The sequence below is a fragment of the Chryseobacterium sp. BIGb0232 genome, from assembly GCF_024810195.1.
Classification (GTDB): domain Bacteria; phylum Bacteroidota; class Bacteroidia; order Flavobacteriales; family Weeksellaceae; genus Chryseobacterium; species Chryseobacterium pennae.
In genome coordinates this window covers 1-57,671 of sequence record NZ_JANUEH010000017.1, presented here as the reverse complement: position 1 = coordinate 57,671, position 57,671 = coordinate 1, and the positions used below count along the sequence as shown (strand labels likewise).

General features: G+C 36.1%; 55 protein-coding genes (1 of these 55 running past the window's edge). 13 read left to right on the top strand and 42 right to left on the bottom strand.

Going from position 1 to position 57,671, the window contains the following annotated elements; translation table 11 throughout:
• A protein-coding gene (gene recG / locus M2372_RS24790; RefSeq protein WP_115971916.1) for an ATP-dependent DNA helicase RecG crosses the window boundary here: on the top strand, nt 1-785 show its 3' portion. 1,303 nt of this gene lie to the left of the window's left edge; the window shows 785 of its 2,088 coding nt (coding positions 1,304-2,088); its start codon lies beyond the left edge, outside the window; it ends in the stop codon at nt 783-785.
• Nucleotides 786-1,377: 592 nt separating this feature from the next.
• On the opposite strand, the gene M2372_RS24785 is transcribed toward recG, so the two are convergent.
• The 4 genes from M2372_RS24785 to dapA form a co-directional block, all read right to left on the bottom strand.
• On the bottom strand, nt 1,378-1,824 hold the full coding sequence (locus M2372_RS24785; RefSeq protein ID WP_123321733.1) for a response regulator: 447 nt from the start codon (nt 1,822-1,824) through the stop codon (nt 1,378-1,380).
• Complete coding sequence (locus tag M2372_RS24780) at nt 1,817-2,398, bottom strand: AraC family transcriptional regulator (RefSeq protein WP_123321734.1); 582 nt, start codon at nt 2,396-2,398, stop codon at nt 1,817-1,819. The genes M2372_RS24785 and M2372_RS24780 overlap by 8 nt, the downstream gene beginning before the upstream one ends.
• A gap of 293 nt (nt 2,399-2,691) precedes the next feature.
• A complete protein-coding gene (locus tag M2372_RS24775; RefSeq protein WP_115971919.1) occupies nt 2,692-3,195 on the bottom strand; it encodes a GNAT family N-acetyltransferase in 504 nt (167 codons plus the stop codon).
• Nucleotides 3,196-3,332: 137 nt separating this feature from the next.
• Nucleotides 3,333-4,205 carry a 4-hydroxy-tetrahydrodipicolinate synthase gene (gene dapA / locus M2372_RS24770; RefSeq protein WP_115971920.1) on the bottom strand — a complete coding sequence of 291 codons (873 nt, stop codon included), beginning with the start codon at nt 4,203-4,205 and terminating at the stop codon, nt 3,333-3,335.
• Nucleotides 4,206-4,399: 194 nt separating this feature from the next.
• Between dapA and M2372_RS24765 the strand changes: the two genes are divergently transcribed.
• The 4 genes from M2372_RS24765 to recO are packed head-to-tail and all read left to right on the top strand — an operon-like array spanning nt 4,400 to nt 9,051.
• Nucleotides 4,400-5,158: a 5'-nucleotidase C-terminal domain-containing protein gene (locus M2372_RS24765; RefSeq protein WP_115971921.1), complete on the top strand. Its 759-nt coding sequence runs from the start codon at nt 4,400-4,402 to the stop codon at nt 5,156-5,158.
• Nucleotides 5,158-6,108: a bifunctional UDP-sugar hydrolase/5'-nucleotidase gene (locus M2372_RS24760; protein WP_123321735.1), complete on the top strand. Its 951-nt coding sequence runs from the start codon at nt 5,158-5,160 to the stop codon at nt 6,106-6,108. The genes M2372_RS24765 and M2372_RS24760 overlap by 1 nt, the downstream gene beginning before the upstream one ends.
• Nucleotide 6,109: 1 nt before the next feature.
• The gene (locus tag M2372_RS24755) at nt 6,110-8,365 is read left to right on the top strand and encodes a T9SS type A sorting domain-containing protein (protein ID WP_185018998.1); all 2,256 of its coding nucleotides are present in this window, start codon (nt 6,110-6,112) and stop codon (nt 8,363-8,365) included.
• Entirely contained in the window at nt 8,365-9,051 is a 687-nt protein-coding gene (gene recO / locus M2372_RS24750; RefSeq protein ID WP_123321736.1) for a DNA repair protein RecO, read from the top strand. The genes M2372_RS24755 and recO overlap by 1 nt, the downstream gene beginning before the upstream one ends.
• A 63-nt stretch (nt 9,052-9,114) precedes the next feature.
• Here the strand turns inward: recO and M2372_RS24745 are convergent, their stop codons facing one another.
• The 4 genes from M2372_RS24745 to M2372_RS24730 form a co-directional block, all read right to left on the bottom strand.
• Nucleotides 9,115-11,790 carry an MGH1-like glycoside hydrolase domain-containing protein gene (locus tag M2372_RS24745; RefSeq protein ID WP_123321737.1) on the bottom strand — a complete coding sequence of 892 codons (2,676 nt, stop codon included), beginning with the start codon at nt 11,788-11,790 and terminating at the stop codon, nt 9,115-9,117.
• A gap of 95 nt (nt 11,791-11,885) precedes the next feature.
• Complete coding sequence (locus M2372_RS24740; protein WP_123321738.1) at nt 11,886-12,695, bottom strand: glucose 1-dehydrogenase; 810 nt, start codon at nt 12,693-12,695, stop codon at nt 11,886-11,888.
• Between the two features lie 72 nt (nt 12,696-12,767).
• On the bottom strand, nt 12,768-13,244 hold the full coding sequence (locus M2372_RS24735) for an N-acetyltransferase (protein ID WP_123321739.1): 477 nt from the start codon (nt 13,242-13,244) through the stop codon (nt 12,768-12,770).
• Nucleotides 13,245-13,256: 12 nt separating this feature from the next.
• Complete coding sequence (locus M2372_RS24730) at nt 13,257-13,874, bottom strand: DUF1684 domain-containing protein (protein ID WP_123321740.1); 618 nt, start codon at nt 13,872-13,874, stop codon at nt 13,257-13,259.
• A 133-nt stretch (nt 13,875-14,007) separates the two neighbouring features.
• On the opposite strand from M2372_RS24730, the gene M2372_RS24725 reads away from it, so the two are divergent.
• Nucleotides 14,008-15,588, top strand: a complete 1,581-nt coding sequence (locus M2372_RS24725; RefSeq protein ID WP_123321741.1) for a GMC family oxidoreductase N-terminal domain-containing protein — start codon at nt 14,008-14,010, stop codon at nt 15,586-15,588.
• Here the strand turns inward: M2372_RS24725 and M2372_RS24720 are convergent.
• The 4 genes from M2372_RS24720 to M2372_RS24705 form a co-directional block, all read right to left on the bottom strand.
• Nucleotides 15,585-16,454, bottom strand: coding sequence for an AadS family aminoglycoside 6-adenylyltransferase (locus tag M2372_RS24720; protein ID WP_123321742.1), 870 nt, complete (start codon nt 16,452-16,454; stop codon nt 15,585-15,587). The genes M2372_RS24725 and M2372_RS24720 overlap by 4 nt on opposite strands.
• Nucleotide 16,455: 1 nt before the next feature.
• On the bottom strand, nt 16,456-16,857 hold the full coding sequence (locus M2372_RS24715; protein ID WP_123321743.1) for a hypothetical protein: 402 nt from the start codon (nt 16,855-16,857) through the stop codon (nt 16,456-16,458).
• 77 nt (nt 16,858-16,934) lie between these two features.
• Nucleotides 16,935-18,440: a malate dehydrogenase (quinone) gene (mqo, locus tag M2372_RS24710; RefSeq protein ID WP_123321744.1), complete on the bottom strand. Its 1,506-nt coding sequence runs from the start codon at nt 18,438-18,440 to the stop codon at nt 16,935-16,937.
• Nucleotides 18,441-18,822: 382 nt separating this feature from the next.
• The gene (locus M2372_RS24705) at nt 18,823-19,863 is read right to left on the bottom strand and encodes an NAD(P)H-dependent glycerol-3-phosphate dehydrogenase (protein WP_123321745.1); all 1,041 of its coding nucleotides are present in this window, start codon (nt 19,861-19,863) and stop codon (nt 18,823-18,825) included.
• A gap of 225 nt (nt 19,864-20,088) precedes the next feature.
• On the opposite strand from M2372_RS24705, the gene M2372_RS24700 reads away from it, so the two are divergent.
• Nucleotides 20,089-21,120: a M23 family metallopeptidase gene (locus M2372_RS24700; RefSeq protein ID WP_123321746.1), complete on the top strand. Its 1,032-nt coding sequence runs from the start codon at nt 20,089-20,091 to the stop codon at nt 21,118-21,120.
• Nucleotides 21,121-21,299: 179 nt separating this feature from the next.
• On the opposite strand, the gene M2372_RS24695 is transcribed toward M2372_RS24700, so the two are convergent.
• From M2372_RS24695 to M2372_RS24675, 5 genes are all read right to left on the bottom strand, one after another.
• On the bottom strand, nt 21,300-22,472 hold the full coding sequence (locus M2372_RS24695) for an MBL fold metallo-hydrolase (protein WP_123321747.1): 1,173 nt from the start codon (nt 22,470-22,472) through the stop codon (nt 21,300-21,302).
• Nucleotides 22,473-22,488: 16 nt separating this feature from the next.
• On the bottom strand, nt 22,489-23,142 hold the full coding sequence (locus M2372_RS24690) for an NAD(P)-dependent oxidoreductase (RefSeq protein ID WP_123321748.1): 654 nt from the start codon (nt 23,140-23,142) through the stop codon (nt 22,489-22,491).
• A 61-nt stretch (nt 23,143-23,203) separates the two neighbouring features.
• Complete coding sequence (locus M2372_RS24685) at nt 23,204-23,614, bottom strand: Rrf2 family transcriptional regulator (protein ID WP_115971935.1); 411 nt, start codon at nt 23,612-23,614, stop codon at nt 23,204-23,206.
• A gap of 65 nt (nt 23,615-23,679) precedes the next feature.
• The gene (locus M2372_RS24680) at nt 23,680-24,630 is read right to left on the bottom strand and encodes a hypothetical protein (protein ID WP_123321749.1); all 951 of its coding nucleotides are present in this window, start codon (nt 24,628-24,630) and stop codon (nt 23,680-23,682) included.
• Nucleotides 24,631-24,776: 146 nt separating this feature from the next.
• A complete protein-coding gene (locus M2372_RS24675; RefSeq protein WP_052480489.1) occupies nt 24,777-25,211 on the bottom strand; it encodes an FKBP-type peptidyl-prolyl cis-trans isomerase in 435 nt (144 codons plus the stop codon).
• A 293-nt stretch (nt 25,212-25,504) separates the two neighbouring features.
• Between M2372_RS24675 and M2372_RS24670 the strand changes: the two genes are divergently transcribed.
• Nucleotides 25,505-26,515, top strand: a complete 1,011-nt coding sequence (locus M2372_RS24670; RefSeq protein WP_123321750.1) for a catalase — start codon at nt 25,505-25,507, stop codon at nt 26,513-26,515.
• 82 nt (nt 26,516-26,597) lie between these two features.
• Here the strand turns inward: M2372_RS24670 and M2372_RS24665 are convergent, their stop codons facing one another.
• From M2372_RS24665 to M2372_RS24615, 11 genes are all read right to left on the bottom strand, one after another.
• A complete protein-coding gene (locus M2372_RS24665; RefSeq protein ID WP_123321751.1) occupies nt 26,598-27,011 on the bottom strand; it encodes a nuclear transport factor 2 family protein in 414 nt (137 codons plus the stop codon).
• Nucleotides 27,012-27,014: 3 nt separating this feature from the next.
• On the bottom strand, nt 27,015-27,542 hold the full coding sequence (locus M2372_RS24660) for a TetR/AcrR family transcriptional regulator (protein ID WP_123321752.1): 528 nt from the start codon (nt 27,540-27,542) through the stop codon (nt 27,015-27,017).
• Nucleotides 27,543-27,760: 218 nt separating this feature from the next.
• Nucleotides 27,761-27,931 (bottom strand): hypothetical protein, encoded by a 171-nt coding sequence (locus M2372_RS24655; RefSeq protein WP_185019000.1) that lies wholly within the window; start codon nt 27,929-27,931, stop codon nt 27,761-27,763.
• Between the two features lie 93 nt (nt 27,932-28,024).
• On the bottom strand, nt 28,025-29,065 hold the full coding sequence (locus tag M2372_RS24650) for a TerC/Alx family metal homeostasis membrane protein (RefSeq protein WP_115971941.1): 1,041 nt from the start codon (nt 29,063-29,065) through the stop codon (nt 28,025-28,027).
• An 87-nt stretch (nt 29,066-29,152) separates the two neighbouring features.
• Complete coding sequence (locus M2372_RS24645) at nt 29,153-29,761, bottom strand: TerD family protein (protein ID WP_115971942.1); 609 nt, start codon at nt 29,759-29,761, stop codon at nt 29,153-29,155.
• A 66-nt stretch (nt 29,762-29,827) separates the two neighbouring features.
• Entirely contained in the window at nt 29,828-30,775 is a 948-nt protein-coding gene (locus M2372_RS24640; RefSeq protein ID WP_123321753.1) for a hypothetical protein, read from the bottom strand.
• 15 nt (nt 30,776-30,790) lie between these two features.
• The gene (locus tag M2372_RS24635; protein ID WP_185019002.1) at nt 30,791-31,966 is read right to left on the bottom strand and encodes a toxic anion resistance protein; all 1,176 of its coding nucleotides are present in this window, start codon (nt 31,964-31,966) and stop codon (nt 30,791-30,793) included.
• Between the two features lie 5 nt (nt 31,967-31,971).
• Nucleotides 31,972-32,529: a TerD family protein gene (locus M2372_RS24630; RefSeq protein WP_068939844.1), complete on the bottom strand. Its 558-nt coding sequence runs from the start codon at nt 32,527-32,529 to the stop codon at nt 31,972-31,974.
• Entirely contained in the window at nt 32,519-33,343 is an 825-nt protein-coding gene (locus M2372_RS24625) for a phosphoribosyltransferase family protein (RefSeq protein ID WP_123321754.1), read from the bottom strand. Before M2372_RS24625 ends, M2372_RS24630 begins: the two co-directional genes overlap by 11 nt.
• A gap of 7 nt (nt 33,344-33,350) precedes the next feature.
• The gene (locus M2372_RS24620) at nt 33,351-34,019 is read right to left on the bottom strand and encodes an HAD family hydrolase (protein WP_123321755.1); all 669 of its coding nucleotides are present in this window, start codon (nt 34,017-34,019) and stop codon (nt 33,351-33,353) included.
• 296 nt (nt 34,020-34,315) lie between these two features.
• Nucleotides 34,316-35,854: a SulP family inorganic anion transporter gene (locus M2372_RS24615; protein WP_123321777.1), complete on the bottom strand. Its 1,539-nt coding sequence runs from the start codon at nt 35,852-35,854 to the stop codon at nt 34,316-34,318.
• Nucleotides 35,855-36,475: 621 nt separating this feature from the next.
• Here M2372_RS24615 and M2372_RS24610 point away from each other — a divergent pair.
• Together M2372_RS24610 and M2372_RS24605 are read left to right on the top strand one after the other, a co-directional pair.
• Nucleotides 36,476-36,904 (top strand): transposase, encoded by a 429-nt coding sequence (locus M2372_RS24610; RefSeq protein ID WP_123321756.1) that lies wholly within the window; start codon nt 36,476-36,478, stop codon nt 36,902-36,904.
• A gap of 45 nt (nt 36,905-36,949) precedes the next feature.
• A complete protein-coding gene (locus tag M2372_RS24605) occupies nt 36,950-37,267 on the top strand; it encodes a helix-turn-helix domain-containing protein (RefSeq protein ID WP_228455814.1) in 318 nt (105 codons plus the stop codon).
• Nucleotides 37,268-37,730: 463 nt separating this feature from the next.
• Here the strand turns inward: M2372_RS24605 and M2372_RS24600 are convergent, their stop codons facing one another.
• From M2372_RS24600 to M2372_RS24570, 7 genes are all read right to left on the bottom strand, one after another.
• Nucleotides 37,731-38,570: an SMI1/KNR4 family protein gene (locus M2372_RS24600; RefSeq protein ID WP_123321758.1), complete on the bottom strand. Its 840-nt coding sequence runs from the start codon at nt 38,568-38,570 to the stop codon at nt 37,731-37,733.
• A 451-nt stretch (nt 38,571-39,021) separates the two neighbouring features.
• Entirely contained in the window at nt 39,022-39,243 is a 222-nt protein-coding gene (locus M2372_RS24595; protein ID WP_123321759.1) for a phosphate ABC transporter substrate-binding protein, read from the bottom strand.
• Nucleotides 39,244-39,581: 338 nt separating this feature from the next.
• Complete coding sequence (locus M2372_RS24590) at nt 39,582-40,115, bottom strand: DUF6584 family protein (protein WP_123321761.1); 534 nt, start codon at nt 40,113-40,115, stop codon at nt 39,582-39,584.
• 11 nt (nt 40,116-40,126) lie between these two features.
• Nucleotides 40,127-40,789, bottom strand: a complete 663-nt coding sequence (locus tag M2372_RS24585; RefSeq protein ID WP_123321762.1) for a hypothetical protein — start codon at nt 40,787-40,789, stop codon at nt 40,127-40,129.
• Between the two features lie 139 nt (nt 40,790-40,928).
• Nucleotides 40,929-41,327 carry a hypothetical protein gene (locus M2372_RS24580; RefSeq protein WP_123321763.1) on the bottom strand — a complete coding sequence of 133 codons (399 nt, stop codon included), beginning with the start codon at nt 41,325-41,327 and terminating at the stop codon, nt 40,929-40,931.
• Between the two features lie 36 nt (nt 41,328-41,363).
• Entirely contained in the window at nt 41,364-41,945 is a 582-nt protein-coding gene (locus M2372_RS24575) for a hypothetical protein (RefSeq protein ID WP_123321764.1), read from the bottom strand.
• Nucleotides 41,946-41,991: 46 nt separating this feature from the next.
• On the bottom strand, nt 41,992-43,509 hold the full coding sequence (locus tag M2372_RS24570) for a TROVE domain-containing protein (protein ID WP_123321765.1): 1,518 nt from the start codon (nt 43,507-43,509) through the stop codon (nt 41,992-41,994).
• A gap of 468 nt (nt 43,510-43,977) precedes the next feature.
• On the opposite strand from M2372_RS24570, the gene M2372_RS24565 reads away from it, so the two are divergent.
• The 3 genes from M2372_RS24565 (at nt 43,978) to M2372_RS24555 (ending at nt 46,759) form a co-directional block, all read left to right on the top strand.
• Nucleotides 43,978-44,424, top strand: a complete 447-nt coding sequence (locus tag M2372_RS24565) for a VOC family protein (protein WP_115971956.1) — start codon at nt 43,978-43,980, stop codon at nt 44,422-44,424.
• 9 nt (nt 44,425-44,433) lie between these two features.
• Entirely contained in the window at nt 44,434-45,243 is an 810-nt protein-coding gene (locus M2372_RS24560; protein WP_123321766.1) for an AraC family transcriptional regulator, read from the top strand.
• 82 nt (nt 45,244-45,325) lie between these two features.
• The gene (locus tag M2372_RS24555; RefSeq protein WP_123321767.1) at nt 45,326-46,759 is read left to right on the top strand and encodes an MFS transporter; all 1,434 of its coding nucleotides are present in this window, start codon (nt 45,326-45,328) and stop codon (nt 46,757-46,759) included.
• A 58-nt stretch (nt 46,760-46,817) separates the two neighbouring features.
• Here M2372_RS24555 and M2372_RS24550 read toward each other — a convergent pair whose 3' ends face one another.
• The 7 genes from M2372_RS24550 to M2372_RS24520 all read right to left on the bottom strand — a co-directional run bounded on the left by M2372_RS24550 (nt 46,818) and on the right by M2372_RS24520 (nt 57,501).
• Entirely contained in the window at nt 46,818-48,167 is a 1,350-nt protein-coding gene (locus M2372_RS24550; RefSeq protein ID WP_123321768.1) for an SWIM zinc finger family protein, read from the bottom strand.
• 4 nt (nt 48,168-48,171) lie between these two features.
• A complete protein-coding gene (locus M2372_RS24545; RefSeq protein WP_123321769.1) occupies nt 48,172-50,868 on the bottom strand; it encodes a DUF6493 family protein in 2,697 nt (898 codons plus the stop codon).
• Complete coding sequence (locus M2372_RS24540) at nt 50,849-53,383, bottom strand: DUF6493 family protein (RefSeq protein ID WP_123321770.1); 2,535 nt, start codon at nt 53,381-53,383, stop codon at nt 50,849-50,851. Before M2372_RS24540 ends, M2372_RS24545 begins: the two co-directional genes overlap by 20 nt.
• A gap of 289 nt (nt 53,384-53,672) precedes the next feature.
• Nucleotides 53,673-55,646, bottom strand: coding sequence for an AAA family ATPase (locus tag M2372_RS24535; protein WP_228455815.1), 1,974 nt, complete (start codon nt 55,644-55,646; stop codon nt 53,673-53,675).
• A 109-nt stretch (nt 55,647-55,755) separates the two neighbouring features.
• A complete protein-coding gene (locus M2372_RS24530) occupies nt 55,756-56,307 on the bottom strand; it encodes a 3'-5' exonuclease (RefSeq protein WP_123321778.1) in 552 nt (183 codons plus the stop codon).
• 70 nt (nt 56,308-56,377) lie between these two features.
• Complete coding sequence (locus tag M2372_RS24525; protein WP_123321772.1) at nt 56,378-56,923, bottom strand: 3'-5' exonuclease; 546 nt, start codon at nt 56,921-56,923, stop codon at nt 56,378-56,380.
• Nucleotides 56,924-56,937: 14 nt separating this feature from the next.
• Complete coding sequence (locus M2372_RS24520; RefSeq protein ID WP_123321773.1) at nt 56,938-57,501, bottom strand: metallophosphoesterase family protein; 564 nt, start codon at nt 57,499-57,501, stop codon at nt 56,938-56,940.
• Between the last annotated feature and the right edge of the window lie 170 nt (nt 57,502-57,671).

The window sequence follows — 57,671 nt, the reverse complement described above, 5'->3', positions numbered from 1 at the left end:
ATTCTGATCTGGATGTTTCTGTAATTGATGAAATGCCTGTAGGAAGAAAACCGATCATTACAGCTCACAGACGTGAAAAAGACAGATTGTATGTATATAATTTCTGTAAAGATGAAATCAAGAAAGGAAGACAGGTTTATTTTGTGTATCCGTTGATTGAAGAGTCCGAAACATTAGATTATAAAAATCTGATGGAAGGATTGGAACATGTCATGGATTTTTTCTCCGACTACAATGTTACCATGCTGCACGGAAAAATGAAGCCGGATGAAAAAGATGCTGCTATGGCTTATTTTGCTTCAGGAAAGGCAGAAATCATGGTTGCCACTACCGTTATTGAGGTAGGGGTAAATGTTCCCAATGCTTCTGTAATGGTCATTGAAAGTTCTGAAAGATTTGGACTTTCACAGCTTCATCAGCTCAGAGGACGTGTAGGAAGAGGTGCTGAACAGAGCTACTGTATCCTGATGACTTCTGATAAATTATCTAAAGAAAGCAGAACCCGTATCAAAACGATGACAGAAACTAATGACGGTTTCAAAATTTCTGAAGTGGATATGCAGCTTCGTGGTCCCGGTGATATTCTGGGAACCCAGCAAAGTGGTGTGGTTGATTTTAAAAGACTGGATCTCATTAATGATTCTGCCATTATTAAAACAACAAAAAATACCGTTGATAGAATTCTTGAAGCTGATCCGATGCTGGCAAGACAAGATAATCTGATGATTAAAAATTACTACATAAAGTACTATAAAGGGAAAAATAAATGGAGTAAAATTTCATAAAAAAAACCGCAGAAAAAATTTCCTGCGGTCCCCTTATAAAACTGTTATTTAGAAGAAATTACTTTTGATCTGTTTAAAAAATTTATTTTAATAGCTAGATTTAATATTTTGTGATGTGGTGTGAAAATATCTATATATTACTTGAAGATAAACCTTCACTATTAAAATAAATTATAAAATAACAAAATGAATTATTTTTCCAACTTGCTTATTATAAAAACTAACTGTGTCTAGGTGGAGATGAGGGAATGAAACGAATAAAAAATATCTCCAACTATTTCAAGTTTTCATGATTGTACCGTTTTGTTTAAAGATCTTCTATGCTTTAAAATTGGAAATGAACATAATCCATTTTGTTAACATCGTTATTTATATATTATTATGCAGAAACAATTCCCATTCATTCATCTGTATCTTCATGTATATAATTAAATTTGTGTCACTAAGTTTACATTTACAAATGTCCGGATATTACTGTTCTTCTTTCTTATATTATTTTAATTATTAGTTATAAAATTTTCACTTCATAGTGAATATTATACATTAAATATCTTTTGTTTCTCTTAAATGAAAAACAAAAACAGTCTGTTTATCATACTTTAAGAATAAAATTTTCTTTATTCAATCCCGAAGTATGATATTGCCAGTTTATAGCAATAACTTCTGTAACGACCTTTTTTAAAGTTCCAAAATCTGAAGGTTTCTTCATACAGATATTGTTGCCTTTTACGAAGGCTTCTTCAATTTCATCTTCAGTGATTTCATCATCATAAATGGCCGTCACCATATTACTGAACTTTGGATTGGATTTCACTTCATCAATACATTCTACACTGCTTTTTTCAGGAATAGAGTACTTAATAAAAACAATTTCGGGAACTACAGCATCATCATTATTCAGATATTCCATCAGAGCTTTTCCATTACTGAAACATTGAACTTTTATAGAGATCTTCAGCTCTTTAAATATATTTTTAAAAAAAATTAAGGTGTTTTCATCGTTATCTGCTACAATTACGTTCAGAAATTCTTTATTCATACTGCATTTTAGGGTTTATTACCATGCTTTGGGCTCTTCTTCTTTTGCCAATGATCTTTTGAAACTGTGAGGGTGTAATTCCTGTCGTATTTTTAAACTGAGTACTTAAATGGGCCACACTGGAATAGTTCAGCTTATGGGCAATTTCGGTAAGGCTTTGTTTATTTCTTATAATCAGAGCTTTTGCATGCTCTATTTTCTGGAGAATAATAAAGTTCTCGATGGAAGTATAAGCAACTTCTGAAAATAGATTGGAAAGATATCCATAGCTGTGATTCAGTTTTTCAGAAATATAAATGGATGCTTTCACGGGAATAATTTCTTCAGAAAAGACAAGTTCCACAATGGCATCTTTTATTTTCTGTACCAAAGCCGTTTTCTGGCTTTCTATGATCTCAATACCATAATCACCAAGATTTTTCTTGAAAAGATTATGTTGTTCCTGAGTAAAAGGTTCATAGAACTCCACCTCACCGAAGTTCAGCAACCGGTATTTAAGCCCGTGCTCCTTCAGTTTTTCTTCCAATACCTTTTTACAAAGAGCATTGAAATCAAATTTAACGTACATTTTCATCCTGGTATAAGTAAGCCTATATTTTTAGTAAATATAATAATTTATTTCAAGTAAATGTGAAATAGAAGACTTTTTTTTAACATAATATATATACAAAAAAACTCCTGTATCCGAAAATACAGGAATTTAAACACTAAGGATGAAAAAAATATACTGATAAAAAGCTATGTCAGCTCAAAACCAAGCATATGAATGTATTGTTATAAGTGATTTGGTTCTGAAACAAAGATGATCTAAAAAAAGAAATCACCTGTTATAGAATTACAAGGTAAAGTTACAAAATTTTAAGTCAATTATTCGTGAATTAGAAATTCCATTAAATAATCATCCATTACAAACCCGTTTCCAATATCAAAAACACCCTCATCATATACCGTATAGCCCTGGGATTCGTAGAATTTTCTGGCAGCATTATTTTTATTGACATTGAGGATAATTCTTTTGTTTCCATTTTCAGAAACTTTTTCATTTAAAAACCGAAGGGCACCTTTCCCAAATCCTTTTCCTTTACTTTCCGGAACCAGATAAATGCGGTGCAGTTTGGTGGTCCTATCTTCATAATTGTGTTCATACCCGATAAATCCTTCGTAAGAATCATTATGTTCATCTGCAATAAGATAATAGTGATAATCAGGTTTTTCTAAATGGCTTGCAATTTCCTGTTCCGAATACATTTCAGAAAGCATATACTCCATTTGTTCTTCTGAAAGTATCTCTGCATATGCAATTACCCATGATCTTCTAGCAAGATCCTGAATCAGTGGGATATCTTCTCCTGTAGCTTTTATTAATTTCATATTTTATATACATTATGATTAAAAAAAGTGAAAAGTCGGAACTTTTCACTTTGTTATATTTATTTATCGTAAATGGATATGTTTGTAAGTAATTGAAAATTTAAAAAATCAATATCAACTCTTATCATTTCCATTCATTAGATTTTGGTCATTTCAGCCTTAATCTTAGCATAAAGCCCTTCTGATGCAGCAACTAAAGGAAGTCTAAGATAGTTTTTGATAATTCCCTTCTCTGCTAATACCACTTTAATACCGCAAGGATTTCCTTCTGCAAAAATGAGACGTGTAATTTCAACTAATTTATTGTGGATCTCATACGCTTCTTTCACTTTACCTTCAAGAGCGAATTGTACCATGGTTGAAAATTCTTTCGGATACCCCTGCCCGATTACTGATATCACTCCGTTTCCACCTGCCAATGTTACCGGAACAGTAAATTCATCATCCCCGGAAACTAATGAAAAGCCTTCCGGTTTCTTTCTCAGGATATCAAAATACTGTAGGATATTGGGTGCAGCTTCCTTAATCATGAATAGGTTCGGGAATTCACTTGCAAGACGGACCGTAGTATCAGCCTCTACATTCTGCCCTGTTCTGGAAGGAACGTTATAAATGATAATATTTTTCCCTGTGGAAGCTAAGGCTTTATAATGTTGATAAATACCTTCCTGATTCGGTTTATTGTAATATGGAGATACTGACAGTACTGCCTCAAATGCAGAAAGATCTGCTTCCTCGATCTGTTTCTTGACCTCAAGAGTATTATTACCGCCTATTCCTAAAACCAAAGGGAGACGTTTATTATTCACCTTAATGATATGCTCAATTACCTGTTTCTTCTCTTCGTCAGAAAGCGTTGCGGCTTCTGCCGTAGTTCCCAATACTACCAAATAATTGGTTCCGTTCTCAATGTTATATTCAACAAGTTTTGCTAAACTGTCGAAGTCAACGGATAAATCTTCATTAAAGGGTGTTATCAATGCAACACCTACTCCTTTTAAAATGCTCATCTGTTCGAATTATTTTTGTCAAATTTAATCATTTACCGTAAGAATTTGCAATAAATAATAATGTTTTATTATACATATAGTTATATTTGCATATACTAAAAGATAGTATGAAATTGCCATACCCGAAATTGTTTACAAAAAACTCAGAAAGAGCCGGCGATTACATATGACCTTATAAAAATAATTTGCAGCATATGAAAAATAAATTCTTGTTATTAGGAATTGTTCTGGTCTCTCTCACAGCATGCAAAACGGCTTCTGTGCCGCAGCTTGTGAATGTAAAGACTCAGAAAAATATTTCTATTAATAATGAGCTAAAAAATGATGAGGAGTTTGTAAAGTTTATTGAACCCTATAAGCTTAAATTGGATAAAGAGATGAACCAAAAGATCTCCCACACCAATGCAGATCTTACCAAACAGGGGGATAACAGCAATCTGGGGAATCTTTTAGCAGACTATACTCTTGAGGGCGGTGATGAATGGACGAAGACTCATCTTAAACAAAATGTAGATGCTGCTTTGATCAATATCGGAGGTATTCGTACTACTATTGGAAAAGGTGACATCATGCTCAAAAATCTTTTTGAAGTAATGCCTTTCGAAAATGAACTGATCATTGTAAAGATGAAAGGAGCTGATTTGCCGGGACTTTTTCAATATTATGCAAAAACGCAGGTCAACAATCCAGTCTCTCACTTATATATTGAAACCAAAAACGGACAGTTAACTCAATCTTTAATTAACGGAAAACAAGTGGATCCCAATAAAGACTACTATATTGCGACTTCAGACTATCTTGCTCTGGGAGGCGATAATATGAGTTTCTTTGCAAAAGGGGAATCTATTCCTACAGGCATTAAACTTAGGGACTTGTATATTGATTACTTCAGGAAAAATCCTGAAATCGTTTCTCCTACAGATGTTCGTTTAAATTTTATTGGTAAAAAGTAATGGATAGAAAAAGTTTTTTAAAAGCAATAGGTGGTGGATCTTTGGCAGTAGCTTTAGCTCCCAATATGATGATGGCGGAAGAATTAAACATTCTTAACTTAAAGTCCGCAAATAAACTGACCATCCTTCACACTAACGACCAGCACAGCAGAATAGAGCCATTCGATACAAGCTATACAAAAAACCCCAATCAGGGTGGTTTCGCAAGAAGAGCTCATTTAATTCAACAAATCAGAAATCAGGAAAGTAACGTATTACTTCTTGATTCAGGAGATATTTTCCAGGGAACCCCTTATTTTAATTTTTTTGGCGGGGAGCTGGAATTCAAATTAATGTCCATGATGAAGTATGACGCTTCTACTATGGGAAATCATGATTTTGATAATGGGCTGGACGGATTTTTAAAAGTTCTTCCGAATGCAAAATTTCCATTTATCTGTTCTAATTATGATTTTAAAAATACCATTCTTGACGGAAAAACTTCTCCCTATAAGATTTTCGACAAAAATGGAATCAAAGTCGGGATCTTTGGGGTAGGAATCCAGCTGGATGGTCTGGTAGGTAAAAAGCAATATGCCGAAACGGTTTATTCTAACCCAATTGAAGTAGCACAGCATTATTCAGAATTTTTGAAAAAAGACCAGAAATGTGATCTTGTTATTTGTCTTTCGCACATCGGATATGATTACAAGGATGAGCCTAATAAGATAAGTGATAAAATTCTGGCTGCCAATACAGAAAATATTGACATCATTCTGGGTGGCCATACCCATACATTCTTACCGGAACCTCAAACATTTACCAACAGACAGGGCAAAAATATTCTTGTCAACCAGGTAGGATGGGCAGGACTTCTTTTAGGTAGAATAGATTTTTATTTTGATACAAACAAAAACATAAAGCATATTTCCTGGAATAACCAGGCAATAGATAGCAGTATAATAGCATAACATGAAAAAACTCTCTCTAATTTCTCTTGGTATTTTAGCCTCCCTGCAGTTTACAAAAGCTCAGATCATTTCATCAAAAAAATGGGCAGATCTCTTTTCCTATAATAATGTCTTAGCCATGAAGGAAGACAATGGAAAAATTGTAGCTGCCACAGAAAACGGAATATTCTATTATACGATATCAACAGGAGAAATTACGAAGTTATCTAAAGCAAATGGTCTTCATAATATAGGGATAACAGCTTTTGATTATGATCCTAAAAGTAAAACAGCGGTTATAGGTTATGAAAATGGAGCGCTGGATGTGGTTACGCCTAATGAAGTAAAATATATTGTTGATATCCCTATCGCTGCTGGCTATAATGGAAATAAAAAAATTAACCATATTTCTATTTCGGGAGACAGAGCTGCAATTTCAGTAGGTTATGGAGTATCTATATTTAATCTTAAAAAGAAAGAATTTGCAGAATCTGCATTTTTCCTAAGTGCTGGAGTGTTTGAAGCCAGTAACGAAGCTACTATATTTGGAAACAAAGTATACTGTGTAACAAATTCAGGTCTGAAGAGTCACGAAATAAACAATACGTTCCCTGCGTACTCTACGTGGGTCACCGAAATTCCGGGAGCATTCAAACATATTGATTCCGAATCCGAATTAGCATTTTCTTCTGCCACGGCTGCATTTGTTTATAATAATGGAGCGCCAATACAGCTTCCGATCAATCTAGGAAACATTCAGGATGTTGTGGTAACAGACAATAATGTTGTAGTAACAGACAGTAGAGTATATACTTTTGGACTTAACGGAACTTATTCGAATGCTGTAGATTTTGGAGAACAGTGTAATACCTCTGTTGTAGCAGGTGGAAGAGTATTTGCCGGAACTGTACTGTCCGGGATAAAGGATGAAAGCAATAATTCATATAAACCATCCGGCCCACATTTTAATTTTGCCTATAAAATAAGCCTGTATGAAAATAACCAGATTCTGGTTTCCAGCGGGGCAAGAGCCGGAAGATATAATTATCCTGTAGAAAATCCTAAAAGGCCAGGTTTTTATTATTTTAATGGTACAGAATGGATCTACCCTTCCTATTTTAATACCTTTCCGGGAGAAATTGATTTATTAGATGTCATATTAAATCCTCTTGATCATAGTGAGGTGCTCTTTACAAATTATACTATGAAGAATCAGGGAATTTATAAACTGAAATATAATACAGCTAATAAAGACTTTGATTTTGTAAAACGCTATAGTGTGCAGGCTACAGACTATAGCCGACGAACTGTAGGACTTGCCACAGATACAAAAAACAACATTTTTGCAACCTTTGCTTTTAACGATGGAGGGCCAGCTGTAGCTATGTATGATAAAGCTGCCGATGACTTCGTTCTTAAAGTTTTCGCTTTTAAAAGCCCCGCAATACAAAAACCTGTAGCTTATGAGAACCTGTTATGGATTCCTTTACCAAGAGCTAATTCTTTCTGGATATATGATTATAAAGATGCTGTTAACCTTTCTGATGACAATGATTATATTTTAAAAGAATCCAATGGACTTCCTCCTAATTCAGGAGGAACAGTATCTGTAGCTTTTGATAAAGCGGGAGATGCATGGATTGGGACAGATAGTGGTTTAAGAGTTTTATCTAATGCAGCTAAAGAAATAACGGGTCTGGAACCTAAGGTTAATCCGATCATTATAGAACAAAATGGCCTTGGTGAAGAACTTTTCAGAGATTCCAGTATTCTTCAGGTGGAAGTAGATGGTGGAGATTACAAATGGGTTTCTGTTGAAGGTGGTGGTGTATACTATCTTTCTTCAGATGGTCAAAGGACCATAAAGCATTTTACAATGGAAAATTCACCTCTTCCTACGAATAGTGTTACTGATATAAAAGCAGATAAAAAGACAGGTAAAGTATATTTTGTAACTTATAACGGTATTGTAACTTATCAGAGTGATGTTACTGATGTAACATCCAATTTCGGAGATGTATTGGTTTATCCTAACCCTGTTGTGTATTCTAATTTCAAAGGGAAGGTTACCATTAAAGGATTAGCAGAAAAAACCAATATAAGAATCACAGATGCAGCAGGAAATGTTGTACATTCTGCGGTCGCAAGAGGAGGTTACTATGAATGGGATCTTAACAACCAGAAAGGAAGCAGAGTAGCTTCAGGAATTTATTTTGTATTAATGACCAACGAAGATGGTTCTGATAAAGCGACAGCCAAAATAGGCGTAGTCAATTAATGAATACACAAAGCGGTTTTTTACTTTCATTCATCAAATACGGGGAAAACGATGCTGTTCTGCATTGTTTTACAGAAGAGGATGGCTTTCAGTCTTATTTTCTAAAAGGAATTTATTCCCGGAAAAATAAAAAGAAAGCCTTCCTGCAACCCTTGAATAAACTTAATTTCTCCATTAGCCCTGTAAGAGGGAATGGAATACCTACGATCTCAAAATTTGAGCTGGTAAAAAGCAATGATACTTATGCTGATATCAAAGCCAGTACTGTCATATTCTTTATTTCAGATTTTTTGAACCAGATTCTGAAGCTCGAAAATAAAAACCTTACTATTTTCTTCAATATTGAAAGGTTTATTGCTGAGCTGGAACAACAAAACTATCAGTGTCATTTGCTGTTTCTGCTTGCCATCCTAAAAGTACAGGGAGTTGCTCCTTTAATAGGTGAGGGAAATTTTCTAGATCCGGAAACCGGAACATTTTCTACAGTTCCCGCGCATCAGGTATTCAGTGAAGAAATTTCAAGGATCTGGAAAAGTATTCTCTGTGCTGAAAACCTTTATAGTGTAAAAGTACATTCTTCCCTAAGAAAAGATTTTCTGGACAGTCTTTTGGTATATTATCATTATCATATTACAGATTTTCAAACGCCTGCATCACTAGAAGTAATACAGCAGATATTTGAATAGCTGGAAAAGTAGAAAGGTCACTAAAGGAATACTCAGCCTCCCTCTTCCAACTCCCGGCATTTCTTAATTTTCTTTACCTTTTATACCTTCAGCATTTTCCGGCATTTCCGTTTCAGATTCGGCGATTTCTTTTTTAGTAAATCTTGGCTGCAGGATTTTTGCGATAAGCCCTGTCCAGCCTGTTTGGTGGGAAGCTCCTACTCCACGTCCGTTATCTCCATGGAAATATTCATAGAATAAAATATAATCTTTAAAATCGGGATCGGTTTGAAATCTTTCATACTGTCCGTGTACAGCGCGTTTTCCGTGTTCATCCTTTAAGAATATCTTTGCCAACCGTTTATTTAAGGAGTCTGCAATCTGATCCAGATTAGAATATTTTCCGCTTCCGGTAGGATATTCAATTAAAAAATCAGGGCTGTAGTAGAAGAAAAACCGCTGGAGGCTGTCTATAATTAAAAAATTGATAGGAAACCAAACCGGACCCCGCCAATTACTATTTCCTCCAAATAATCCACTGTCACTTTCTGCAGGAGTATATTTTACACAGTAATCCGTTTCATTGAGATTCAGTGTATAAGGATTTTTTTCATATTCTTTAGAAAGGGCTCTTACTCCATAATCACTCAGAAATTCATCAGGATTCAACATTCTGGCCAGTAATCTTTTTAACCGATGCCCTCGAAGTAAAGACAAAAGGTGCTTGGAATCCTGTCCTTTTACTTCCCATCTTGAAACCAATGCTGCCAATTCCGGCTTATTATCCAATACCCATTTCATTCTTTTCTTAAAATTGGGTAAATTTTCAATCATTTCATCGTCTATTACCTCAACAGCGAACATCGGAATTAATCCTACAATGGTTCTCAGTCGTAAATACATATGAGTTCCGTCACTGGAAGCAATAGCATCATAAAAAAACTCATCTTCTTCATCCCAAAGGCTAAAATTTTCTTCTCCCATATTATCCAGTGAATTGGCAATGGCCAGAAAATGTTCAAAAAACTTCATTGCCATTTCTTCATATACATTATTGTATTGAGCAAGCTCCAAAGCGATCCGCATCATATTCAATGCAAACATGGCCATCCAGCTTGTACCGTCCGACTGTTCCAGCTGTTCTCCATTGGGCAAAGTAGAATTTCTATCAAAGACCCCAATATTATCAAGCCCTAAAAAGCCGCCTTCAAAAATATTGTTACCATTAATGTCCTTTTTATTTACCCACCAGGTAAAATTCATCAGCAGTTTTTGAAAAGCACTTTCCAAAAATTCAAGATCAGGCTTGTCTCTTAAATATTCATCAATTTTAAATACCCTGAAAACTGCCCATGCATGTACCGGAGGATTCACATCACTAAAGTTCCACTCATAGGCCGGAAGTTGTCCGTTCGGATGCATATACCATTCAAATAAGAAAAGTTTCAGCTGATGTTTGGCAAAATCAGGATCAATTAATGAAAAACTGATGGTATGAAAAGCCAGATCCCAGGTTGCATACCAAGGATATTCCCATTTATCGGGCATGGAAATAATATGCTCATTATTGAGATGTTTCCAGTCATAATTCCTGATTCTTTCACGCGATTTGGAAGGAGGGATCTCTGCAGGATCACCTTTCAGCCACTTTTCAACATTGTAATGGTAAAACATTTTGTTCCAGAGCATACCGGCAAATGCCTGTCTCTGCACCAGTTTTTCATCCTCTGACTGGATTCCTTTCTGGACTTCAGTATAAAACTCATCTGCTTCCTTATGTCTTGTTTTAAAAACAGAATTGAAATCACTGAACGGATCTTTTAAATCTTTATCTGAGATCCGGAACTCGTAGATTTTTGTTTCTTTAGGTCTAAAATATTCGTCTATAAAAAAGGACGCTTTTGTTCCTGTATTTTTAGGATTAATTGCCTGAGAATTTCCGGTCAGTATAAAATCATTAATTCCATCCTTACAATACCTGGACTCATTGGAAGACTGATACAGCCTTTGATTATTGGTCTCATTATTACAGAACAATGTTTTTGAAGATTGTTTTGCGTACAAATTCTTTATTTCAAGATCCTGATGATTTATCCTGATATGATTAGCTTCCTCAGCAGACAATTGAGGTTTATAGTCATCATATCCCCATTTCCAGGTGTTTCTGAACCAAACTGTTGGCAAAATAACAAGAGCTGCATCTTTTTCTGCTTTATTGACAATCGTTAACCTAATAAGAATATCTTCCTGGCCTTCCTTAGCATATTCAATAAAAATATCAAAGTATTCATTATGCTCCAGAATTCCGGTATCGATTAATTCATATTCAGGTTCATCCTTATTTCTTTCCGCATTCGTTTTTATCAAATCATCATAAGGAAAAGCATTTTGAGGATATTTATACAGCATCTTCATATAAGAATGCGTAGGCGTAGAATCCAGATAATAGAAATATTCCTTTACATCCTCACCATGGTTACCCTGTCCATTGGTAAGCCCAAAGAACCGTTCCTTTACCATTTTATCTTTTTTATTCCAGAATCCAACAGAGAATACAAGTTTCTGAAGATCATCACATATTCCACAGATCCCTTCTTCACCCCATCGGTAAGTTTTGGCTTCTGCCGTATCATGGCTGATATAGTTCCAGGCATCACCATTTTCACTGTAATCTTCACGAACAAGTCCCCATTCACGGTTACTGACGTAGGGTCCCCATTTTTTCCATGAAATATCTGAAACTCTTTCTTTTTCTGACATAAGCGTTAATTATGAGTAATGAGTAATGGATTTTACAACGTATTCACAAATTGGTAACAACGGTTACCAGACTTTAAATTTTAAACAAAGAAATCCTATCCGCCTGTAGAGAAACTCTCAAATGTTGTCATTCCACCATCGACGAAAATACTGGTGCCTGTAATATAGTCTGCAAGATCGCTGGCAAGAAATACAGCCAGGTTTCCTATATCCTGAGGTTGTCCGATTCTGTTATAAGGAATAAGGGTAAGAAGTGAATTGAGTGCCTCCGGTGTACTCCATACCTCTTTATTGATCGGTGTCTGAATGGCTCCCGGACAAATAGAATTGACACGAATCTTATCAGCACCATATTCCTGAGCTAATGTCTGCATCAGCATTCTGACCGCCCCTTTACTGGAAGCATAATTAGCATGCCCTGCCCAGGGAATGATTTCATGCACAGAACTGATATGAATGATCTTTCCACAGGCTATAGAACGGGACGGATCTATTCCCCGTCGGAGAAATTCCTTGATCGCTTCTCTTGCACAAAGAAACTGACCGGTGAGATTAACGCCTATTACCGCATTCCATTGGTCTAAAGTCATTTCAGTAAACTTAGCATCTTTCTGAATACCGGCATTGTTTATAAGGATATCTACAGTTCCAAATTCTGAAACAACCTCCTGAAACATACGAACCACCTGATCTTCCTGTGATACATCACATTGATAAGTAATCCCTTTTCCACCGGCATCTGTAATTTCTTTTAATACTGATTTTGCTTCATCCTGAGATCTTGGTGAAGAATGATTGACAATCACAACTGCTCCTGCTGAAGCCAATGATTTTGCAATGCCGGAACCAATCCCGCTGGATGCTCCTGTAACCACTGCTACCTGATTGCGAAGTGATATTTCCATAGTTGTAAATTGATGTTACTCAAAGTTATGGAAACAAATCAGCAGTAAAAAAATTATGATTTTAAAATTTTATTAAAGTTTCTTATACATCAGATATTGAGGCCCGCTTCTTCCGATCCTGGTTTTTCCGTCAAAAATATATCCCGCTTTAAGATAAATATGATAAGCAAGATCATTTTTCTGGTTAACTGCTAAAACAATTTCATGACAATCTTCGAAATTCACCTTTACAAAATCATCTAATTGCATCATGGCTATCTTCCCTATGCCTTTGCCTTGCATTTTAGGATCTACGGATAAAGACCTTACCAAAACAGCGTTTGCATTATCAGTCAATTCAAATTTATCCTTTCCGAAATCAAGGACAAAGAAACCTACAGGAACATCATCTTTTAGGATTGTAATGGGAAATGCATCATGATCATCCCTCTTCTTAATATTTTGCAGTGCCTGATTTGCAGTTGCCGTAAAGCGCATCTGATGTTCATCTAAATCATAACTCACCTCTGAAAGATGTTTCTCGGGCTTAAAAAACGCCAACCTTATCATAAGAGGCAGATTTTAGTGATGGTAAATATCTTCATACATTACCCCAGCACGTATTTCCACAGGAAGTTTATTTTCTTCAGGAACAATGGGACAGTTATAATCGTAAGCATTATACGCACAGAATGGATGGTAAGACTGGTTGAAGTCTAAAATAATGGTATTTCCTTTCGGGGTTTTCAGATCCATATATTTTCCGCCACCATAGGTTTCTTTTTCATTGGTAGCATCCCGGAACGGTAGAAAAAGGTAATCTTTGTATTTATCTTGTTTAATAAGATCAAGACTTTGGTACAGCGTTAATGTATAAGGTTTGCCGTCCAGCTCAAAGGTAGCTTTTCCATATTCTTTGTAAGACTTTGTTTTGCCTGAAGATGTTGGCAGTTCAAAAGGTTGTGCATCTTTAGTTCTGACAAACTTCGCTGTTACCCGATATTTCGGATCAAAAGGAAAAAATGGATGCCCTTTAAAATTTTTAAAATTATCCCCTCGTAAAGGAGTTTCTTTTGGATCCAGGTATTCTTTATCAAGATCTTGTTGAAATCTTTTAACTTCCATAACCTCTCTGGAAACCATTTTTTGTGAAAAGGCTAATAAGGGTAAAAAGAAAAAGATCAATATATATTTTTTCATGAAATCTAAAATTATGAGTAAAACTAAGAATTTTCCTGCGTTTCAAAAGTTAAAACTGTACTAAAAAAGTATAATCTGTTTTAAATAAAATTCCTTGTCTTAGATCTAGCATACTTTTTGAGCAGCAAAGGCCATGGACAGAAAGAAATTCATCAAAACGGGTATACTTGCCATTTCAGGTTTTTATTTTCTACAATCAGACCTTTTTCAGGCTGCTGAACGGAGAACAAATACCATAAAACAAACCATAGATGCTCCAATTATTATCATTGGAAGCGGCTATGGTGGTGCAGTTTCTGCCTTACGTTTGTGTGAAGCTGGAAAAAAAGTTGTCCTGCTGGAAATGGGTCTTAACTGGGAAAAATCAGGAATTCCCTTTTCCAATCTCTTAAAACCCGGACAAAGTTCAGCATGGCTAAGAAAAAAAACAATTGCTCCTTTTATGAATATCTTTTCCTTAACGCCTTTCACCGGAACACTGGACCGTATGGAGTTTGATACAATTAATATCTGGTTGGGAAGAGGCGTTGGTGGTGGCTCATTGGTTAACGGAGGAATGGCAGTAACTCCCAAGGAAAGCTACTTCAAAGAAGTTTTCCCTAATCTTGATGCTGAAAAGTTTTACAGTCATTACTTCCCTCTCGTACAGGAAGAGCTCAAAGTAAATATTATTGATGAAAAGTTTCTAAATGATTGTCCTTATTACAAATTTACAAGAGTGGGTGAAGAAGAGGCTCATAAAGCAGGTTTTAAAACTATGAGAGTTCCCAATGTTTATGATTTTAAATATATGGAAAAGGAATTCCGGAATGAAGTTCCCCGCTCTGCTCTCAATACAGAAGTGATCTATGGAAATAACCATGGTAAAAACAGTTTGGATAAAACCTATCTGAAAAAGGCTTTAGAAACCGGAAATCTTGAAATTCTGGATCTGCATTGTGTAGATCATATTAAACTCAATGATGATAAAAGTTATACATTAAATGTTCAGCAAATTGATACCTCAGGGAAAGTGATTGCTGATAAAATTTTCAATTGTAAGAAACTTATCCTTTCAGCGGGAACAATGGGAACTTTACAACTTTTATTACGTTCAAATACAGTTAATAATCTTCCTGTTCACGAAAAAATCGGAAAGAACTGGGGGAACAACGGGAATTTTATGACAGGAAGAAACTGGGTAAAACCATTATCAGGTGGAACCGGTTCAAAACAATCAACAATTCCTGTGGGCGGAATTGATAACTGGGATGATAAAGAACATCCTTTTTTCACCGAAATAGCGCCTTTACCAATGGGAATGGATGTTGCCACAGCCTTATATTTACTGATCAACAGGGTAGATAAAAAAGGAGAAGTAGGATATGATAGAATCAATCAGAAACTTATACTAAACTGGGATGAAAGCCATACAGCCAACATGAAAGAAAATGCCCGGTATTTTATCCGGAAAATGAATAATGCGAATGGAGGTACCCGAAGCCACTTTCTGTTCAACAATGGTTTTGGAGCAGATATTTGTTATCATCCGTTGGGCGGATGTGTATTGGGTGAAGCCACCAATGAGTTTGGTAAGCTAAAGGATCATGAAAACCTGTATGTACTTGACGGTTCGCTAATTCCCGGGACAATTGGGGTTAATCCATTCGTAACCATTACAGCTATTGCCGAATATTGTATTGAAAATCTGATCAGGCAGAATGAATTTTCTTAAGAAGGCAATGCTTTTACTTCTTTCAGATAATTTCGGATGTCAGCTTCATGCTGAAAAGGATATTCAAAATTCAGTTTTTTGGCCAAAACAGTTCCCAGTTCATGAACAAGGTCAGCAAAAGCAAAAAGAGCCATCCAGTTTTCTTCAAGATCACTTCCTGAAAAAGTAGCTTCTATTCTACTCCACTCTTCTGCAGAAAGATATTTTTTGAAGAGCCTTCCGTGTTTGTTGGTGGTTATATTTTTCCAGTCATGAGAACTTGCAATATACCATTCGATTAAAGGAACCAGATAATCGGTTCTCAAGATATCTTCAGACATGAATTTAGCATAGAAAACATCACCGCGTTTAAGGCATTTCGCCACATAAGTGGTATCCCACCAGAAATCATTCAGCAGCTGCTTAAATTTCTTTTCCGTGGGGTAATGAATCATAATAGATTGGTGGGTTGGAACCTTCAGATCCTTTGTAAGATCATCTTTATCAATCAAAACTTTATATCCCACATCCCAGTCATCAGGAAGTTTCTCTTTCTTTATTTCTTCAGAAAATTCTGAGGGCTGGTAAAGTTTAAAATCAACTTTCACATGGTCTTTGTATAAAACCATCTTCATAGCATGTTTTCCATCAAAGACTGTATCATCTTCCTCTATCATGGAAATGGGTTCTCCAAAAAGACTGATCCATTCATTATGATCTTCGTATGCTTTTCTGTTTTGAAAAACCAGTTCCACATCAAGATCACTGAAATCATCTACAGGAGCATATGGATTGACCAGTGAACTCGTCAAAAGAACAGCCCGGATATCTGGATTGTTTTCTGCCCAATGAATGATTTGTTCCAGCTTTTCTTCTCTAACCTTCATGTTAATAAGATTCTGATATTTTTACACGATAAACATCTGAAGAATTTCTTTTAATAGATTCTACAAAGAAACCACCTTCTTCAGGAATAACTTCTTTAAGATCGAAACTTTTACAATCTTTTGGAAGCCCTGAAAATATTAACGTAAACCAGAAATCCTGCATAAAGGGAACAGCCGTCCAATAAGGAGAAATTGAAATATTCTCCGCATGAATCATCTTGCTTCTATGCTCAGACTGGTTATCAAAAAGATACGTTGAATGCCAGATTCTGATTAAATTCCCTAAAAATGGGGATGCAGGAAAGCAACAATGCACAATGACCTGTTTCTCTTCTTCTATTTTTGTCTGAAGAGATTCAAGGAGTTCTTTTGCAATAACCGGCTTTATAACTATTTCTTCCACCTTTCTATAAGTAATAAATGATGAGCAATGAATAATGCTGTTGGTATCGCTTATTATTCATTGCTCATTATTAATATTTAGTATTCTAATTCCAGCTTCTCCTTGGTATATCCCCTTACCTTTTCAGTAAGTTCAGGGTGTTCAGCCAGTTTTTGTCCGTATGACGGAACCATTTCCAGTAACTTGTCTTTCCACTCTCCCTGAAGTTTCTCAGGGAAACATTTTTCAAGAACATTCAACATGGCGTATACTGCTGTGGATGCGCCTGGTGAAGCTCCCAATAAAGAAGCAATTGTTCCTTTTTTATTCACTACCACTTCAGTTCCGAATTCCAGTTTACCTCCTAATTTATCGTCTTTTTTAATGATCTGAACTCTTTGTCCGGCTACTTTCAGTTCCCAATCCTCTTCTTTAGCATCCTTGATAAATTCTCTTAAATGCTGCATTCTCTGAGATTTGGTCATCGCTACCTGCTGAATAAGGTATTTAGTCAGAGGAAGATTATGCCACCAGGCTCCGAATAAAGATTTCAAGTTTTTGGTATTCACACTTTCTGGCAAATCAAGGTAACTCCCTTCTTTCAGGAATTTTGTTGAGAACCCAGCGAAAGGTCCGAAAAGAAGAGCTTTCTGGCCATCAATGATTCTAAGGTCAAGGTGTGGAACTGACATCGGTGGAGCATCTACGGTTGCCTGTGTATAGACTTTAGCCTGGTGTTTCTCTACCAATTCCTGGTTATGTGTTACCAGCCACTGTCCTGAAACCGGGAAGCCTCCGTACCCTTCACTTTCTTTAATATCTGAACTGTCTAATAGAGGTAGAGCATATCCTCCGGCACCAATAAATACAAAATCAGCAGTTACCTCCTGTTTGTGGTTATGGATTCTGTCTTTCACTTTCATTTCCCACTTTCCGTCTTCTCTTGGATCAATATCCTTCACCTCATGATATAAAAATACTTCTACATTAGAATCTTCCAACAGGTGTCTCCCCATTTTTCTGGTTAATGTTCCGAAGTTAACGTCTGTTCCCATATCCATTTTGGTAGCTGCCATTACTTCAGACTTATTTCTTTTGCTCATTACCAATGGAATCCACTCTCTTAGTTTATCGTGATCTGTAGAAAATTCCATTCCGGAGAAAAGAACTGATTCTGACATTTTATCATGACGTTTCTTAAGGTATTCAGCATCTTTTTCACCAAATACCAAACTCATATGGGGACAGGAATTGATAAACTCCTTTGGTTCCTGAATATATCCTTTCGTTAATAAATATGCCCAGAACTGTTTTGAAATTTCAAACTGCTCCGCGATACTTTCTGCTTTCTTGATATCAATACTACCATCCGGATTTTCCGGTGTATAATTTAGCTCACAAAATGCGGAATGCCCTGTTCCGGCGTTGTTCCAAGCTGCTGTACTTTCTTTGGCAAACCTTCCCAGTCTTTCGAAGATGGCAATTTCAAGTTTTGGATCAAATTCATGAAGCAGCGTTGCTAAAGTGGCGCTCATGATTCCGCCCCCTATCAGTACAACGTCGTATTTAGGTTTCGGTGTTCTGCTTGTAAGCGATTGTGACATAATTTTAAATTTTAGTTCAAATTTCGGGAAAAGTTTTAAAAAGAGAAACGCGTTTAACGATTTTAACACGTTAATTTTTGTTCTAAAAACACTTATGAATTATGCAAGACGATATGATGGAAAGTATCAATTTATTTTGTTCATTTGATTTATCAAAACCATCAGATTTAAATGCTAGACTACATTAGAATATCTGCTTAATTTTTAAAGATTTTAACACTATGATCGCTAAGAGAACCTTTATTACCTCTTATTTTACGATCGCAGGGCACTTTCGTTCAGCTAGAATTCCTACTTTCAATCTGGCCCTTTGCGAGCGCTACGTTAAAAAAAACTCCGTCATACAGAAGTATAGCGGAGCTTACATATTTTAAAACTGCTTTTAGTTTAATTTCGCAGTTAATTTCTTAAACTGCTTTTCAGCATTTTTACCTTCATAAAGAATAGCATATACTGTATCAATAATTGGCAGTTTCAGATTTTTCTGCTTGGATGTTTTGTAAATGGACTGTGCAGCATAATATCCTTCTGCCACCATATTCATCGACTGGATTGCTGATTTTACAGTGTATCCTTTTCCGATCAGGTTTCCAAGATTTCTGTTTCTTGAGAACAGTGAATAAGCGGTTACCAGAAGATCACCCAAATAAGCACTTTCATTGACATCTCTTGGTGCTTCATAAATTGCTTCCAGGAAAATTTCCATTTCACGGATCGCATTGGACACAAAAACTGCTGTAAAGTTATCTCCATACCCTAAGCCGCTGGCAATTCCGGCTCCGATGGCAAAAATATTTTTAAGAATAGCACTGTATTCATTTCCAAGAATATCTTTACTGGTTTGAACCTTAATGAAATCTGAACTGAAAACTCCTTCCAGCTTTTCTGCCGTTTCATCTTCTACAGTGGCAATCGTAAGGTAAGAAAGTCTTTCCATGGCAACTTCTTCAGCATGGCAAGGTCCTGCAATGACTGCCTGGTTTCTGAAACCGATTTTAAACTCATCACGCAGATAATGGGCCACCACATCATTTACCTTAGGAATAATCCCTTTAATTGCAGAAACAAAGATTTTATCTGAATAATCACAGGTCATCTTATCCAAAGTATCTGACAGATAAATGGAAGGTGTTGCCAAAACAACAACATCACATGCAGAAACCAGTTCATTAATATCCGTGGTTAGTTTTAAACTTTTCAGGTTAAAATGAGCAGCAGTAAGATAAGTCGGGTTATGTCCACGAAGTTCAATAGCTCCTTTTACAAACTCACTTCTTACACACCAGTGCACAACTTTGCAATTTTCAACAAGCATTTTTACGATAGCAGTTGCAAAACTTCCGCTTCCTACTACTCCTACAGAAACATCCTTTTTAGTCTTTTTTGGATTCGAAGATTCTGAAATAATTTTCTTTTTAGCCATAATTGGAATGTGAACTGCAAATATATTAAACAAAGATTTAACAAAATACTTTAAGGCATGATAAAAAACCACTTTCTGAAAAAAACAATGCTTCAGCACAATTAAATATACAATTCAGCGTTAGATACAGAAAAAACTGAATTTTAATTAAAGATTGCTTACAAAACTTATTTTTAATTAAATTTGCAGCTTTAAAAACCGTTTTAAATATCTAAGAAAGGAAATATGAAAAAATTTCTAAACAGCAAGAAGAACGTAAACATTCTCCTGGGAGGACTTTTACTAGTAGTTTTTGCACAAGGTATCTTCATTGCCAAACTTTTCTCGGAGAAGGATGACAAAAATTATGAAGTGAATCTTGTAAAAATAAACACTGAAAAAGACAGTGTAGATTACCTGAAAATGAAAACTGATCTTACCCTTGTAGATCAAACTGTTTCTCAACTGAACTCTTTCCTGAAGTCTAAAGACATTTCGAATGAAAAGCTAATGATGCTTGATCAGGACAGTATTGCCAATTCTATTTATCTTTCCAAACAAGCCAACCGATACAGCCAATATCTGATGGACCTACAGAAAAAACTGATGCAGGTTCCATTAGGAATGCCTACAGATGGATATATTTCATCTAATTTCGGGATCAGAAAAAATCCTATTCCATTTAAAACTGTTTTTGCTTCGGTAAAATCAAGTGCTGCCACGGAAGCTAAACCTGTTGCAGCAGCTCCGAAACCGGAAGTTAAGGCTGAACCTGTTGAAAAAATCGTTGAATTAACGGATAGTTATGGAAATAAAAGAGAAGTTAAAGTAATGGTAACTCCAAAAGCGGCTCCTGTAGCAGCTGCACCTGCTGCACCAACTTCTGCTACAAAAGCTGTTGCCGGAAATACTACTTCTAAAGCGGCTCCTATGGAAAGAAACAATCCTCCTGCTGAAGCGGATCAGATGCAGTTCCATAAAGGACTTGACATTGCTGTTGCCTTCGGTTCTGATGTAAGAGCTGCCGCTGCCGGAACGATTATTTTCTCCGGACAAAAGGGAGGTTACGGAAATTGTGTCATTGTTTCTCACGGAAACGGACTGGCTACCCTTTACGGACATTTATCACAGCTGGTATCTAAAGTGAATGATAAAGTAAAAGTAGGTCAGGTAATTGCTAAATCCGGGAACTCCGGGCGTTCTACAGGCCCCCATCTTCATTATGAAGTACATAAAAACAATACTCCGGTGAATCCGAGGTTGTTTATGAATCTATAAAAGAAAGCTGTCTCCAATGAGGCAGCTTTTTTTAATTCTAAAAGATAGTGTAGTAATATTCTCGCCGATTATGCAGATTTTTAGTACACAAATATCTGCTAGATCTGTGGGAGATTATTTTCGCAGAGTGTTTTAGAATTACAATACAAACAAAAACAGCTGCCGATGGCAGCTGTTTTTTATTTTAAAATCTTAAGAGTTCCTTTAGGATGGGTAAATGTACCATCTGGTCCTGCAATATTAGAATAGACTATATTTTTATTGTAATCCTGAATATGAGTAACATTGAATCCAAGATGAGGCTCATGCCAATACACCATGAAAACATTTTTTGCTACTTCCACAGCTGTATATTCTACAGTATCTGTACTGTCTTTTGAACTTCCTGCTGTTCCGGTAAATGTCATTGTTTTATTGTCTTTAAAATCGAGAAGGAATTTTACAGTTCCAAAATCAACTTCTACTTTCTTACCGATGGCTGGATATGGTGATTTTAAATCCCAGGCCATTTCACCAAGAAAAACCTTTACTCCCATTTCCAGTTCATCTTTTCCCGGAAGGCTAGGGAATTTTTTAACCATAAAGTCTACGATAGAAGACGGGGTTTTATTTTCAGTAACAGCTTTCTTATAGTTTTCAAGATAGCTTTTTACAAAATCCAGAGATGCCGGAGACAAAGACTGTTTTGCAAAATGTGAAGGAACTACCTGTTCAGGTTTTAGAGATTTCATTGCATCAATTTGACCGATCCATTGGTCAATAGCTTTTACATTCTGAGTATCTGCCATCCAAAGGTGTGAATCTACAGAAACAGAAATCCCTCCTGCTATAGTCTTGATAGACGGAATCCAAAGAAAGCTGTGCGCCGGATCTTCAGGATTTTGTCTGATCTCAATCTTATTTCCTTCCAGATCAGGAATGGAGGTCACCGCTTCCGGAACAATAATTTCTGAAGGAGCATCTGCCTTCAACTGCGGTTTCCAAACTGCCATTTTATCATCCTTTGAAGCGGAAATAAGATAAGCAGTCTGTGCTGTAGAAATAATTTTCACATTAGGAAAAGCTTTTTTAATCACATCTAATCCAAAATAGAAATCCGGATCGCTATGGGAAATAAAAACCGTTTTCAGATTTTTACCGGTTGCTTTTATTTCTTTTACCAACTGTTCTGCGTATTGCTTTTGAAACTGGGCATCAATAAGCATTGCGTCTTTATCACCATAAATAATAGTAGATGTAATTGGAAAAATAGCCTTGGTTCCGGGATTATAGACTTTAACCTTCAGATTTCCTGCAAATATGCTAATGAAACCTAAAATGGCCATTAATGATAATAATTTTCTTTTTAACATTGTTGTTCTTTTTTAATTAATAAGCTGCAGTGAAACGTTCACGGATGTGATTGTTCTGCTCCAGTTCATCCACTAAAGCTACGGCTACATCTTCTACCGAAAGACGGCTTCTTCCTTCTGCATCGAATACCGGAGTTTCCAAAGAGGTTCTGTATTGCCCTGTTCTTGCTCCTACATTCGCCTGGTTCATTTCTACTGCCGGGCTAAAGAAAGTCCAGTCTAATGTATTGTTTCCTTTAATCTTATTTAAATAATCTCTTGCAGCAGTTGCTCCCGGTTTATAAGCATCCGGAAAATCGGGTGTGTCTACAATCTGAACATTATCCGGTGTATAAAGGCTACCTGCTCCTCCTACTACAATCAGTCTTTTAACTCCTGATTCTTCTACTGCTTTTTCAATATTTTCAGAACCATTTAAAAAGTCGTTGTAAAGATTTGGATTCGTCCATCCTGCATTAAAAGCGCTGATTACTGCATCACTGCCTTTTAAAGCTTCTGCTAATTCTGCTACATTGTTTACATCAACGCTTTTTGCTGTTACATTTTCCTGGGTTTTCACCTTCGATGCGTCTCTTACCAAAGCTTCCACTGCATATCCTCTGTCTGCCAATTCTGTTACGATGTGTGCTCCTACAAATCCTGTTGCACCAATTACTGCTACTTTTTTCATAATATTTTATATTTTAAATTAAATTGTAATAAATTTTGTTACATTTATGGGTAAAAAAATTTTATTCGAATTGATCTGCGAATTCTTGCAAAGATTTATCTCCTAAAAACTGACTTACCAACTGATCTGTCTCTTCAAATAATGTATTTAAATGACTGTTAATTTCTTTTCCAACGCTACAGGCAGGATTAGGATTCTGATTTTTCTTTCCCAATACTTCTGTATTCTTTACCGATCTGTAAATCTCAGCAATTGTAATATTTACTGCATCTTTTGCCAGATGGCTACCTCCTTCTTTTCCCTGTCTGCTGACAATTAAGCCTGCTTCTCTTAAGACGCTGATCTCTTTACGTACAATAACAGGATTCACATTGATACTGCCCGCAACCCAATCAGAAGTGAGCCACTCCTGAGGACTTTTCGCCAATAAGGTCATGATATGTATTGCCGTAGCAAATCTTGTGTTATTCATTGTAATTACTCTGCAAAGATACACAAAATTTAATTGTAACAAAATATATTACAGTTAAATTTTTCTTAAAGGATTAATTTATCCAGATCCAGCAGTAAGTAATTAATGTTTTGATTGATCGTTCGTGTTGCTGACTGCATCTGATTGAGCATAGCAGCCCTGTTATGAAGGTCATCTGCCCTGTAATATCCACCATCGCTGAAAATAACGGATTGGTCCGCAGATGTTTTATCATCATCAAACTGATAATGCAGCCACCTTTCTTTCATATTTCCGATAATGGAGTGCTCTTCTTTATTAGAGAATTTCTTTTCGGTGTACATGTACCAGATAAATGGTGGAAAGTTTGGTGATTCTAATTTTTCTCTCCAGATATCTCTTAAAAGGTTTCTCTGATGAATAAATTCCACCTTTTTTCCTTTCGGATTAAGGGTTGCCAGACCAAAACCTGCTCCCAGAACCCCACCCCCAATATCAATGGCATTACTCCATCCCTGATCACTCACAATTCCACCCGCAATGGAAGCCGCTGCACCTGTAATGATAGAATATAAGATCATTTTATTATTCCTGGAAGAATTGAGATTATCTACATAATTTCCAATCTGGGCTACTCTTTCTCCTTCACAATCAAACTCTGCTGCTACAGCATCAAGCTCAGTAAGGGCGATTGTAATTTTACTGTTGATCTTTGTCTTCAGCTGCAGAACTTTAATCTGGGAAGCCAGGGATGAGTCTTTTTTCAGATCCATTATTTTATGTACTTCATCCAGATTATCCAACGCATTTAAAATTAAAATACTCTGGTCAGAAAACATCTCTTTAAGTTCTATATTCGCAGCTAAAATAGAATCTGAATTATAGGAAGGAACTTTATTGTTATAGTTATATTTGAAGGGTGCTTTACAATAACTGTCCTTCAAAGTAAGTATATTTTGCTGAATAACCTGATTCTTCTTGGAAACACAGGAGGTTAACAGGCCAACAACAGCGAAAAGGTAAAAGAGTTTTTTCATTCAGTAAGTTTTTGTGTTGTGTTGGATTCATTGTAAAGACAATACTTACCTCTACGTCATTTTTTACAATTTATCTATACGAATATAATACAAATAAAAAAAATTACCTGAAATCAGGTAATTTTTTTATCTATTTTTAAGCTGGATTATTTAATACCAAGTAATTCTACTTCAAAAACTAGGGTACTGTTTGGTCCGATCTCTTTACTGATTTCCTGATCTCCATATGCTAAGTGTGGTGGAATAATCAGTCTCCATTTACTTCCTACAGTCATTAACTGAAGTGCTTCTGTCCATCCTGAAATTACTCTGTTTAAAGGGAAAGATGCAGGAGTTCCTCTTTTTACAGAACTGTCGAAAACCTTACCGGAAATGGTAGTTCCGTGATAGTGGCATTTTACAGTAGATTTAGGGCCTGGTTTTGCTCCGTCTCCTTCTGTAATAATTTCATATTGTAAGCCGCTTGGTAATTGAACAACACTTTCTCTCTTACCATATTCTTCCATATATTCTTTACCGTCATTAAGATTCTTTTCGGCTAATTCTTTTTTACGTTTAAATAACAAATCTGCTACTCCCATATTATAATTTTTTACAAAGATAATGCTTTTTTAGGCTTGGAAGATGGAAGCTGGAGCATGGAAGTTTAAAAAAATGAGGACATCAACAACAAATATTTTTTTTTCATCCATTCTCATTCAAAATAATTAAACATTAATAATCAATAAGTTAAATAACAACTTCATTAAAATAATATACTACAAAATTCCGATTTTTAACTTCCAGTTTCCGGCTTACTTAAAATTCAAATAATTGTAACAATCTCTTAACACAAATTCCGAAACTTGGCGTTATAATTGGATTTAAAAACTAAATGCCAAATCCGATATTATATAACAAGAAGTTTGATGAGCTTAATGAAGAGGAAAAAAAACTTCTGGAAATCAATAAAAAGTCAATTGCAGATTTTGTTGAGCAATCCTCTTCTATAAGTGATGTCAATTATGCTACCAGAAATGCCCATGCGAAGACTTATGCTGTAGCCAGAGGAACATTTTGGATAGATCCGGCTATGCCTGAATTTCTCAAACCTTTTTTTGATAGAGAAAAATTTGATTTATTTATCAGGCTTTCCAATGCCCAGCTAAAAATTACAAATTCTAAAAAAGATATTCCTGCTTATGGTTTTGCCGTTCAGATCAGGGATGAGAATAATAATCTGCTCTCCAATTATCCATTGGTGAACTTTCCGCTGTTCCCGGTTAATTCTGTTTCTACTTTTTTAAAACTGTTTACAGCCATCAATCTTTTTTATATCAAAAAATGGAGCAGTTTATTTTCTCTGATAGTACAAATAATTAAAATAATTCCATCTGTTTTTACGGGCTCTTTTATCCGAAATGCAATAAAACTGTTCAGTAAGAGAAATGATTTCATTCTTTCTTTTGATTATCATTCCGTAGGTGCTTACCGTTTGGGAGATTATATGATGAAAATTAAGTTGAGCCCCCAGTCAGTAAATAAGAACATAGATAAGAAACAAAACATGAAAAAGGCTTTAAAGAATTATCTTCAAAAGAATGATTTTACCGCAGATGTTTTGATTCAGCTTTGCTATAACCTGAAAGACCAGCCCATCAATAAGCTTAACGTGGAATGGAAAAACTCTCCATTCATTAAAATCGGTGAAGTAAAGATGGATAAAGGTTCTCTATTGGATGCGAGAGACTGCAGTAATGAATTACTTTCATTCAATCCTTTTGAAAGCAAGACTATCTTTCATCCGGTCGGAAAGATTCAGAAACTTCGGGATCAAGCCTATAAAATTTCTGTACAGACGAGGAGAAAAATCAATAAACTGCTACACGGGAAAGAAGTCAAATGATAAACATTTAAAAGTTTAAATTTTCTCTTTCACTATTCTGTTTATAAAATAAAAGACTGCTAATACAACAGTCTTTATTCTTCTATTTAAGCTTCCTATCTTCGTCTTTTATAGCCAGATCGTTGATGCTTGCGTATCTTTTCGCCATTAATCCGTTCTCATCAAATTCCCAGTTCTCATTTCCATAGGCCCTGAACCAGTTTCCTTCTTTGGTCTGGTATTCATATTCAAAACGAACGGCGATACGGTTTTCAGTATGTGCCCAATATTCTTTCTTAAGTTTATAATTGAGCTCTTTTTCCCATTTGTTCTGAAGAAATTTAACAATCTCTTCTCTTCCGTTTACGAAAGTATCTCTGTTTCTCCATTCGCTGTCTATCGTATAAGCTTTGGAAACCTTTTCTGGATCCTGACTGTTCCAGGCATCTTCTGCCAGCTGAATTTTTTGCTTTGCCGTTTCAAGAGTAAAAGGTGGAAGCGGATGTTTCTGTTCCATTGTTTAAGGTATTAAATTGGTGATTATTTTTTTTGATTTTTCAATCAGCTCATTCGATCTGAACAGCTGGCTTTCTATGATACTGCTTTCAAAAAGCATATAAATATGATCGGAAAGCTCCTCATCTTTCAACATATCTAAAAAATAGTTTCTCAGATCTGCTTTATGGGACTGGATTACGTTCAGGATTTTAACATTATCCACTGGGATTTCTGATAAAATATTCAAAAAACTGCAGCCTCTGAAGTTCTCCTTTTTATTCATCTCAATCAGGAAATCAAAAGCACGGATCAACCTCTCCGGAAGATCATTCGTACCGAAAGAGAAGGTATAAAGCTCATTAAACCAATACTGATGTCTTACCTTAAGAAACTCTACACACAGATCTTCTTTAGATTTAAAATGCAGGTAAAAACTTGCCTTTGCCACTCCAGCTTCTGAAATAATCTGATTAATTCCTGTGGAATTATATCCCTGTTTTGCAAATAAATCAAAGGTTGTTTCTATAATTCTGTCTCTTGGAGAACTCATATTGCTTTTGTTTTGTAAGGCAAAGATAGAATAAAAAAATAAAATAGACAAACCTGTCTGTCTATTTTATTTTTTTGGATGGAAGCTGGAAGAGGGAGGCTGGAGGTACTGTTTGTTTTATGGATAAATATTCACTTTCTTATTAGATAGGAATGATTAAAAGGCAATACTTTTTCCTTTATTTTAAAGAACATCCCTCTCTCTTTACTCTCATTACGTTAACTCCTATTAAAAAGCAGATTAGCTATTCTTCCTCCTATAGGAACCTCCCTCTTCCAGCCTCCAGCTTCCATCCTTATCTCCACTCTCATTACTTTAATCCTGTTAAAATGCAGATCAGTTATTCTTTCGTCTATAAGAACTTCCCTCTTCCCTCTTCCAGCTTCCATCCTTTCTTCCTCTCTTCCTCTCTTCCTCTCTTCCCCACAAAAAAGCCCCCAAGATTAATTCTCGGGGGCAATAAATTATATATCAGTATATACTTAGTCTAACTTCTCTTTTTCCTCATCTTCTTTATCAGGGAACATGATGGATAAAATAACAGAAATCACTAATACTCCACCTACGATTCCTAGTGAAACCGGGGATGAAATATGATACCACGGTGCAATAAGCATTTTAACTCCGATAAAGGACAGAATAATTGCCAAACCATACGGAAGTTTGCTGAACATGTGGATAAAGTTTGCTAACAGGAAATATAATGATCTAAGTCCCAGAATAGCAAAAATATTTGATGTATAAAGGATAAACGGATCATCTGAGATCGCAAAGATCGCCGGAATGGAATCTACTGCGAAAAGAACGTCCGTAAACTCGATAACCCCTACTACAACTAATAGCGGTGTTGCCATTTTGATCCCGTTCTGAATAGTGAAAAACTTATCACCATCATAATTATCAGAAACTTTCCAGAAGCTCTTGATCAGTCTTGCTCCTGCTGTATTACTGTAATCTTCATCATCATCGTCATCTCCGTCTCCCCATGATTTAATCCCGGCATACACAAGGAATAAACCGAATAGGGTCATTACAATATTGATTTTAACAGGAGTTCCGAAAATATCCATTTCAGGAAGATAGGTAAGGTTAATCAGCCCTACTCCCGCAAAGATGAATATCGCTCTGAAGATCAGTGCACCGATAATTCCCCAGAAAAGAACCTTATGATGAAGGAATTTCGGAACTTTAAAGAATCCGAAAACAAGGATAAATACGAATAAGTTATCCACAGAGAGGGCCTTTTCAATCCAATAAGCTGCCTGATACTGGGTAAACTTCTCTACTGCCAGTGCATGACTTTCGGGCGTACCGTCTGTATTGAAAGCCCAATATACCACTCCGGAAAATACCATGGAGAGTGAGATCCACACGATAGTCCAGATCGTAGCTTCTTTGGAAGACACTTCATGACTTTTTTTGTTGAAGATTCCTAAATCCAGAAGCAGCATGATAACAACTGTTATCGCAAATCCCCACACCAGACCTGGGTGCAGTTCTAAAATACTTTGATGTTTTTCCACTTGACTAATGTGTTATTATATGATAAAAGCAATAGATGTACAAAGTACAAATATTGCTATTTTATTTACATTTTGATGTATAAACGATTATAAATAGTTCATCTGAACAGTTTGGATCGTCTGCTCCAGTTTTCTGTCAGCAGTAGGGTCTCCAATAGCATTGAATTTCCATTCACCGTTTCTTCTGTAGAAAACGCCCAATACCATAGCAACATGTCCTCTGAAAGAAGCATCGTTAGCTACATCATATTTAGCAAAAACCTCTTTTACATTGGTAGGGGTTCCTTCATAGATACGGATAGAAGCAAAAGGAATCGTTCCGAAATCCTGACCTTTATAGCTGTTCAATACCATTGCTACGTGATCTACGTTAGGCTCAAGGTTACTGAAATCTACAGTAATTACTTCATTATCCAATCCGTCATCACCGTTTACGTCACCTGTAAGATCATCTCCACTGTGTCTTACGGAACCATTTTTCGATTTCAGGTTTCCGAAATAGATTACTTCGGTTACATTTTTATTTGAATCGTATAAAATACAGCTTCCGTCTAAGTCTACTGCCTCTTTTTTAGTTCCGAAAAGTCCTTTTTTTTCAATTGCTCCCCAGTTGATTCCTACACAGGCTTGGGAAAGTTCAGCTCCGTTTTCTTTTTTAAGGTTAATTCTCTGACCTTTTTGTAAGTTGATAGCCATCTTTTTATGTTTAGTTATTATTTACATTTATTGCGAAAAATATAATTCGCTTCTTCATATTTCGATTTACTGATTATTCAGGTTCAAATTAAGCATTGCCCGCAGAATATTTGTTTCTTCATCAAAGGCAAATATCTTGCTCATAATATCTATATTCTCAAGGTTTCTGATATAATCTTTCAAAACACTTTCTACCTCTGGAGGTAAATTGCGTTTTCTTTCATTCATAGTATCTTCCAACTGCTCATTTTTATTTTTAAGCTGGTCAATAATAGTACTTTGATTAGATTGGTTTTCAGAAATATCAAGCTTATCCAAATCTTTGTCGAAAAGATAAAGCTTTTTATCATCTACACTGAAAATAAAATAATCATCAGACTGAAAGATCTTGAAAAGCTCATATTCATGGGTTCCGATCACATAGCCACATACAAAACGGACTTTAAATCCCTGTATGTTCAATCTTCCCAACAGTTTTCTTTCAATGGAATAATCTTTATACTGATAGGCTGGAAAGGATTCGGCTTTCAGCAGAGATTCATCTGCTTCTGATCTGTAGAATTCTTTCGCATACTTTTTATGAAAATACAGTACATTATCCCAATTGGCAGTGAAAATATCTTCTGTAAGATCCTTATACAGGGCTTTCAGATGTTGTGAAAATATACCGCTGTACATTTTCCTGTCGGTCTGAAAACTGTCTGCCTGCCTTTCTTCAAAACCTGAAATATATTTTTTATTGATGTCAATTTCGTTAAGGACCGCCAGCATATCATTTTCCTTCTGTCTTTTGATTTTCGTCAGAAGCTCTATGAGACTGTCGGTATACTGCAGGTGAAAAAGCTCCAGCTTATTGTAATCCAGGGCCGTATTTTCCTGGAACAGATTGTGAATAATATCTGTTTTGATGTAAATGGATATTATGTCAATATGTTCAAAAAAATTAGCCAGAAGTTTAAGTCTTGTTAACCTTCTTTTGCTCTGTGACAATATGGTTGCTGCATCTTCCCCCACCTTAGTACCTATAAATTAACCTCTGACATTCGCTTTCAGTTCGTGCTCCAATGTCTGAAGATCCTGATCCAGTTTTCTTCTGTTGTCAGCTCCCTGTTTCTGGATCTGTTTCACTTCGTTTAATGTGTTGATCAACATTGAAGTTGTTTCTCTCAATGTTTCTACAGATACAATAGTCTGCTCATTGGCTCTCGCTACATTAACAGAGTTCTGGCCAAGACGTTCTGCATTCTTTCTTAAGATTTCTTCTGTAGTAGCTGATACTTTCTGCTGGATCTCAATACTCTGCTGCTGTCTGTACATTGCAACAGCAAGCGAAAGCTGGTTTTTCCATAACGGAAGTGTAGTGGTAAGAATAGTCTGCGCTTTTTCTGCAATAGAAACGTTGTTATTCTGAACCAGTCTGATCTGTGGAAGAGACTGCATCATAATGACACGTACCACCTTAAGATCGGCCATTCTTCGGTCTAACCTTGCAATGAAGTCCCTCTTATCTGCAATCTGATAATCCTGGAAATTCTGAGGGGCAGTCTCCATCTGAGCCAACTCTACAGCTGCTCTTTCCATTCTGATATTTCCAGCAATCACAAGTTCTTCAATTTGTTTGATAGAGTTTACATTGCTTTCAAAAATTGTCTGAAGAACTGCGTTATCCTTTGTAGAAGTAATAATTCCTGCATTTACTTTGTAAGAGATCTGCTCGATATTGTTGATAATCTTGTCATACTTTGTAAATAAATTTTCTACCTGAGTGATTACCTTCTTCATGAATGGCAATTTGCTCAGGAAGCTTTTTACTTTATTTCCGTTAAGCTCTTCTACATCTACATAGTTCAGTTCTACCAAAAGGTCATTGATCAATCCGCCAACTTCTCCTGAGTTTGATCGTCTCACATTTCCTAAGAAACTGTCACTCTGGTTGGTTAACGTTTTCTGAAGTTCAGCTCCGAAATTTACAATAGATCCCGGGTTAGCCTCATCAATAGAATTTGCCAAAACTTCATATTTCTGACGTTCTTCTGTCTGTAACTGAGTTAAATTTACGTTCCCCTCTCTATCTACAAGCACTGCTGGTGCTGCATTCTGAATAGGTTGAGCTGGCGTTGGCGGAACCATTGGTGTCGGCTCAAATGTTCTAAGAGGTTCAATTGATCCAAGCGGATCTATGGGTTGATTTTCCTGATTATCCATGATAATTATTTCTGATAAATTGATACAAATTTCTCAAGGCCGTCTCTCTGTCCTGCTCCTACTGCCTCAAATTTCCATTCTCCGTTTCTGTTATAGATTCTTCCGAATTCTACTGCTGTTTCGATTGAGAAATCTTCATCCAATTCGTATTTTAAGATCTCTTCATTCGTATCTGTATTGAAAATTCTGATGAAAGAATTTCTTACCTGTCCAAAGTTCTGTCTTCTTGCATCTGCATCGTGGATGGTTACAACTACTGTAATTTCCTTTACTGCATCATCAATTTTTGTCAGATCAATCTTGATCTGCTCATCATCACCTGATCCTTCTCCCGTAAGATTATCTCCTGTGTGGATCACTGATTTATCCGGAGATTCAGTATTGTTATAAAAAATAAAGTGATTATCTGAAACTAATTTTTTATCATCTCCTAGTAAAAATAAAGAAGCGTCCAGGTCAAACCCAGTTCCCGTAGAAGTATTATTAACATCCCATCCTAAACCTACAGTGAATTTAGGTGCGTTGATATTTTCTCTTTGTCCTTTTTGTAAGTTAATAGCCATAATATAATTCCGTTTGTGTTAAAGTATTGATGTTATTTTTATATTCTTTTATTAAATGATAATTGTTGCTGATGGCAAGCTCCAACAGGAGATCCATCTGCGCTTTTTTTACTTTAGACGTAAGATAGTCAAAATTACTTGAATCCAGCCCTAAAATATATTTTACAATCCTTGTATTGAACTGAAAACTGAACCTATTCATTACTTCTGCAATATGTTTCACATTTTTCACTGCGTAATAATTGAAAAAGTTTTCAATTTTAGGATCGAGATCAAAATTCATCAGTTCAGCGTAATACAGAAACATAAAGTCTGCTTCCACATTATATTCGTCCAGGATTTTATTTACTGTATACTCATGACTTCCTGTAATTTTTATATCGTCTATAAAAATACAAAGTTTTCCTCTTAAAAAATCTTTATCGATATAATAAGTATCATTGGCAATCAGATTTTTACGGTCTTCAAAACTTAGATTTCCATAATCTGTAATATAGGTGTGGTTTCTATTGATTTTTGATATAATACTTGATTTCTTTTCTTTCTGAAACAGATAAAAATCCAGGTATTTTTTAAAGTAAAAACATAAAAAGTTGGAGGCCGTAGGAATCGCCATATAAGGGCTTGGAAGCACTACGATCTCTTTATCTGTATTTAAAAGCGCTTCGTTTTCGGAAATAAATCCGTCGAATAATTCTCTTGCAAATTTTTCAGCATACGACTTATCGCCATACTTGAAATAGCTGTATTCTGCGGGTGAGAAAGTGAACTCATCCGCTGAATGAATGTGGTGTAAGCTGTACCTTTTGTTCATGTTATAGTTAGTATTTAAGTAAATGTGCGCTGAACCCGAAGTCAGTAGCTCCTTTATAATCGGCAACAGGATTGTCACCGATGTGCAGAATCCGGTTTAACGGAAGATTCTGATCTTCAATATTATTTTTCACTTCCTGGAAAATGAGCGGGTTCGGTTTTGAACAGTTGATTTCATCCGAATAAATATGGAAATCTATATACTGATCCAGGTTTTCATGGATCAGGAATTTTCTCATTGTCTTTCCTTTGATAAATCCTGTATTGCTCAGAATATTGATAGTTTTCCCCTGGCTTTTAATATCATCAAAAAAATCATGGATATTTTCAAAAATGACAACAGGCTTATATTCTAAAAACAATTCTTCACTTTTTACATAAAACTCATTCAGCTTTTCTTTGTTTAAAAGCTTTACATCTACATTCAAGGCGCCCAAAATCATCAGATAGATCTCAAAAGTATCTATATTTCCTCCTGTAACTTCGTTAATAGTATTGCAAAGATCATCATAATATTTTACGGTTTTTGCAACCACAGCTATTGGTGCGTCCACATTAAAAAATGAGGAGAACAGCTCAACTCTTTTTGTTTTAAATTCAGGATGAGATTTGATTAGGGTGAGCCACAGGTCAAAAGAAAAATGACAGTGGTTTTGAATGTCGATATCTGTTTTCAATATGTTTTAAGTTAAAAGTTTTATTTAGCTTCTTGAAAAAGATTTAAAATTTATTCATCATCAAAAAGTGTTTAATTTTCTATTCTTCCCAAAGATAAAATTTTTATCAGAAATGTATTACTCTGTACCTCTGTTTTAAGATATTTTATGATTTGGGAAAAGAAACAACAAAAAATAAGGACTGTAAGATAAATCTACAGTCCTTATTTTTTGTTCTTATGATTAATTTAAGTTTGGAATTCTTATTATTCCACTTTTGCCTTCTCTCTCAAATCTCTTCGTATCTTTTTTTAATTCTACTTTTCAGGCATAACTTTATACGTTGGATCTTCCTGAATATTGACTTCTACTACAGCTTCAGCATTTTTCAGCATTTTCCGGCAGTCTTCACTAAGGTGTCGAAGGTATAATGTTTTCCCTTGTTGTTTGTATCGTTTTGATAATTTATCTACCGCATCAATCGCGCTCATATCTACAATACGGCTTTCTTTAAAGTCTACTACCACTTCATCGGGATCATTCATCGGGTCAAATTTATCTGCAAAAGCTGTTGCTGAACCGAAAAACAATGGACCGTATATTTCATAATGTTTAATACCATTTTCATCAGTATATTTTCTGGCACGTATTCTTTTGGCATTATCCCAGGCAAATACCAGAGCTGCAATAATCACTCCTACCAAAACGGCAAGAGCAAGGTTATGCAGAATAACGGTAATTAAGGCTACTATAATTCCCACAAATATGTCTGATTTCGGCATTTTGTTCACAATACGGATAGAAACCCACTGGAAAGTACTGATGGCAACCATCATCATTACGCCTACCAAAGCTGCCATCGGGATTTTCTCGATAATGGGTGCTCCAAACAGAATAATCAGTAAGATCATAAGGGAAGCTATAATTCCTGATAATCTGGCTCTGGATCCTGCATTAAGATTCACTAAAGTTTGGGCAACCATTGCACAGCCTCCCATTCCACCAAAAAATCCATTGGTAATATTAGCTAATCCCTGTGCTACTGATTCTTTGTTGGCATTTCCTTTAGAATTAGTAATTTCATCCACCATAGACAAAGTAAGCAATGATTCGATGAGACCGACTCCAGCCATAATGAGTGCATAAGGAAAAATAATCTGTAGGGTTTCTAAGGAAAATGGAATCTGCGGAATGTGAAAGCTTGGTAAATTTCCACTGATATGGGCAATATCTGCTACTGTTTTCGTTGGGATATTAAATCCAAGAGCTACGGCAAATACTACAATAATAGCTACCAGGGATGCAGGCACCGCTTTTGTAAGCTTCGGAAAGAAATAGACTACAGCAATGGTGAGCGCCGTTAACCCTCCCATAATGTACAAAGGCATTCCCTGAAGCCAGCTTACAACTCCGTTAGTATCTGTAATTTTAAACTGTTCGACCTGAGCCATAAAAATAATGATCGCCAACCCATTCAGGAATCCATACATGACCGGTTGTGGAATAAGTCTAACAAATTTCCCCAATTTAAAAATCCCAACCAGCATCTGGAGTATTCCCGCAAGGGCTACTGTAGCAAAAAGGTATTCTATACCATGAGATTTTATGAGGGCAATAAGGACAACAATAGTGGCTCCGGCTCCTCCTGAAACCATTCCCGGGCGTCCTCCCAAAACAGCTGTTACCAGCCCCATCATGCAGGCTGCATACAATCCTGTAAGAGGTGAAAGTCCGGCAAGAATCGCAAATGAAAGCGACTCAGGAATCATGGTCATGGCTACAGTAAAGCCTGCCAGCAGTTCATTTTTATAGTTTATTTTCTTCGAGAAATCGAATAAGCTGATCGTATTTTTCATTGAAGTGCAAAGGTATAGACTTACCGGATGGTATACAATTTTTCTTTTTCCCTTTTTATTTTCTGCATTCACTTTAGGATAATTCACACATATGTCTAAATAATATGTTAATTTTAATTAAAATATGTCCATAAACATACTTTTTTGTATTTCTGACTGTCTTCGTTTTTAATTTTTGTTTAAATTTGAAAACAATTAAGCAGATTATTTGGTACTAAACAAGATATTCTAAACATAAAAAACTGGTTGTCAACACATACAACCGTACGACACACAAGCTTAACGTAAATAAAATTGCATGAAACAACTTTAATAGGCTATATATTATTTACACAAATGGTAGAAAAAAGAAGTTTGAAAAAGAAGATGAGCGATTACCCATTGGAGATAATGCCTATACCTGAAGGTACATTACACCTATCCTTTTAAGATTAAGCTGTCCGATCTATTTCCAAAGACTTTATGAAGTCTCATTAATGGTATTCAAAATTTTTGAATAGTACCATAGATTTTCCAACTTCAAAATTAAATGAATTATATTCGGTAATACATAATAATATATGTCGCCTATTTTATATTTTTCTATGCAGAAGTTTAATAAATAGATAATATTAAATAAAAATGTTATACAAAGAGATCCATATTGGAAAGTTTATTAAGGAGAGGATTGATGAAAATGAAATAACAATGGAGAGGATATGTAAATTCCTGGACAAAGATGAAGATGCTATAGAAAGGATGTACAGCAGCAGATCACTGGATGCGGATCTTCTCCTGAGATGGAGTAAACTATTGGAATATGATTTTTTCAGACTTTACAGCTCCCATTTGATTTTATATGCTCCTCCTTCAGCAGCTAATAAAAATCAACAGAAATCCGACAAAATTCCTTACTTCAGAAAAAATATTTATACTCAGGAAATCAAAGAATTCATCATGAAAAGAATTCTTTCCGGCGAAATGACTCAAAGTGATGTCATAAAGGAATACTCTATTCCTAAAAGTACTCTTCACAGATGGCTTCAGAAAAGTGATACTATTAACGGATAAATTGATCAACAGATGCGTCCCAATTATAAAAAAATATACCAGGACATGCTTACAATGGATTATCCGGAGAAGCTGAAAGATCCAAAAATAAAAGAACTCCTAGGAAAGCTGGATACCAGTGAAGATGTGCTGAAGTTCAATGAACGGCTTTTCAAACCTTCCAGAGAAAGCCAGAGAAATAATCAGAAACTGAAGACCTATGATAAGAAAACCATGCTTAAACTTCTTGAATACCAAAAGAAGCATGGGCATTCTACAAGTTATATGTCTAAGAAATATAAGATCAGCAGAACCACTATTTCCAAATGGAAACTCATGTTTGAGGAGGAGCTGGAAAAAACAATGAAAAAAGCCGATAAATAGTATATCGGCTTTTTTGTAAAGGTAACGATAAGGAAAAACCGGGGCATTCGTAAGCCGGAGTCGAACCGGATAGCCTTGCCGGAGTGACCGACTTCGCTATTCCTCCCCATTAGGTACGATGAAATTTTTCCTAACGACACTTAAGATTTCATAAAAAGGAAGCTGGAAGTGGGAAGAAAGGAAATTGTTAAAGTCTGAAAGAATACCTTGTCTGACTTTATAGAAAATTACGATACAAAGATTATTTCCTACTTCCCGCTTTTGGCTTCATTTAATTTATTCTTTTTGTAAATATTTCATTAAAAAACAAGGCAACAGTCAAATAGTGTATTGTCGTGCTCTACCAGCTGAGCTACTCTTCCTGTGTTTTGAGTGGAAGAGACGGGATTCGAACCCGTGTCCCCGTCGTAATGAGCGAAGTAACACTATTCTACGGCACTTGTTATTTTTTTATATTGAAAGCTTATTGCTCTTCTTCAGCAATATAGGTCCTTTCAATGGGATGAACTCTTGTATTTTCAGGATAATAATTTAAATCAAAACTACTCCATCCGGATGACCAATATAAAATCATTTCTTTAATATAAGGTATATCTTTGGTTTCATCATACTTCATATTCTCATCAAAGATATTTTGTACTTCATCTATTATTTCCTTATAAAACATCTGATCTTCTTCGTCAAAAACATCAATATGAATATTCAGATGATCTCTAAGTTCGTACAATAAATAAGTTCTGAAATCCCATCCCATAATGGTAACCTCGGAGCCGAATGCACAAATAACCGGTCTCCACCTCAGATTTTCATCACTTACTATAAAACGGCAAGATTTTAAAGGTAACAGAACAGGAAGACGGGAAAACCATTCATCAAAGATCTCTTTTCTTTTTTCCAGAGATTTAGGTTTTATTCCCCAGGATTTCAACCAAACATGATTGACGCCGGTGACACCATTCCATATCCCTTTATAAAGGTAGCCTATCTCGCGTGCTATCTCTTCTTCATTTTCCAGCCAGTTATAAAAAAAAGTACATTCTTCCAAAATGATCTCTCCTTCATCTTCATATTCTACAACTTCTTTTTTATCAATAGCATGCAGGATTCTTAAAAACTCCCGATGCTCCGGAATAAATCTGACCTTATACTTCTGCTCAACCTCATCGATCTGCGCCTCTGAAAGTCCTTGCCATTTGGCTCCATAAAACCCTTTACAGCAATGTTCATCTTCTACGGACCAAATTTTCTCTGTACGTTCTTTGATCCAATATAAAAATTCAGTCAGATTACTTGGTATATCCATTATTATTAATTTTAAAAATAAAAAGAGGCAAGATTCGAAAAGACTTTTACAAGATCATTTTCATGACCTTCTGGAGTCGAACCAAATAAACCGAAGTAAGTCTTTTCTACGGCACTCTTTTATACAAATCAGGGTAATGTTTCCAGAATCGTTCATGCATTTGCTCTACCCGCTGAGCTACCTCTCCTTTTCTAGGGAAAAGGCAGGATTCGAACCTGCGACCCAATGTTTATTCAATCTCGAAGTATGATTCTATGACGACACCTGATTTTTAGTTTTTTACTTCTTCATTTGTATTAGTTTTAAAACTACCTTTGAAAAAGAGCAAGGCAATCAGTCAAACAGACTCATATTAACGGCGTGCTATCTTTACACCATCTGCTTCCGCAGAACAGGACTTGAACCTGACCTCTGTTACCCCACGAAGTAATTCTGTTTTACGGCACTTGCTTTAATTCTTCCATTGGGTCTTCCTGTATTTCTTCCAGCATCGCTGAAACTTAGTGTACTTTGCATTCGCCACTTCTAAGCCGTGTGGAAAACAATATGAACAACCCAAGTCATTTCCGTATTGGAGTCTGGAAATCTGTACTCCGGAAATTTTCTTCGGAAAATCAATCAATTCATATTCATTGGTTCCGAAGGTTTGTTTTAATTTTTTATTTTTTTTCATGAGTATTGGGTATTAACCTCAATACACTGCTTCTTTTAAATCTGATTTATAGTAATTCATGGTTATTAGTTTATGCTACAAATTTATATGGTTACTGCGCATTCTTTTTACGCAGTTCATTTTTTTATAAAAACCAAGCAATAAATTATAAGAGTAATTGGTTTCAATTGGAAGTTGACGATGAAACTCTTACAGACGGCATTGGTTTGTTTATACCGGGTAATTTGGCGAAAGACGCTGTCATTTTGGAATCGAAGTAAGTCTTTCTAACGACACCGGTAATATTAACACTGCAAAATTATCCTCTAAGTACGCATTCTTTTTACGTAGTTTGTTTTTTAGTAAGAAAATAATGCCTTTATCAGCTCTAAAAGTTTGAAAAACCCTAAAATAGGAAGTAATATCAGAAATACTATGAATATTACTATGAATATTTTATTTACAAAACTTGTTGGGTCTTCTGCTTCTGAATACTTTCCTTTCTCTCTGTTTTTAGGCTTAAAATCAGGAATATGCTTAGTTTTTTTAAGACTGTCTTTCTCAAGTTCAGCTAAAACCTTCGTGGCATATTCATTAAGCTGAGCTTTATTTCCTCTGAAGACAATATCTTTTAAAATAGCATTTCCGGAATTACTTAATGTTTTTCTGTAAAGCTCAACGGCTTTTTCCATTTCTTTATTTTCAGGTTGAGACAAAATCCAATATTTTCCGGCTTCATCTATAAAGCCTGCTGCATAGTAAATCTGACCTAATTTATTTCTCAAAGAAAGATCATCCGGAAACTGATTGATTAAATTTCTTAATCTGTCACATGCTTTTTTCTTTTTTCCTGCTTTCAGATCCTGCTCTATTTTATAAAAAAAATCTCCCATGGTTTTATTTTTTATTGAATGCCGGACATGAGCTGTGAAAGTCTTTCTGCACTGTCTATATTCTTTTTCATTACAATTCCTGAAATTCTATTTTTAAAATGTATCTGTTGCTGTCTCACTTTTTCCAATTCTGCTTTCAATGCTGACTCATCAACTTCAAACCTTATTTTTATGTTTTTGATATCATCAATATTGTCTTCTGTATACTCTGAAAAGCTTATGGTTCCGTTTTCTCTTTTATACAAAACCCAGGGATGGCCAATCCACAAATCTTTCCATTCAGAAGATGGGCTGTCAAAAATTTTCTGCCAATCTTCTATATTCGATAGATCTCCGCAACAGCTGGGTTCAATGAGAATTTCACCATCCTTTTTTAGAACAATACCGCCATCAAAAGAGAGTAAGAAAACCTCTTCACCAGGATCGTCAAATTCTACTTCACTAAGCCTGACGTCTATAATAGTTTGTAAACCCTCATCGTCAATCGCCTCAATATCTGCAAGGTAAGATCCTTTCTTAATGGTATTAAAGTTGATCTTGAGCTGGCAAGCCATTTCTTCCCATTTCATAAACCATTCTTCAGGATCCGGATATTCTGTAACAGTAGGTAGCTGAATATCTTCTTTACAATATTTGAACGGATTGATTTCAATTGTATTAATAAGTTCTATCATAATTTATCAGTTGATTTTTCTAGCCCCGATTGCAGCGGCATCCTTTTTCTGAACCGGCCTTAACGCAGGCGAAAAAGATATAGCGGAAAGCGGGAATAAGCTTCTCAATATATTAATTTTTAAAAGGCTTATTTTATTTTTAAATTTCAATGAATAGCTGACCTCCTTTTTGGATAACATTTTCCACAAATCTTTTAAAAACCGGATAATAATATTCTTCAAAATCCTGATCTGCCTTTTGACTATTCTTTATAGATTCTAAAGTTCTCAGAAAATCATCAGCGTCTATTTCGTCGGTTTCATGATCACGCCATCCTATATCCTCTGCGTAATGCCGGACAAATTCGGGCAATTGCCTGTATTCACATAAAGGAATTCCTTCATAATACCAATAATCAAGGTACTTTCCGAAGCTGCCGCCGCCAAAAGTTACATATTCTTTTTGTCCTTCAAGTTCTGTCCACAATGCATATTCGGCTCCACAATCAGGGGCTCCGCAAACAGGGCATATACAGAGATGAGTGAGATCTTCTGTCATTATTTTTGATTTTAATGATAATAAATTGAGTGTAATTTAATTGATATCAAATCTCCCTTTTCTGACAAATATATCATAGTAATTCCCAGCATTAAGCTTGCTGATCTTTTCCAGAACATCCGTTAATCTTTCCCGTTGTTTGGGTTTCAGATTTGCTTTCCGTACATGACCTGTACAATATTCATGTATTTTATCTCTAAAATCCGGACTCATTACATACTGACGCATTTTTTCCAGAACCTGTATTCTAACGGTTAGCAATAATTCATCCTCCCAATCCTTTTGTTCTTTTTGAACGTATCTGGTATCATAGCTTTCAAATTCAAATGGAGAAAAGCTTGTACACCAATCGCCCCAGAGGTATTCTTCAGAACTTCCTGTAAAGATTTCCATAGTATTGCCATCAATCGTAATGACTGAATCCATATTCATATGATCCTCTTTTATAAATTTAATCCATTCTTCAGCATCCTGATGAATCTTTAGTCCATGGAAATTTACTACAAAAAAATCTTCTCCATAATCGAAGCATAATGACTTCTTAAATTTAAATTGGAAAGATTCTTTCCCTATCCGTACAACATTTACAAACACGGGATATTTGTTGATAATCTTCATGGGTTTATTTTTTAGGAATTAAGGATAATTGAAATAGCAGTGCCTTTTACAGCACTACTTTTTCAATCATTTCAATGGCTGACTTCTGGTCTTCCAGGGCATTCAATACATCGAAAACCTTGTCTGACCAACCTGCAATAAGGTATACATCATTTCTTTTGATATCAATGGGCTGTCTGCCATATCCTGCCAGGTCAAAAATATAGAGTTTAGCTTCAGGAGCAATTGCTTTATATCTGTTCCACGAATCTTCAAGAGAGTTTTTGGTTCCGTTACTATCCCACATCTGGGTATCGGTGAAGAGCATTACTTTATCTACAGTTTCTTTTCTTTTGATCAGATCTTCGATCACTAAATAACCATTGGTAGAATAGCCTACTTCACCTTCCCTTTTGTAGAAGGTATCCACATTATTCAGAATACCTTGCTTTGGCATCGGAACACGCAACCAACGGTCACCGAAGATTCCTGTCACCACATTCTGGCATTTTGACTGCAGAATCATAGACATCAGCAAACCGATATCATACAGCAAGACTTTACTCTTAGGAGAAACCGATTTCTGCATAGAGCCTGAAACGTCTGCTGCAATCACTACTGAAGTATTGAATCCGAAACCTTTGATGTTTTGAGCACTTGCCACAATAGCTTCTTCCAACGCATTCCAAACGGAGGACAGATAAGGTGAATCAATCTTTTTCAATTCTCTATACGCTGCCAGAAAACGGAATGGCAATTGTTTTGAATGGCTCACGGCTCTTTCATCTGACAAATAACTGCACACTTTACTCATCGCTTCAGGGGATACTTCAGCTTCAAGGATATTTCTCAGGTTTCGCAACATGGCCATATAACCCAATTTATTACTGAAAATAAGTTCTTCCCATTTGTTTTTGAAGGCCTCTTTCTTTTCTGTCTCATTTGTGAATTTTTTCTGTCCCAATACTGAAAGTTCTACTTCCCATGTATAAGGCACTTCCAACATATTATAAACAATTTTATTGAAAATAGTCTGCTGATTTTCATCCTTGGCTTTTGGATGAACCAGAAACAAAGCATCTTTAAAAGTAACTTCTGTTTTTCTGTTGTATTTGGCAAACTGATATTCATCAAATTTATTGAAGGATTTCACCAGTCCTTTCTGAATCTGCTTTGACAATCTGTTAAGCTTCTTGGTTTCTGTTCTTTTATTGGCCATCTGATAATAAGCCAGCAATTCTGTAATCTCATCAGCTCTCTGAATAACCCCATCTATTGTTTTGCTCACCAAATCAGTACCGGAAGCTTCCTTCGCCAATTCTGTCACCAAAACCAACGGAATAGAACGCAAATACATCTCTTTTCTTGCATATACGGCCAGCTTTGCTACAAATTCCGGATCATTTTTCTGAATCAGAGACTGTATACGCTCTAATCTGTCATTTCCCTTTTCATAGGTAATATTTGACAGTCCTGTTGTAACCACAGCACTATACAATTCTTCTGCAGGTGTCATCATATAAGCCTTTGCACCTTCGTAGTTTGTTACCTCTATTTTTTCTTTTTTTAGAAAGTTAAATTTCATGAGTTACTGTTTTTATTGTTAAACATAGGAAGAGTTATTGCTTCCTCTCTGATTTCTGATGCAAAGTAAGGGTTGTATTACGCAATGTTTTTGCGTAGATTATTTATTTGAAAAAAAATGTTTTTTATTTCAGATTGATTGATAAAAACATTTAAAACGCTTATAGATTTTGCTGATGATTCAGATCTTTTGGCTGTGTTAATATTTATGTTTTGGCTAAAGCCAATGAAATTTTATTTTATTATTTGAGCGGGCTAAAGGCCCCGTATTGATGCTGATATTAGTATTGATATACATATGGGAATTGTTGTTTAGTGACAAGATCTTTTATCTTTTATCTTTTATCTTTTATCTTTTATCTTTTATCTTTTATAACTTTCTTCTATCATTCATTTTCATGAAAGAAATCGGTATTATCAGGGTTTTCAGTCAGTGTTGACTAGCTTTGTCTGCATTAAAATTAAAGCTATGATTAAAGGATTATATGAAACGCATGTTCAGGTAAGTGATTTGGAAAGTGCTGTTCAGTTTTATACTGAGGTATTAGGATTGAGAGTAGCACACAGGGATGAAACAAGACCTATTGCATTTCTTTGGATTGGAGAAGAAAAGGAGTTTATGCTTGGATTATGGGAACAGAAAGAAAACCTTCAGACAAGACATTTTGCCTTTACAAGTACTAAAGAAGATATCCTGAACTATTCTGTGAAGTTTTTGGAAAATAAAAATTTAAAGCCTTACAATTTTCTGAAAAACGGAAGTATAGAACCTATGGTATTCGGCTGGATGCCTGCATTGGCCATTTATTTTAACGATCCTGATGGCAATCAGCTGGAGTTTATTTCTATCCTTGAAGGTGATGGGAAGCCTGAATTGGGTGTACTTTCTTATGAGGAATGGATGAAACTTCAATAAAATTCAAAAATGAATTCTGAAATCCTTTACACACAGGATACCGGTCATTTTTTGGCTACGGTTCCCCAAAAAAACAATTATTATATTGTTTTGCTATGTCTGAAAGGTAATACATTGATCAAAATCGGGCATCACAGTTTTGAACTTGGCCCGAATATGATCTCTATTCTTTCTCCCTGCAAAATCTTTTCTACTGAAAATTCTTCAGCTGATTTGGAAGTGATACAGCTGCATTTTGACCTATCATTTCTCAATAAAACCTTCCTCCGGGAAAAAGTCCTGCGCGAACTGCTGGAACTGAACCCCAACTATCCGCCAGTATATTCTCTGGAAGATTCTTTTATGCGAGTTCTGGATAAATTCAGATGTATAGAAAACGAATTGAAGATACAGTCTGCCTATCATCTGGACGTTGTACGCCTGATCACTCTGGAAATATTATACGAATACAACAGAGCCTGTGAATTTTGTCTGCTGGGTTTTAAAAAGAATATGAATCGCAATTATCAGCTCACCTACGAATTCAAAAAATTGGTGGATGCACATTTTATAGAATGGAAAACAGTAGCTAACTATTCTTCTTTTTTAGGAATCAGTGCCAAGCATCTGACAGAAGTTATAAGGGCCGAAACCGGAAATACGGCTTTACAGATTATTCATGAAAGACTTTTACTGGAAAGTCAATATTTACTGAAACACACCACCTGCTCTGTAAAAGAATGTGCCTATAAGTTAGGTTTTGAAACTCCTTCCTATTTTACCCGATTTTTTAAAAACAATAGCGGTGTTAATCCAAATACTTACCGCTGCCAACCGTAAAATGTGATAGATAAACCGCAATTTTGATATTGTTATTTTTCATCTCTCTTATGAAATTTGTAGTCATACATTTTAAGATCATATGAAAGATACAAATCATCAGTCAACACCATTGGAAAATACCTCCTGGCATGCCTTATTCTCTAATGGGAACGGAATAAAAGCCATCACTTTAGCGTTGGGAGTGATGCTTCATGCTACGAATGTCTATCTTGCAACCACAGTGATGCCATCTATTATAAAAGAAATTGGCGGATTGGAATATTACGCATGGAATACAACTTTATTTGTAGTAGCCTCTGTAATAGGCTCTGTAGTTTCTGCAAACCGGATCTCCAAACTAGGACCCAGAAAATCTTATCAAATGGCCATTATCATTTTTTCAACAGGAACTTTAATCTGTTCTCTGGCCTCATCAATGCCAATTCTGTTACAGGGGCGTTTCGTACAGGGGCTTGGTGGCGGATTGCTGTTTGCATTGTCTTATGCAATGATCAGAATCGTATTTACAGAAAGCCTATGGCCCCGGGCCATGGCTCTTATCTCAGGAATGTGGGGAATTGCTGCTTTTTCCGGCCCATTCATTGGTGGAATCTTTGCAGAACATCATGAGTGGCGATGGGCATTTGGGGTTCTTTTGATTATATGCCTGGCTATACTGATCATTGCTTCAGTTATTCTTCCTGATAAAAAAAGTGAAAATATCATTCCAGCCGTTCCTATTTTAAAGTTACTTTTACTTGTTCTAGCTTCTTTTTCTGTTTCTGCCGGAAGCATTTTTGAAAATATATGGGCCAATGTTACTGGCGTTGTTCTTGCTTTGTTTTTTCTATATATTGTAAAAATTAAGGAAATCAAAGGTTCCGGAATCCAACTTCTTCCTTCCGGATCTTATCAGCTTTCGTCCTCATTGGGTAAGGTATACACAGTGATGTCTCTTCTAACAATTGCCACATCCATTGAAATTTTTGTTCCTTATTTCACCCAGATTCTGAATGGGTTCACTCCTATCCAATCAGGATATCTTACTGTTCTTATCGCAATAGGCTGGACTCTTTCTTCGCTATTATTTTCCGGAGTAAAGTCTCAGTTTTCGTATCGATTAATTCTTACAGGATGTATGATTATGCTGATAGGGCTCATTGGGCTTACGTTAATTTCATTTCCGATCAATATAATGCCTGCTCCAAAACTTGTTTTAAACTGTATGTTTCTTCTGGCAATAGGCATAGGAATCGGAGCGGGATGGCCCCATCTGCTGACCAAAGTATTTTCTTTAGCTCCCAAAGGTGAGGAAGAGCTTGCGTCTACTTCCGTAACGACTGTACAACTTATCGCTACAGCATTCGGAGCTGCTTTTGCAGGACTGGCTTCCAATATTGGTGGTATTAACGTTCCTGGCGGCATTGAGGGTACAGAGAATGCATCTCGGATTCTATATGGAACATTTTCACTGGCTCCTTTATTTGCCATTATTGTTTTGATATCCGCTGGTAAGAAACAATTAAATAAGTAATTTTCTTTTTATTCCAATAAATTCGGGCAAGCCCTTTGGGCTTGCCCGAATTTATATTTTAATGAACCAGGTTTACTACCTTTTTCACTGCCAGAACATGTTTACAAGGCCCTCTTTCGCCTTGATACTTACTGAACCATTCACAGGTACAGCGCTCTTTACCTTCTTCAAGGATTACTGTATGGTGTACTCCCGTACCTTCTACTCTGGCTTCTGTTCTTTCTTTGCTATTGTTTAAAATCTCTACTTTTCCGTCTTCAATAAGCTTTTCAGCATTTTTCATTCGGGGGTTCAGCCCTAAAATACGGTTCAGCTTAAAAGGTAATTTACGGTAGAAAAATTCATTCTCATCAAGGTCATAGCCCAACAATCCCATGGCAGCCAGCCTTCCTGTCAGATTCTCTGTTTTACGCAGACTAAGGTTTTCTTCCAATGCCAAAACTGTAGCATTGAATGACTGATTGGCATAAGCATATTTATCCAGTGCATCAATCCATTCATCAGATACTTCGGTAATAAGACTATTCAGCAAGGCTCCTTCTCCTGAAAACCCTCTCCAGCTTTCTCTTGACAAAGAAAAACTGAATTTTATATTCCCCATATAAAGCTGCCAGGTCGTAGACTGCATATTCGGATGCGAAAAAACCTGCATGGAGTCGATATATGGAAGCAAGGGCTCCAGCAAACGAAGTCTGTGAAGGCCTCCTATGCAAACAGCATCAGCAGATTTTACGGGAGAAAACATAGGTTTGTTTCCTCTTACCATCAGGTAATAATCAGCCTTTACAACACCTTTCGGCATCCCTCTGAATAATTGTTGGGTCTGGATCTTATTAAAGGTATGCTGTTTTTCTGACTCGGAAAGATAGATCTGAACGGTTCCGAGACCTTTGATCCATTTTATTGGTAATGGAACTTTTCTTTCCACCACCTTTTTGTCTTCCCTATACAGCCCCACTTCTTTTTCGCCTACAGAAAGCATAATTTTTTCATTGGGACGGATACTTCCCAAAGCAGTTATCATAGGCTGATTAAAGTCTACATTGGTTGTTCCGTTTTCCAGAAACTCTCCATCCAATCCTCCAGGAAGAACATCTACCCGGGCATACACACCGGCACAGTGTGAGAAGCCTTCAAAACGAAGCCTTTCATTTCCGGCAGTCACAATCGGGTCTTTAAGAAGAGCCATCTGAAACGGAGACAGGCTGAAGCTTGATTTCACAATATTGGAAAGCGTAATCAGACAACGGGCCAATATAAAAGGCTGTCCTACATTTCCCCAGAAAAAGCAGGGTGCATTGGTATTTTTCTGTATCTCGCTGTACTGGGCAAGAAACAGTTCTTCAAGAGTCTCTTTCTTAACCAGCGAAGAGGATCTTGAATAGTTATAAGTAAGCGTATCTTCCATAAATTTATTTTTTCAGAAGATGATTGCAGATTTTCTTCAGGCTCGAGTTTTCTTTCCAGTCGTTAAGTTTCTCAATTACTTTTTTATTGGCTTGTGACTGATTTAGTGCCAATACTTCATGATACACCTCCAGCAGCTTCTTCAGGTTGGTGATTGGATCTTCCATCTGAAGCAGGATATTGGAGATTAATTCCTCCAGTGCAATATTATGATTTTTACTTACATTCAGCATCTGATGCTGAATAAGATCTGTTAATCTTTTTACGGGTGCCCATTCCAGTTTTTCATGGATTCCTATCACTTTTCCCAGCTGTGCATTGTCTATCATTTTATAGGAGACATGTTCCAGCCAGATTTCAGCAGCAGTTCCACGGATGGTTTTATCACCATCCAGAAGAACCGTTCCCAGGAACAGATATCCCATTTCATCCAAAGGTTTTTTAACCTGATAAAGGGCCTGTACTGTATTCAGCACCAGATTTCTTTCATACACTTCTGCAATACCGGAATAGAAAAGACAGCTTTTGATCACTTTTGCCAAAACATTACCAAGGGTATTCGGGAAACACCACATCATACCAAGGGTTTCGGAAAGTTCTCTCGGCTCAGCAATAAAATACTCAAGAAGCAGAGGATCTTTTCTTTTTTCAACGTAATATTTTGGAATCTCAATATTCAGTTCGGCAGGATAGTATGAATTTTTCTTACTGTCTATGGTTTTCCATTTATAAATTCCTGAAAAGAATTCTGTTGGAATTGTATGATATTCAAAGCTACTGAATTCTTTGAATACCTTTTCAGGAGAGCGTGTAATCCCGGCTGTCATCCACCATGCAGGATGTTCAAATTTCCCTTTTGGTTCAGTATTTTTACCAAAGAAGAAAAGTAATAATTCTTTATATTCTCCTTTTAATTTTTTCTCAGCCAGCTGTAATGCTTCGGATGTATTATCCAGAGCACATCGCTGGAGTGCCAGCTGCATATCCAGATGATGAGGTTCAATATTTTTGTTCTGATAGACCTCCAGCCTTTCCACTAAAGTAACCGGAGAAATCCAACAAGGTGCGTGGGTAATTGCAAACAGCAACGGAACACTGTCACCCGCTTTTATTTTTTCATAAGTGTATATTGCAAGTTCTTTAAAAGCTTTCATGACAGGACTTCCTGCTCCTACTTTTCCAATGGGACCAAGCTTTTTATGATAGTTTGAATAAGCTTCCCTTGCAGCCTCCTCCTGACTGGTTTTCTGATATATTTTTTCCAGATTTTTAAGCTGAACAGGATATTTTTCCAATAAACTCAATCCGTAATTAATAATCAGGTTACATAACAGGACATTCAGATAAGGAACTTCCCATTTTGCAATGGTTTTACAGGCTTTCAGAAATACCGGCTCTATGAGTTTTACAGATTCTTCATTTACGTCATTGGCAAAGTAAGCGAATCCGGATAAAGCAGTATCACAATGATGACTATATGGATCTTCTATGGCCAAAGGAAGGAAGAACATCAGATCTTCAAAGCTTTCAAGTACTTTAACTTTATTTTCTTCTGTAATCAAAGGAAGCTTTTCTGAGACCATCGCTTCTAATTCCTGCGGCTTTTCTTCTATATAGGTTTCTAAAAGAGAACGTACATTCGTCAGTATATTATCTGAATAATGGGAAAGAGACTCTTTTATTGCTTTGGATGGAGGAATATATTTAAGGATAATTTTTGCTGCCTTTGACTGTATACTGTCATCTTTGCCTACAAATGCAGAAGTTAGGGCGATTCCTAATGTTTCAGGATCCAGTCTTCTATGCTGGAAGATCTTTTCGGTTAAACTCAGGCTGCCCATGACAACTGTTTTAACCTCAACACTCAATAGATTGGGAAGGTAATGTGCAAATTCATCATTTTTAAAAGCAGTATTTCCTACCATTTTTTTAAGATGTATAAGGATGGTATTAACTGCTTTTGACTGTGCAGAGGCTAACCCGCCCAGTAACTCATCCTGTAATTCTACCAGTTCTGCTTCTGTGGGTTTTAAGCTCGTAAAAGCGTCCATAAACCAGCCTGTCACGTTTTTATTAAAGTTTCTGTTGGAAGCCAGCAGACATTCTCTTAAAAATCTTTTTCTGTCGATCTTTTGCTCTGTAACCAGCTTTTGTACTAATGGGGACCATTCTTTCTGGAAGGGTAATGATTTGGACGGATATTCGCACAGATACCAAAAGTGGGTACTGAGTGTTTCGGGATACTGATCAAGATCAGCAGGATAATTGCTCAGGTGATGCCCCAGCAATTCTGGTTTCGGCCTGATGTATCCTTTTTCTGTCCATCCTAAAATATGCTGATAATTAAAAGCCGTAAATTCAGCATCAATAGAATCATTGATAAAATCGGAGAACCAATCCGGGCAGCCCCATTCCAGAATCTGCTCTGTCTGTTCTATATTACGGAAAAGACTCCAATAGTTTTTACCAAAGTTTTTTTGGTCCATACAGACAAATGATGCAATATCAATGATGAAATGCTGATTGACTGAACCTGCAGTATGGTAAGAATTTTTGGTCATGACAATCTTATTGATCTCACGATCCATTTTTTTTATCGTAGGTACTAATGTCTGCTTTTCCTCTGCTGTAAGCTGTTTCAAAAAAGGGACAATCTCATGTATTTTTTCCTCATTAAGGATCTCATAAAGTCTTTCTTTCATTTGTTTTAATTTGAAGTATAATTTTTTTCAGGTTATTTTCGTTTTCCCATTCTTTAAGGACTTCTGAGACTTTTTCGTCTACTGCCGTCCGGTTTTGGTTTAGCAACTCATAATAAAGCTCCAGCAGCTTCTTAAGATTGAAAACCGGTTTCTCAACTGCTGAAAGAATGGATATCAGCAGCCTCTCAAAGGCTTTGTTATGACTGGTACTCAGATTAATAAATCCGGAAAGACCATCTGTAAACCGTTTTACCGGCGCCCACTCAAAATTGATCTTTTTACCGATTATAATTCCCAGTTCCCGGATATTAAAATCTTCTGAAACAGCCTTGTTTATAAGCACTTCAAAAGCCATACCAGAGAATGTTTTATCTTTATGAAATAATCCTGCTGACAGGAATAAATAATGTACAGGCTGAAATGTGAGATCCAGTTTCATCCATGCATCAAGAAATTCTATATTCCCTTTTACATCATACTGGTACATAGCACAGGATAAATCTCCATTGTATTTTCTTGCCGTTATAGATCCCGAAAAATAAGGAACAGTATATAATGCCCGGATCAGATCATCCTGATCAAGTGTATGATAGGAGTTGAAAAAATAATTCAGGAATGAAGCATTTTCAGGAAGTTCTTTATGATTCTCAAGAGAGAGTAATGACTGAGGTACTTCCTCAGTATTATTCCATTTATAGATTTTCTTATAATCCAGCTTCCAACTGAAATTACCATCAAGATATTCTTTCTCGTAATGATCTGTAAAATAAGTCTGCTCGAAGACAGGGGTAAGGAATTCGAAATATTCTTCTTTAAGCTGTTGTTTTGCGTATTGTTCTCCTTTTTTCAGATTTTCTTTTTTCACCCGGAGTATTGCAATCTGCAGATCAAAAGAAATAGGTTTTTCATTCTGTTCCTGATAGATCTTTAATTTGTCAATAAGCGTGTGAATACTGATCCAGCAAGGAGTATGATCCGGAACTGAAAGTAACGGAAGCTTTTTATTCTGTTTTAAAAATTCAAAAATTCCTAACAGCAGCTGATGGTAGGCTTTGAAAATAAGAGGGGTTCTTTTTTCACTCCAGTTTTCCAGCGTTGGAAAGCCCAGATGTGCATCCAATAAGACCTGCGATTTCTTTTTTTGTTTCAACAGTCCGTAATTGATCAGGAAAGTGGCCAGCAAATGTTGAAAACCAACGGTTTCTTTTCTTTTGAATGCTGCTTTAAAGGCAGGTTCAAGGTGGCTGAAATGATCTTCTTCAAAACTATCATTCAATTTAATCAAAGCATCTAAAAACAGATCAATGTGATGGTTTTCATTATTATTAAATAACTGAGAAGACAGGAAAATAAAATCATCCAGAGTTTCAACTGATGAAATAGGCTGTGACAGATGCCATGGAACTGTCTCATAGTTCCTTTCTTCCTTATTGTCTTTGGTTTCCTTTTCTACAAGATACTTTTTCAATAAATTCTGGGCATCAGAGAGAAGGAATTCTTTATAAAATGTGAGTTCTTCCCTGATTTTTTCTGAGTAAAGATCTCCGTACTTAACAATGATCTTGGCTCCTTTGGTCTGAAGTGCCTTATCTTTATTCAAGAATACTGGCAAAAGGAACAGACATATGGCTTCATGATATGTTTGATTTTCTTTGGCTATTTTTTCAAGAGCCAAGAGCAGTGCATTGACAATATTCTTAGTGGGAAGGGTCATTAAAGTTGCAGTAGCCTGTAGAAAATCTTCTGTTTTAAAATCTTTTTCTGCTATTATCGGATTGATAATTTTTATCACTCCCGGAAATAATGAATATTGAGTGGAATGAAAAATCATAAACAGTTCATCCTGCAAATCCAGAATTTCTTCATGACCAGGCTCCAGATAAGCAAAAAACTCAAGGAACCAGGTATTGTGTTCTTTTGAAAAATTAAAATTGATTGCTGCAAGACTGGCTTTAAGTATTCTTGAACGGTTAATTTTCTTTTCCTCTACTAGGATTTTCAAAACATCTTTCCAACTTCTGTTTTGATAACTGGATGTAATACTGCATTCGTGTTCAAACAAAAGCCAGATATGTAATTCCAGAGTTACCGGATATGCTGAAAATATTTCTTCTACTCTCGACGATGAGGAAAGCAATGATGCCCAGATGTCATCGGGAAGGGTAAGATACTCTTTCTGTACCCATTCCAAGACTTTCAGATAATCGAATCCATAAAGAAAAAGATGGCTTTCTCCAATCCAGTCAGGAATATACGTCTCAAAAAGGTCATCAACAAGTTCTACCGGAATGGAATGGAATCCCGGTCTCATCTTTTCATATTCTTCTTTTGTTTTACTGCATGCCAAGGCAGCCAACACCGATATTGTATTGTGCCCCCATTCTTTATTGATATTCTTCTTTAAAATGGCAGCAACTTCTTGTTTATCTTTGGGTGTAAGTTTCTTAAGAAAAGGAATGATGTCCTTGATTCTATAGTTTAAATATATTGCTTTAAACTCTTCGTTAATAAGCATAAATTCATTCTTGGCGGCTAAAATAGAAAAATTTGACTGATAGGCGGTAAATTATCCCTAAAAAGTGAATTTTTTAACAAAATTTTAAGTTAATAAAACAGCTTCTAATGCTATTTCAGTCCATATTTAAATTCTCTTTGTTAAGATATATGAGATAAAATATCAGAAGAGTTCATTTATAATTGGAATTTCTTTAACGTAGATTTTGTAAAGTCAGAACCTGGGAAGTGTATACTATTAACCTTTTATACTTCAAAAACAATTAAAACAAATAATGTATTACAACCCATTATAGTTTAAAAGTTCTTTCTACTTCTGTTAATCCCATTTTTGCCAGGTGTCTGTAAACAGTTACCAGGGTAAGGTTTCGTTTCTCAGCAATTTCAAAAGGAGGCATTCCTTCATCAAATAGCTCAAATGTGATCATGTGGGTTGACTTTTTAACAATTGTTGTGGAAGTATCCATTTCAATTTCTTTATCGAATAAAGGTACATCCAACAGGTAACAGGTCTTAAGCTTTTCAATATATTCTTCCAGATCATGCAGAAGCATTTTTGTTTCTTCATTGAAAGTTTTCAAACCTTTGGTCCCTATGGTTTCTGAATAAAGCTTTTTTAAAGGTAATAAGATCTTTTCTGCTACATTTTTATAGAAAAAGTTTATGCCACCACGGCATTTTTCTTCTAGTTCACTCCATTGAATTTCTCCGGATATAAAACCTGTTAATTTCAAACGGATGACCTTTTTAAATTTTTGAGAGATTCTAAATAGATATTCACTTTCTCTTTCAAAATCATCAGACAGAGTATTCGCTTTCTCTGCATATGGTATTCCTACAGTAAAGGTAATCTCTTTCCAGTTCATTACAGCTTCTTTTAACCAGCCTGCATCTACTGTCATCTGAACTTTATACAGTGTATAATCATATTTTTCATGGTCAATGATCTGGAGTAAACTTTCGTTAGCATTGGTAGAATCCTGAAAATCTTCAATTCTACGGTCCTTGAATATGGCATTCTGTGAAATTTCAGATTTCAGAACAATTCCATTCAGGGTACGGCAGCGGCTTAATGCCACGTACACCTGTCCGCTCGCAAAGGATCTTCCGGCATCAATAATTACCCGGTCAAACGTCAATCCCTGACTTTTATGAATGGTAACGGCCCATGCCAGCCGTATGGGATATTGTTCAAAGCTGCCCAATACTTCTGTTTTAATATTTTTTTCTGAATCCAGCGTGTATCTTTTCTGCTCCCAGACTTCGGTGGTCACAATAATTTCTTTCTTACTTTCATCCAGTACGACCTTTATGATGTCTTCATCGAGATAAGAAATTTCGGCTAACTTCCCATTATAAAAGTTTTTTTCTGGTGAGGAATCATTTCTGATAAACATAATCTGGGAACCTACTTTAAGTTCCAGTGTTTCCTCCATCGGATATTGAGTTTCTTTAAATTCACCAATCACTGAGGCTTTATAAAACAGAGACTCTTCCTCCAGCTCAGATAGCTTTTTCTGATTAATATGATCTGCGATGCGGTTATGGGAACATAAATGAATGTAGGTTTCATTTTCAGGTTCAAAATCAGGATTGTATCTGGAATTCAACTTTTCAAAATCCAATTCATGGAAATCTGCATTCCGGACAGCATTAAGTATTTCCAAAAATTCTTCATCCTGCTGGCGGTATACTGTCGTTAATTCGACTGTAATTAATCTTACATTGTATAATGCTTTGGCTGAAAAGAAAAACGGGGTTTCATAGAATTTTGATAAAATCTTTTCTGAATCATCTCTTACCACGGGTGGCAATTGATATAAGTCACCAATTAACAATAACTGTACTCCTCCAAACGGCAACTGGTTCCGCCTCACCCTTCTTAATGAATGATCTATCATATCTAATAAATCAGCTCTCAGCATGGATACTTCATCAATGATAATCAATTCTATCTCCCGAAAAAGATCAAGTTTTTCTTTTCTATATTTAAAGTGAGGAAACAGCTCACTGATATTCATTGCAAGATTAGGATCAACGGGTTCTGTAGTAGGAACAAATGTACGTGAAGGGATGGCAAACAGCGAATGTATGGTTACTCCACCAGCATTAATCGCTGCAATCCCTGTGGGAGCAACAATGATATGCTTTTTACGTGTTGTCTTTACAAAATTATTGAGAAAGGTGGTCTTTCCTGTTCCTGCTTTTCCTGTCAAGAATACACTTCTGTTGGTATTTTCCAGTAATCCGGCGAGCTCCTCCAAAGGATACAATTTTTATCAAAGGTAAATTATAAAAATAAAAGGTATATAAAAAAAGACTGAACCTTTTGGAACAGTCTCTCAGCATCAATTATATTCTCTGTATTGCAGTTTAATTATTCTGCATGCACCAATGCAGAATTTTGGCAATATTTCGGGCATCATCCACACCTCTGTGATGGGTACCGTCTAATTTAAATCCAAGTTCATTCAGTGCTCTCTGCATGCCTACACTTTTTCTTACAGTAGGATGAGTCTCTCCGAATAAGGTTTTTACATTAATGTGATCATCGCTTAAGGGATAATCCACATAAAATCTTCTGGCCTGATCCTGAAGCATATTCAGATCATAATTTCCATAGCTTGCCCAGGTTAATTCTTCTGAGTCGTATTCTGCTCTCAGAATATCAAATGCGTCATCCAGCATAATCCCCTCACTCTCCAACATATTTTGAGTAAGGGTGGTAAGTTCCGTACAAAACGGACTCACTTTCGAATATTGGGGTTTTATTAAAATCCCTTCATTTTTAGAAATTTTACCGGTTTTTGCATTCATGATACAAACCCCGATTTCAATGATCTCACTTTCCTGACCTCGTGGCGGGCGGTTGTCCCAACATGTGGCCTCAAGGTCTATGATCAGTATATTTTCTGTTGTTTTCATTGTTTTTTTATTTAAGGTTAAAAGATAGAAGCCATTTATTGTTTTTAAATTTCTGCTTCCATCCGGATTATTATTCCAAAATCCTATTAAGAATTTTGGCTGTATTGTAAGCATCGTCTGCTCCGCTGTGATGATTTCCCTCGAAATCCATTTTCAGATAATCCAGGGCTCTTTTCAGTCCGATAGATTTATACAGCCTGAAATGTCTTTTGAATTCGTACATCACATCAATGTATTGTCCTGAAAAAGGATTTTCTATTCCGAGCCAATCGCTTTGTTCGATGATCTGCTCTCTGTCGAAGTTTCCGTATCCGGCCCAGGTGAGAGATTCAGGATTATATTCATCTCTAATTTTCTCACAGGCTTCTTCGAAATAGATTCCTTTTTCTTCTATCAGCTGCGGTGTAATTCCCGTTAGTTTTGTACAAAATCTATTGATTTCTGATCTTTCGGGAATAACATAAATGCTTTGTTTTTGGGAGATGGTATTGGATATCAGATCCAACTTACAAATTCCCATTTCGATAATATCAACTTGTTGCGCGATTGGAATCCTGTCGTTTTCCCAACAGGTTGCTTCCAAATCGACAATTATTATTTCATTAGTTGTTTTCATGGTTGTCTTAAAAATTACTCTCGGGGACCAAATGGCGGGGTCCATTTTTTCTTTTTCATGATTTCCTTAACTTCTTCGTAGGAAACCGGATAAAAATCATGGCAATCTACCCCCACATCGAAACTTAATGCCATTTCATCATCCGGCAATGTTCCGTGTGAGTGTCCGTATAACTGCCAGACTCCGCGGTGTGAACCATTCCAGGTACGCATTGCGTAATGGAAAAGAATGATTTTCTGTTTTCCGTTTTGATTATCTGGTTCATCAATTTTCAGTTCGTGATAATCTCTGATGGATGCAAATCGTTTGGGATACGTTAAAGCTGCACCTTCATGATTACCTTTGATCAAATGGATATTTCCGTTCAATTGATCTAAGATTTCCTTTGTAAAGTCCGGTTTTCCAAGACTGAAATCTCCTAAATGGTAGACTGTATCTCCGGGATTGATTCTCTCGTTCCACCTTTTAATGAGTTCTTGATTCATATGTTCCATAGACTCAAAGGGCCTTTCGGAGAATTTTATAATATTTTCGTGACCAAAATGATGGTCTGCTGTGAAAAATATATTGGGTTTCATTTTTTTTAATTTTTTTTGTTGTTAGTTGCTCCTAGAACCACCCCGTCAAATCGTAGATTTGACAGCCCTTCGGAGGCTCATCTTGTAGGGGTTTTATAATTCTGCACCTTTTTTCAGGTAATAAAAACGCTGCATTGTTTGTGCTATTTTTTTAATCCCTGGAAAAGGGT

Excerpts from the sequence above, each read along its gene's own strand:
- M2372_RS24520 (WP_123321773.1), bottom strand. The coding sequence starts at position 57,501 with ATGAAACCCAATATATTTTTCACAGCAGACCATCATTTTGGTCACGAA.
- M2372_RS24740 (WP_123321738.1), bottom strand. The coding sequence starts at position 12,695 with ATGGAAATATCACTTCGCAATCAGGTAGCAGTGGTTACAGGAGCATCC.
- M2372_RS24655 (WP_185019000.1), bottom strand. The coding sequence starts at position 27,931 with ATGGAAGCTGGAAGAGGGAAGAGGGAAGTTCTTATAGACGAAAGAATA.
- M2372_RS24725 (WP_123321741.1), top strand. The coding sequence starts at position 14,008 with ATGGACAGAAAGAAATTCATCAAAACGGGTATACTTGCCATTTCAGGT.
- M2372_RS24700 (WP_123321746.1), top strand. The coding sequence starts at position 20,089 with ATGAAAAAATTTCTAAACAGCAAGAAGAACGTAAACATTCTCCTGGGA.
- M2372_RS24605 (WP_228455814.1), top strand. The coding sequence starts at position 36,950 with ATGCTTACAATGGATTATCCGGAGAAGCTGAAAGATCCAAAAATAAAA.
- M2372_RS24555 (WP_123321767.1), top strand. The coding sequence starts at position 45,326 with ATGAAAGATACAAATCATCAGTCAACACCATTGGAAAATACCTCCTGG.
- mqo (WP_123321744.1), bottom strand. The coding sequence starts at position 18,440 with ATGTCACAATCGCTTACAAGCAGAACACCGAAACCTAAATACGACGTT.
- M2372_RS24625 (WP_123321754.1), bottom strand. The coding sequence starts at position 33,343 with ATGAACAAAAGGTACAGCTTACACCACATTCATTCAGCGGATGAGTTC.
- M2372_RS24530 (WP_123321778.1), bottom strand. The coding sequence starts at position 56,307 with ATGAAAACAACAGAAAATATACTGATCATAGACCTTGAGGCCACATGT.
- M2372_RS24570 (WP_123321765.1), bottom strand. The coding sequence starts at position 43,509 with ATGAAATTTAACTTTCTAAAAAAAGAAAAAATAGAGGTAACAAACTAC.
- M2372_RS24775 (WP_115971919.1), bottom strand. The coding sequence starts at position 3,195 with ATGAAATTAATAAAAGCTACAGGAGAAGATATCCCACTGATTCAGGAT.
- M2372_RS24540 (WP_123321770.1), bottom strand. The coding sequence starts at position 53,383 with ATGCTTATTAACGAAGAGTTTAAAGCAATATATTTAAACTATAGAATC.
- M2372_RS24550 (WP_123321768.1), bottom strand. The coding sequence starts at position 48,167 with ATGGAAGATACGCTTACTTATAACTATTCAAGATCCTCTTCGCTGGTT.
- M2372_RS24695 (WP_123321747.1), bottom strand. The coding sequence starts at position 22,472 with ATGTTAAAAAGAAAATTATTATCATTAATGGCCATTTTAGGTTTCATT.
- M2372_RS24765 (WP_115971921.1), top strand. The coding sequence starts at position 4,400 with ATGAAAAATAAATTCTTGTTATTAGGAATTGTTCTGGTCTCTCTCACA.
- M2372_RS24635 (WP_185019002.1), bottom strand. The coding sequence starts at position 31,966 with ATGGATAATCAGGAAAATCAACCCATAGATCCGCTTGGATCAATTGAA.
- M2372_RS24705 (WP_123321745.1), bottom strand. The coding sequence starts at position 19,863 with ATGGCTAAAAAGAAAATTATTTCAGAATCTTCGAATCCAAAAAAGACT.
- M2372_RS24560 (WP_123321766.1), top strand. The coding sequence starts at position 44,434 with ATGAATTCTGAAATCCTTTACACACAGGATACCGGTCATTTTTTGGCT.
- M2372_RS24525 (WP_123321772.1), bottom strand. The coding sequence starts at position 56,923 with ATGAAAACAACTAATGAAATAATAATTGTCGATTTGGAAGCAACCTGT.
- M2372_RS24590 (WP_123321761.1), bottom strand. The coding sequence starts at position 40,115 with ATGGGAGATTTTTTTTATAAAATAGAGCAGGATCTGAAAGCAGGAAAA.
- M2372_RS24610 (WP_123321756.1), top strand. The coding sequence starts at position 36,476 with ATGTTATACAAAGAGATCCATATTGGAAAGTTTATTAAGGAGAGGATT.
- M2372_RS24690 (WP_123321748.1), bottom strand. The coding sequence starts at position 23,142 with ATGAAAAAAGTAGCAGTAATTGGTGCAACAGGATTTGTAGGAGCACAC.
- M2372_RS24630 (WP_068939844.1), bottom strand. The coding sequence starts at position 32,529 with ATGGCTATTAACTTACAAAAAGGACAAAGAGAAAATATCAACGCACCT.
- M2372_RS24615 (WP_123321777.1), bottom strand. The coding sequence starts at position 35,854 with ATGAAAAATACGATCAGCTTATTCGATTTCTCGAAGAAAATAAACTAT.
- M2372_RS24720 (WP_123321742.1), bottom strand. The coding sequence starts at position 16,454 with ATGAAGGTTAGAGAAGAAAAGCTGGAACAAATCATTCATTGGGCAGAA.
- recO (WP_123321736.1), top strand. The coding sequence starts at position 8,365 with ATGAATACACAAAGCGGTTTTTTACTTTCATTCATCAAATACGGGGAA.
- M2372_RS24545 (WP_123321769.1), bottom strand. The coding sequence starts at position 50,868 with ATGAAAGAAAGACTTTATGAGATCCTTAATGAGGAAAAAATACATGAG.
- M2372_RS24730 (WP_123321740.1), bottom strand. The coding sequence starts at position 13,874 with ATGAAAAAATATATATTGATCTTTTTCTTTTTACCCTTATTAGCCTTT.
- M2372_RS24645 (WP_115971942.1), bottom strand. The coding sequence starts at position 29,761 with ATGGCTATCAACTTACAAAAAGGTCAGAGAATTAACCTTAAAAAAGAA.
- M2372_RS24575 (WP_123321764.1), bottom strand. The coding sequence starts at position 41,945 with ATGAAGATTATCAACAAATATCCCGTGTTTGTAAATGTTGTACGGATA.
- M2372_RS24680 (WP_123321749.1), bottom strand. The coding sequence starts at position 24,630 with ATGAAAAAACTCTTTTACCTTTTCGCTGTTGTTGGCCTGTTAACCTCC.
- M2372_RS24585 (WP_123321762.1), bottom strand. The coding sequence starts at position 40,789 with ATGATAGAACTTATTAATACAATTGAAATCAATCCGTTCAAATATTGT.
- M2372_RS24670 (WP_123321750.1), top strand. The coding sequence starts at position 25,505 with ATGCCAAATCCGATATTATATAACAAGAAGTTTGATGAGCTTAATGAA.
- M2372_RS24675 (WP_052480489.1), bottom strand. The coding sequence starts at position 25,211 with ATGGGAGTAGCAGATTTGTTATTTAAACGTAAAAAAGAATTAGCCGAA.
- M2372_RS24665 (WP_123321751.1), bottom strand. The coding sequence starts at position 27,011 with ATGGAACAGAAACATCCGCTTCCACCTTTTACTCTTGAAACGGCAAAG.
- M2372_RS24785 (WP_123321733.1), bottom strand. The coding sequence starts at position 1,824 with ATGAATAAAGAATTTCTGAACGTAATTGTAGCAGATAACGATGAAAAC.
- M2372_RS24565 (WP_115971956.1), top strand. The coding sequence starts at position 43,978 with ATGATTAAAGGATTATATGAAACGCATGTTCAGGTAAGTGATTTGGAA.
- M2372_RS24660 (WP_123321752.1), bottom strand. The coding sequence starts at position 27,542 with ATGAGTTCTCCAAGAGACAGAATTATAGAAACAACCTTTGATTTATTT.
- M2372_RS24580 (WP_123321763.1), bottom strand. The coding sequence starts at position 41,327 with ATGACAGAAGATCTCACTCATCTCTGTATATGCCCTGTTTGCGGAGCC.
- M2372_RS24745 (WP_123321737.1), bottom strand. The coding sequence starts at position 11,790 with ATGTCAGAAAAAGAAAGAGTTTCAGATATTTCATGGAAAAAATGGGGA.
- M2372_RS24755 (WP_185018998.1), top strand. The coding sequence starts at position 6,110 with ATGAAAAAACTCTCTCTAATTTCTCTTGGTATTTTAGCCTCCCTGCAG.
- M2372_RS24760 (WP_123321735.1), top strand. The coding sequence starts at position 5,158 with ATGGATAGAAAAAGTTTTTTAAAAGCAATAGGTGGTGGATCTTTGGCA.
- dapA (WP_115971920.1), bottom strand. The coding sequence starts at position 4,205 with ATGAGCATTTTAAAAGGAGTAGGTGTTGCATTGATAACACCCTTTAAT.
- M2372_RS24685 (WP_115971935.1), bottom strand. The coding sequence starts at position 23,614 with ATGAATAACACAAGATTTGCTACGGCAATACATATCATGACCTTATTG.
- M2372_RS24780 (WP_123321734.1), bottom strand. The coding sequence starts at position 2,398 with ATGAAAATGTACGTTAAATTTGATTTCAATGCTCTTTGTAAAAAGGTA.
- M2372_RS24735 (WP_123321739.1), bottom strand. The coding sequence starts at position 13,244 with ATGATAAGGTTGGCGTTTTTTAAGCCCGAGAAACATCTTTCAGAGGTG.
- M2372_RS24595 (WP_123321759.1), bottom strand. The coding sequence starts at position 39,243 with ATGAAAAAAAATAAAAAATTAAAACAAACCTTCGGAACCAATGAATAT.
- M2372_RS24600 (WP_123321758.1), bottom strand. The coding sequence starts at position 38,570 with ATGGATATACCAAGTAATCTGACTGAATTTTTATATTGGATCAAAGAA.